This is a genomic window from Methylobacterium sp. WCS2018Hpa-22, from assembly GCF_031843785.1.
Classification (GTDB): domain Bacteria; phylum Pseudomonadota; class Alphaproteobacteria; order Rhizobiales; family Beijerinckiaceae; genus Methylobacterium.
Map to the genome: position 1 here is coordinate 1 of NZ_JAVTJA010000015.1, position 55,678 is coordinate 55,678.

The following is a 55,678-nucleotide window of genomic DNA, read 5'->3' on the forward strand; positions in this document are numbered from 1 at the left end:
ACACAACAGCCGCCCGCCGAACCGAAGTCCCCGCTGGCCGCCGCCGATGAACAGGGATATACGGACCACAGACGGACGCGTCAACCGCAAAAAGCGAGCGGTCTCATTTTTCCGAGCCGGCTCTTCATGCGGGCCCCGCTCTGCCGAGCCCTTTCACTGACCCGATCCCTTCTTCCGTTCCGCCCTCATGAGCTCGCTGGCTCCGGTTCGCGAAACGTCGCCTTGCCCATTCCCGGAGAAGTTCGCGCTCATAGGGAAAGCTGCCTGCTTGCGTGGTTCGGGCACCGAGCAGGAAATTGATATCGCTCACGCGCTCATCGTTCGACGCGATGCGCTGACCCCGTTGGTTCAACAGCGAATATCGCAGCCGAAAGGAGGGCGGAGTCGCATCGGTGACGACCCGCAGGCCGTATGGGAAATTGGCTCCGGGATTAGGGAAGCCCGCGAGATCAACGTCCAACACATCGATGACCAGCCTTTCGCCAGGAGCGAGGTAGGGGGATGCCGACTGCTCCATCAATCTACGCAGCTCGGTGAGCGTCGCCTGGGGCCCAATCCCTGAACTGAACCGGTTGTTGGCGTCGACGTAACGGCCGGGCTCGATGAAGCGTATCTCGACCGATCCGCCGGGTGCCGCGATCGCGGAGCCGGCAAAGCCGATCAGAACCAGGGCGAGCTTAACGAGCGGCGCTTGCAAGGTTCAGTACCCCCTCTTCACATCCGCCAATGCCCGCGTCAGTCCCTCGGCGATCCGCTCACGGACCGGCGGAGAGGCATCGCGTGCCACCACCACGTATTCCCGGCGGGACACCAGCGTCAGGGTCTGGAGGCCGTATTCCTCATCCTCGACCTTGGTCAGCTTGGTCCACAGGGGATTGAAGCGCCATTCGCGACGCTCGCCGCGATGGGTCACCCGGGCCAGCATCACCTCAATCGGCGAAATCATGACCTCTTCGAAGGAGCGCCCGCGCTTCAGGCTCGTCTTCAACGCCATGTAGAGCGCGATCATATCGAGACCGAAGAACCCGGCCACCGGCCAGAATCCGGCCTGAACGCAGGCGATGGACGTGACGAGGGACACCGCCCCGCATCCGATCATCACATTGCGGAAGCCATTATGGCTCAGCGATTGGTGCGGACGGATGGTGGCCTGGAAAACCGGGACGTCGACGCTGTTGGGGTCGAGCCCGTCGGGATGGGATGGGATCGTGTCGCGAACCATGTTGCCGCTCTCCATGGGACACATATAACCCACCGATGAAGAGCCGACAGTCGAAGCCCCCAAAGAAGTCCGCGACCGCGACGACATCACCCGCTCCGGGAGCTCCTCGGACAAGGAAGAAGATCGCCGCGACCATCACCGAGCCGCTCATCGCTAAAGTTGAGACGGCCCCCTCCCCTGTCGATGCCGCGACAGTCACCGAGATCTTCGCGCGGCTGCGCGCCGCCAATCCGGAACCGAGGGCGGAGCTCGAATATCTCAACCCGTTCACGCTTCTGGTCGCGGTGGTGCTGTCGGCCCAGGCCACCGACAAAAGCGTGAACCTCGCCACCGCACCCCTCTTCGCCATTGCCGACACGCCGGCCGCGATGCTGGAATTGGGGGAAGAGCGCGTCCGCGCGTTCATCCGCACGATCGGACTGTTCAACACCAAGGCGAAGAACGTCATCGCACTGTCCCGCATCCTGGTGGACGAGCATGACGGGCAGGTCCCGGCTTCGCGAGAGCATCTCGAAATCCTGCCGGGTGTCGGCACCAAGACCGCAAGCGTGGTGATGAACGTCGCCTTCGGAGTGCCTACCATCGCCGTCGACACCCACATCCTCCGGGTCTCGAATCGCATTCCCCTCGTCGTCGCGCCGACGACCGACAAGGTCCAGGCAGGGTTGGAAGCGATCGTGCCGAAGCCGTTCCGCATGAACGCGCATCATTGGCTGATCCTGTTCGGACGTTACGTCTGCAAGGCGCGGCGCCCCGAATGCCCCACTTGCCTCATCGCCGACCTCTGTCGCTATCCCAGCAAGACCGTCGTCGCCTGAGGGGTTTGGCTCATCCATCGGCCGTGGGATTCGCGGGACTGCGTGGTCGCCCACCGCCATACACATCCGGCTCGCCCTGCAGGGCCGGGCTGCGGGCGGACGCGTTGTACTGCAAACCCGCTTCGGGTAGTTTGCGCCACGGTCGTCGAGGCTTTCGACAACGATGTGTTCTCGCGGCCCGGCCTCATCGAGGCCGCCACGCCGCGGATTCCGCACATCGTCTGTCCGAAGGAGTCACGGCCCATGGACTTCCTCAAACCACGGTATACGCCTATGAACCGCCGCCGTCGCATCTACGAGGGCAAGGCGAAGGTCCTGTACGAAGGACCCGAGCCGGGAACGCTCATCCAGCATTTCAAGGATGATGCCACCGCCTTCAACGCGCAGAAGCACGAGGTCATCGACGGCAAGGGCGTGCTGAACAACCGGATTTCCGAGTTCGTTTTCCAGCACCTCAACGATATCGGCGTGCCGACCCACTTCATCCGCCGGCTCAACATGCGCGAGCAGCTGATCCGCGAAGTCGAGATCATTCCGCTCGAAGTCGTGGTGCGCAACGTCGCCGCCGGCTCGCTCGCCACCCGCCTCGGCCTCGAGGAAGGGACGCAGCTGCCGCGTTCGATCATCGAGTTCTATTACAAGAACGACGCGCTCAACGACCCGATGGTGTCGGAAGAGCACATCACCGCATTCGGCTGGGCGACGCCCCAGGAGATCGACGACATCATGGCCCTGGCCATCCGCGTCAACGACTTCCTGTCGGGCCTCTTCCTCGGCGTCGGCATCCGCCTCGTGGACTTCAAGATCGAGACCGGCCGCCTCTGGGAAGGCGACCTGATGCGCATCGTCGTGGCCGACGAGATCTCCCCGGATTCGTGCCGGCTGTGGGACATCAAGAGCCAGGACAAGCTCGACAAGGACCGGTTCCGCAAGGATCTCGGCGGCCTGATCGAGGCTTACACGGAAGTGGCCAAGCGTCTCGGCATCATGTCCGAGAACGAGAAGGTTCAGTCGGGCGGTCCACGCCTGGTTCAGTAGAAGCTTCTACCGGAATGGTATGAAAAAGGGGCCCCGCGCGAGCGGTGGCCCCTTTTTCCATGCGCGATCGATCGAAGCTCGTGGCCGAATGCTACTGCGCCGCTTCGGGACTGGTCTCGGCCTGGGCGGCAGCCGGCGCGGGTTTGCGCTTGCGCTTTACCGCCACCTTGCCCGGTGCTCCGTGAAGCGAGACGCCGATGTCGTAGCTCTCGCTCAAGGGGCGCGGGACCACGAGATTTTCCTCTATCACCGTGAACAGCCCCTGCGCCTCATTCGGCCCGATCGACACCGACACCTTGCGCGCCCTGGTCGCTATGATCTGGTCCCCGGCCTTGATGGTGAAATAGACCGGGGCCTCGAACCGACCCGGTCGGCCCGCCGGTCCGAGGAGGACCTGCCCCTCGACACCGACCTTCACGCTCACCGAGCCATCGGCCAGCCGCACGCATTCGCGGGCGAGACGCCCCAAGGTGATCTGGCTGCGCAGGCCCGCATTGTCGTCGGCCCGGCCGCCATAGCTGCGCAGGGCGGCACCGTTTTCCGCGACATCGACCGTCGGGCAATAGACCTCGCCGAGGTCGGCCGGCTGCGACGGCGGGACTGTGGTCCCACCGTATTTCAGCATATTGGTGAACCAGTTGCCGTCCTCGGCCTTGGCTGACCAGGGCAGGAGGACCGCCATCAGGGCGATGCCTACCGTTTTCGCGCGTGTCCGCATCCTCAGATCCCGCTGAATTGCCGGCGCGGGGCGCCGGAACAGACCTATTTCAAGCTGGTGAACCCGTCGCCGAAGCCCTTCATCGAAAGGGGGATGCCGACCCCCTCCTCCGGGGTCTGGAACACGATGAACGTGGCCTGCACCCCGGCGCTGAACTGCTTGATGAGGTTCTCGTCCATGACCACCTCGGCGACGCAGCCGGTGGTGAGGCAGCGCACGAACCCGGCCCGCCCGACATCGGTCTTGTCGATCTTCAGCCCGAGGCCCGAGGGCAGCAGCACGCCGAGCGGTGCCACCACGCGCAGGAGGTACCCGCGATTGTCAGCTGTCTTGAGGACGATGACGACGAGGGTCAGGTTCGGCCTGTCCTCAGCCGCCAGATATTGGACCAGGGCGCATTGCTCGGCCTTCGCCCCCGCCGGCGTCTCGCAGCGAAGCTGCCAATCACCGAATGTGTTGCGGACCATGCCCTGCGCCTCGGCGCGGTCGCTCCCCGCCAGCATCACACCGGCCAACCCGGCCAGGCAGAAGAGGCCGATCCGTGCGAGACGCCCCGCATCGGTCGCCCGCCCCTTGGCGACCCGCCTTGCGCGCCTCAGCATTCCTCGAAAACCCACGCGCCGATCCCTCTCGCCTCACCCCTTCTGGCCAGGGGCACCGGATGAAACCAGCGGTGTTCCGACCATGCGCGGCTATTCTGTGTCAAGCGTGACCACTAGTTTACGAACACGGACTATCGTTTCGCGGGAACACGCCCTAGTTCCGAGTGTAAAGCCACCAGTTCCAACGGACCGAGCCCATGCGATATCCTGCTACCGCCGCGTTCCTGATCCTTTCCAGTGCCTGTCTGGCCGGCGGCTCTTTCGCCGGCATTACTTCCGCCGCGGCTCAGTCGCTGCCGGTGGACGAGACCACCTATGTCGAGCGGTCCCTCAACCGCGACGGTCCGCTCGTAGTCGAGCATCGGCCGATCCGGCGCATGCCGGGCGGCCGCGTGAACAGCAATTCGGCCGAGATCGCCGGTTTCTGCCGTGATGGTGGATATGTCCGCCGCCTCGACGAGTTCGGCAACCCGACGATCCTGCGCCAGCGTGAAGTCTGCGACAGCGTCGCCCCTCGCACCATGCGACCGGGCGATGTCGACGCCCGCCCGACCTGGCCGGTCGAGCAGGTCGAGCGACGCCGGATCTTGCGCGCTCGCGGGTAGCCTCCCCCACCCGACGACGGACATCGTCCGCCTCGGATGGGTTCTCGCCAGTCCGTGTCCAGATAGGGTTGCCAGTAAGCTACCGTCCGTATGCGGTCGTATGAGTACGGAGCGAAAGCGGCGGCTCATGGCGCGTGGTTTGCTGATCGCACGCGTCATACAGCGACATACTCTGGAAGCCGCCGCACGAAGCGCCTGCCAGGCTGAGACCGATGGGACCGGTCACACGGCTCGATGCCGCGCGAGCGACATTAGCAGTTCGGCAGGCCGGGATGGTTTGCGAGCCAAGGTCGCCAGCAAGCCGAAATGCCGGGAGATCGCGGGATCCAGCCGGACGACCTTCAACCCTTTCCGCGTCTCGGGCAACGTAGATTCCGGTACAATGCCGCTGCCGAGCCCCTCTCGTATGAAGGCGATGGCGCTCGACCAGTCCCGAACCTCGATCCGAATATCCGCCAGCGACAGACCCGCTTGCTCGGCGAGCGTGCGGGCATGATGATGGCACCCACCAGTAGCCAGGACGAACGGCTCGGCCACAAGCGTAGCGAGCGACAGTTTGCCATGTCGTCCGAAACGATGAGCCGCCGGCAAGACGCCGACCCACGCGTCCTCCCCGAGGGGAATCGCTTCGACGTCCCGCGGCGGGTTGAGAACAACCCCGAGATCGACGGCGCCACTCTCTAGCCACGTTTCAACCTCCCGGTCATCGGTCTCCAGGATGACGGTCTCGATGCCAGGATGTAGCGCGTGGAAGCGCCGCAGGAGCGGAGGTAAAACGGTCGCGATGACGCTGGGAAAAGCAGCGATCCGCAGCGATCCATGCTCTTGGCCGGCAGCCTCTCGCGCTTCGCGCCCGATCGCATCGAGATGTGCGCAGGCGGTCCGCGCATGTTCGAGCGCCCGCTCGCCGAATGCGGTCAACTCGACCCCTTGCCGCTGCCGCACGAGGAGCTTCATGTCGAGCGCCTCCTCGAGGGCCGCGAGCGCTTGGCTTAGGCCGGATTGGGTGATGCCCATGGCGGCCGCTGCCGCTGTGAAGCTGCCCGCTTCAGCGACAGCGATGAAGCCGCGGAGTTGGGTCAGGTTCATAGTAGCTCAGCTTATGAGGCATTCTCTCCAATTAATTTCCCTTCACCAGAATCGCCCGTCAATGTCGAGTACGCTCCTCTTGTCGTCAGGCGATCCTATGAAGCTGTTCTTCGCACCCGGCACCTGCTCGTTCTCGCCGCACATCGTATTGCAGGAGTTGAATCTGTCCTACGATCTCGTGCGGGTGGACAATCGCACCAAGCGGACCTCGGACGGCCGCGACTTCCTCGCCGTCAATCCGAAAGGATATGTCGCTGCGCTCGAACTCGATGATGGGGAGGTGCTAACGGAGGGACCGGCCATCGTTCAGTATCTAGCCGACCTCCGGCCGGAACTAGGTCTCGCGCCGGCGAACGGAACGCTGGAACGGGTCCGTCTGCAGGAATGGCTCAACTTCATCACGAGCGAGATCCACGCGGGTGCTGCGCCCCTGTTCAACCAGACCCTGCCCAAACCTGTACGAAGCACCTTCGAGACACGCCTTTTCAGGCGGCTCGATCTGATCGATGCGACATTGCTCAAGAAGGCATATCTCCTGGGCGACCGCTTTACGGTCGCGGATGCTTACCTCTACACGGTCCTCGGCTGGATGCCGGGCTTTTCGATCGACCTCATGCGTTGGCCGAGGATCGACGACTACCATAGCCGGATCGCGAGGCGACCATCGGTCGTCCGAGCTCAAATGCGTGAAGCACAGCTGTCGTCCGTTTCTTGATCCAAGCCAACTGTCTCCATGAGATTCCCGTACTCGTGGACCAAACACGGCTTCGTCGAGGATACGCATCGTAGGCGCACGCCCGACGGGATCCGCAATGCCCCGGATGTGCAGAGGGGATGGCATACGTTCGCTTGCGGACAGGTTTCGCGAACGCGCTCATCGGTTTTACGTTCGAAAACCCATGATGCTCCAAAGGTCTCCGCGAGGTAAAGCATCGGCTTGCCAATACGAACCTGCATCCGACGGTGCTTCACTGCCTTGAGACGCATTGGGGGCGGAGGCGGGTGGTACCAGATGCCGGTTCCGGACCGACGGGTGTCCGGTTGCGCCTCAGCCGTAGCGATGGAGGCTGGCGCCGTTGCGCTTGAGCCAGCGCTCGGCCTCTTCCACATGTGGGCACAGGGATCCCACCAGGGACCAGAAGCGTGAGGAATGGTTCATCTCGCGCAGGTGGGCCATCTCGTGCGCCACGAGGTAATCGAGCACCAGGGGTGGCGCCAGGATCAGGCGCCATGAGAAGTTCAGCTCGCCGCGCGCGGTGCAGGATCCCCAGCGCGAGCGGGTGTCGCGGACGGTGATCCGTTTCGGCCCCTGCCCGAGCTTTTCGGTATAGTAGGAGACCGACCGCGCTAGATCCTTGCGCACCTCCCGTTCGAGAAAATCCCTGACACGGCGCGGCAGGTGAGGAGCTTCGCACGCCACGGAGAGCGCAGGTCCGTTCTCCGCCTCCGTCACGAGCGTTACCCCGCTGCGCTCGCTGCGATGGAGAATGCGATGAGGCACGCCGCGCAAGGGAAGCTCGGCCCCCGCCTCGAACGCCACCCGATCCGGAACCTTGGCGAGCCGCATGGCGATCCAGCCGCCATGGCTCACCGCGAAAGTGCGGGCCACGGCCAGGGAGGTCCGCGCCGGCAAGGTCATCACCACCTCGCCGGTGGCGCTCGAGACGCGCAATGTCAGCCTGCGCGCCGTCGGGCGGCGGCGCAGGACGACACGGAACTTAACGCCCTCGTGGAGGATGTCGATATGGTCGGGATCGGACCCGCGCAGCAGGGCGACTCTCATCGGGTCAGCTTAACGGCAGCCTCCCGCCACCGCCATCTGTGCGTGGTTCACGTCCAGAACTTTCGCGCGCCCCGCCCGCATCACGCTGCCGGGCGTTCTTCGATGGCCGGAAGGGCCTGCATGTCGCGGATGAAGGAAGCGATCCTCGGCGCGATGATGGTGCGATAGCGCGAGCCATTGAACACCCCGTAATGCCCCACGCGTTCCTGCAGGTGATAAGCCTTGCGCTCGGGCGACAGGTTCGGAGTCAGGTCGAGGGAGGCCTTGGTCTGCCCGACGCCGGAAATATCGTCGTTCTCGCCCTCAATGGCGAGGATCGCGCAGGTCCGGATGGCAGCAAGGTCCACTCGCTCGCCGCGATGGAGCATCTCACCCTTGGGCAGGGCGTGGTCCACGAAGACGGTCTTGACCGTCTGCAGGTAGAACTCGGCCGTGAGATCCATCACCGCGAGATACTCGTCGTAGAATTCTCGATGTTTCTCGGCGGAATCGCCGTCGCCGGTCACGAGATGGTCGAACATCTCGGTATGGGCGTTGACGTGGCGATCGAGGTTCATCGCCATGAAGCCGCCGAGCTGGAAGAAGCCGGGATAGACGCTCCGCAAGGCGCCCGGATACGTTAGCGGCACGATGGTGATGCAGTTGCGCTCGAACCATTCCGTGCCGCGCTCCTGCGCCAGGCCATTGACGGCGGTGGGCGACCGGCGGGTATCGATGGGGCCGCCCATAAGGGTCATTGAGCGCGGCACCGGCGTGATGCCCTGCGCCTCCATCAGTGCCACGGCAGCGAGCACCGGCACCGCCGGCTGACAGACGGCCATGACGTGAAGGTCCGGCCCGAGAGCGACGAAGATCTCCTTCAGGTAGTCGATATACGTGTCGAGATCGAACCGCCCGCTGGTGATCGGCACGAGGCGCGCATCCGTCCAATCTGTGATGAAGACCTGATGGTTGGGGAGCATCGCCTCCACGGTTCCGCGCAGGAGCGTGGCGTAGTGCCCGGACATCGGTGCCACGATCAGGAGCTTGGGCTGCGGCTCGGAGGGACCGCGCGCGAACGAGCGGTCGAAGGTCAGGACCCGGCAGAACGGCTTTTCCCACACCACCCGTTCGCTCACCGGCACGCTGGCGCCGTCGATCCAGGTTCCGGTGAGGCCGAAGGCCGGCTTGGCATAACGGCGGGTTCCGCGCTCGAACATCTCGCAAGCGGCGGCCATGGACTTCGCGTAGGGCGAGTAGGCGAGCGGGTTGGCGGGATTCTGCAGGCTGTGCTTGACCATGTCCGCGGTGAGACGGGCCGGCGCCGTCATCATCCGCCCGAACTCATACCAAGTGTAGGCCAAGCTCATATCCGCCCCTCCTCGTCGTCCCGCGTCGCGTCGTCCCTCGCGACCGGGCGCGCTAGAGAACGCCGCGCGCCGGGAAACGTTCGGATCGACGCGTGTGCGAGGTGGGACCGCGCGGGGCATGATTGCGCAGGGACGGGTGCAATCGGAGGGCGAGCCATGGATTCCCGCCAGCCGAGCACTATCGTTGAGCAGACATGATCGACATGAGCACCAACGGCTTCGTTCGCGATGCCCGGCATCTCCGTCTCGACACTTTCGTGCGCCTGCGCTGGCTCGCGATCACCGGGCAGAGTGCGGCCGTGGTCGGGGCGCAGTTCGGCCTCGGCCTGCCTCTGCCTTTCGGCTGGTGCTTCCTCGTCATCGCGGCGTCGTCCTGGCTGAACCTCGCCCTGAGGATCCGGTTTCCCGCGAGCTACCGCCTGAGCGACGATTCGGCGGCCCTGCTCCTCGCCTTCGACATCATTCAGCTCGCCGCCCTCCTCTTCCTCACCGGCGGCTTGCAGAACCCGTTCTCGCTGCTCTTCCTCGCCCCGGTCCTGATCTCGGCGACGGCCCTTCCGCCGGAACGGACGCTGGCGCTCGGACTTCTCGCAGTGGGTCTCGCCACCATGCTGGCGCTGATCCACCGGCCATTGCCGTGGTTCGCGGACGGGCGGCTCGAACTCCCCTTCCTCTACGTCTCGGGGGTTTGGACGGCGATCCTCCTCGGCACCGCCTTCACCGGCGTCTATGCCTGGAAGGTCGCCGACGAGACGCGGCAGCTCGCGCAGGCCCTCGCGGCCACGGAACTCGTGCTGGCGCGGGAACAGCACCTGTCGCAGCTCGACGGGTTAGCGGCAGCGGCCGCGCATGAACTCGGCACGCCACTCGGCACGATCATGCTCGTCACCAAGGAACTCACGCGCCAGCTCGCACCCACGGCGTCCCCCGCAGTGAAGGACGACCTCAACCTCCTGCGCGATCAGGTGGACCGCTGCCGCGGTATCCTGTCGAAACTGACATCCCTCGATGGCGACGAAGCCGGCATCCTCCAGACCGTCACGCTGAGCCATCTCGTGGAGGAACTGGTGGCGCCCCAGCGCGCCATGGGCATCGCGCTCGACGTCACCAGCCGGGGCGACGGGGTCGAACCTGCCTGCCGGCGTAATCCGGGGGTCCTGTTCGGGCTCGCCAACATCGTCGACAACGCCGTGGACTTCGCCACCAGCCGCGTCGTCATCGAAGCGCGCTGGACCCTCGACAGGGTCTCCCTGGAGATCAGCGACGACGGCCCGGGCTTCTCGAGCGAGATCCTGCTGAGGGCGGGCGAGCCCTATGTCACCACCCGCAGCCCCGACAAAACGCGTGGCGGGAACAGCGTCGGCGCCGGCCTCGGCCTTGGATTGTTCATTGCAAAGACACTGATCGAACGCTCCGGCGCACAGCTTACGCTCTCAAACGTATCCGGGCACCAAGCAACCGGAGCCGTAGTCCGCGTATCCTGGGCGCGCCACATCTTCGAGCGTGACACGATTCCGAGGCGCGGTACCGAAATGAGCGCTCAGGTGCCCCTGACGGAACGCAGTACGGCCCCTATATAAGTTGCTAACAATTCGATCTTGGAAAATGGAGGAGCGTCAGATGCTGACGCAGAGTGGAAGTCCGGCGCCTGCCGCCGATGTGCTGCAGACTTCGGAATCCGATCCGCTGGCGGCTTTTTCCGACCGTTCGCTGCTGATCGTGGATGACGATCGGCCGTTCTCGACCCGCTTGGCGCGGGCGATGGAAGCGCGGGGCTACGACGTGCAGGTGGCCGAAAGCGTCGCCGAAGGCGTCTCGCTCGTCGAGAACCGCGCACCCGCATTCGCGGTCATCGACATGCGGCTCGGCGACGGCAACGGCCTCGACGTGATCGCGCGGCTGAAGGAGAAGCGCCCCGAAGCGCGGGGCGTCATCCTGACCGGTTACGGCAACATCGCCACCGCCGTAACGGCGGTGAAACTCGGCGCGTTCGACTATCTCGCCAAGCCGGCCGATGCGGATGAAATCCATGGTACGCTGATGGCCCAGCCGGGCGAGCGGGCCGACCCGCCGGAAAACCCGATGTCGGCCGATCGCGTGCGCTGGGAGCATATCCAGCGCGTCTACGAGTTGTGTGGTCGGAACGTCTCCGAGACTGCCCGCCGGCTCAACATGCATCGTCGCACGCTGCAGCGCATCCTGGCCAAGCGCGCGCCGCGCTGATCCAACCCCGACGACGGGCTCGGTGGCGTGATGTTGCGTGGAACCGGACCGGCGCTGTAAAGCACCGGTCTCCCGCCGCAATCGCTGCACCGGGGCCGACGGAGACGTATCCCCGTGAACACGCGCAACCTGATCACGATCGTCAGCATGATGGTGCTGGTGGGCACCGAAGTTTTCGCAGTGGCTATCGCTGCCGGTTGGGCATTGGCCGGTCTGTTCGATCTCGGCGACACCGTTGGCCATGTGCTGATGGTCCTATTCAGTTCGATCGCCGCCTGGATCATGCTGCAGCTCTGGCGCCGGGCGGTGAGCATCGAACCGATTCGCAACGCCGCGCCCGCAGCACGCCGCTGATCGGGCGATACGCGTCGTATCTCGAACTCGGGTCCGCTCTGCGTCTCTCGCTGGACTGCGCACCACCGCTACGATGGCCCCGCCGCGTTGCATGGTCGGCATTTCCCGACTATCGCCTGACGGGCCGAGCCACAGCATCGAGTCCGAACCCATGAAAGCCCGCATCATCGTCACCCTGAAGACCGGCGTGCTCGACCCTCAGGGCAAGGCGATCGAAGCCGCGCTCTCGTCCTTCGGCATTTCAGGGATCGAAGGTGTCCGCCAGGGCAAGGTGTTCGATGTCGAGATCGCCGACACCGATCCTGCCAGCGCCGAAGCGATTCTGAAGAGCGCCTGCGAGAAGCTGCTGGCGAACACGGTCGTCGAGAATTACGAGATCGAGATCGTCTGATGCGCGCCGCGATCGTCGTCTTTCCCGGCTCCAACCGCGACGGTGACGTCGCCCGCGCCCTGCGCCTCGCCGGCGCGGAGGTGGTCAAGGTCTGGCACACCGATACGGCGCTTCCCGCCGGAACCGATCTCGCGGTCCTGCCCGGCGGCTTCTCTTACGGCGACTATCTCCGCTGTGGCGCCATTGCTGGCCGCGCAGCCGCCATGGACGCCGTTCGTGACCACGCCGCGCGCGGCGGACTGGTGCTCGGCATTTGCAACGGATTCCAGATTTTATGCGAATCGGGCCTGCTGCCCGGTGTGCTCATGCGCAACGTCGACCGGCGCTTCATCTGCCATCGCCAGATGCTGCGGGTGGAGCGCGCCGATACCCGCTTCACCTCGGCCTATACCAAGGGACAGGTGATCGACGTCTGCGTGGCGCATGGCGAGGGTAATTACTTCGCGGATCCCGAGACCATCTCCCGGCTCGAAGGCGAAGGCCGCGTGGCCTTCCGTTATGCCGATGCGGCTGGCGAGCTGACCGTGGATGCCAACCGCAATGGCTCGCTGAACTCCATCGCTGGCATCTACAGCGAAAAGCTCAACGTGCTCGGGATGATGCCCCACCCGGAGAACTTCGTCGAAGGTCTCATCGGCGGGGTCGACGGGCGCGGGTTGTTCGAGAGCCTCGCGGCTTAGTGCGAAAGCCCCCTCCCCCGCAAAGGGGGAGGGAAAGACCTCTCCGGATGATGGCACTCCCCTTATCCGACCCGCCGGCGCGGGCCACCTTCTCCCGCACAGAAGAGAAGGAAGCGGCGCGCATTCAATGCCCGTCGAATTCCATCAGCGTCCGCACCGGAACGTCGAGGTCGCGCAGCTTTTGCGCTCCGCCGATCTCGGGTAGGTCGATGACGAAGCAGGCAGCCACCACCTCGGCGCCGATCTGGCGCAGCAGGTTCACCGCCGCGCAGGCCGTACCGCCGGTGGCGATGAGGTCGTCGACCAGCAGCACCTTGTCGCCCGGCTTGATGGCGTCCACGTGGATTTCCATCTCGTCGGTGCCGTATTCCAGGGCGTAGGCGATGGAGACGGTCTTGTGGGGCAGCTTGCCCTTCTTGCGGATCGGCACGAAGCCCGATGAGAGCTGATGCGCCACCGCGCCGCCGAGGATGAAGCCCCGCGCCTCGATTCCCGCCACCTGATCGATCCGCCCGCCCGCGAAAGGGTGGACGAGCGAATCCACGGCCCGGCGGAATGCACGCGGGTCGCTCAGCAGCGTGGTGATGTCGCGAAAGACGATGCCGGGCTTCGGGTAATCCGGGATCGAGCGGATCGAATCCTTCAGCGCGGAGTGGCGGCGGGCTTCCATTCGGGTGGCTCTCTTCAGCAAATTCTGTCGCGGCTTAGATCAGATGCGGTGCCCCGGGACCAGAGGGGCATACCCGTCCGGTCGCCGATCCCGGCGCCGCATGGCGCCATCGCGGTCAGTGTTCCCGGCCCTCGCCCCCTTCTCGTGGACAGTTGGAACTGACTATGATGCGCCAGCGAGGTGAAACATGACGGATTTACTGGAGAAGGCGGTCGAAGCAGTCCGGCGGATGCCGCGTGCAGATCAGGACACGATTGCACAGGCCATCATCAGCATGACGGAGATCGGCGGCGCGGACGATATCGACCCGGACCATCTCCAAGACGTGCTGGACGCCATGGCGGAGGTCGGCCGCGGTGAATACGCCTCGGCCGAAGAAGTCTCAGCGGCTTTTCGGAGCTTCGAACGGTGAAGCTCCTCGTCTCCGCAACGGCCCCGCGGAGGCTGCGAGAGATCGCGGATTATATCCATGAACGGCATCCCGCTGCCGCGCGAAGCGTCGGTAGGGCCATCGAAGATGCGTTCGACCTCGTCGGCCGCTATCCGGAGGTGGGGCGGCGTCTGCCGAAGCGCGTGCGCCGGTTCGCAGTGCCTCGCTTGCCCGATCTTATCTACTACACGGTCGACGAGCGCGCGGACGCGGTCGTCATCCTGACAGTCAGACACGGAGCCCGGCGCCCGAGCACATGACCAAGGCCCGGCTTCGCACCTTCACGCGTTGGCGCGACGCAGGATCTTCACGAGGTCGCCGTGCAGGCTCTCGTTGCCGGCGGCCACCGAGCGGGCGGCAAGAGGCTCTGCGCCGCCATCCGCGCTGGTGACGAAGCCACCGGCCTCGCGCACCAGGATGATGCCGGCCGCGATGTCCCAGGTCTGCAGGTCACGCTCCCAGTAAAGGTCCGAGCGACCGCAGGCGACGTAGGCGAGATCGAGAGCAGCCGAGCCGAAGCGGCGGGCGCCGCCGGTCACCGCCATCACGGCCGCGACCTCGCGCAGGAGCTTCGGGTGGTCGCCGCGTCCGAGATAAGGCGAACCATAGGCCACGAGGGCGTCGGCCATGTCCGTCCGGCCGGAGACGCGCAGGCGGCGGTTGTTGAGATAGGCGCCCTTCCCGCGTTCGGCCACGAACAGCTCGTCCTTGGCCGGATCGTAGATGACGCCGGCGACGATCTGGCCCTCGCGTTCGAGACCCACCGAGATCGCGAAATGGGGGATGCCGTGGAGGAAGTTGGTGGTGCCATCGAGCGGGTCGACATGCCAGGTGTGGCTCTTGTCCTGCCCTTCGATGTTTCCCGATTCCTCGAGAATCAGGCCATAGCCGGGACGCGCCTTCATCAGGGCATCGCGCAGCACCTCTTCAGCCTTGCGGTCGGCGGCGGAGACGAAGTTGCCGGGGCCCTTGCGCGAAACCTGGAGGTTCTCGATCTCGCCATAGTCGCGCTTGAGGCCGCGGGCGGCCTTGCGGACGGCGTCGACCATGACGGTCATGAGGGGTGAGCTGATCATCGATGCAAAGGTCCGGGTCGATTCAAAGAACGGTCTCGCGCGGCCATAGCATGTTTGCGGCGCGTCTCACCCCTCGCCGATGCGGGGCAGAAGAGAAACGCGCGCAGGCTCCCATGGATGCCGAATTGACACTTGCCCGCGCTGCGCGGGCTTACTCCACCTTCATCCGCGCCTCAGCCAGTCGCTCGGCCCGGCTTCGCTCTTCGGCGGTGAGGCCGGCAAGGGTCTCGTCCAGCTTCGGGTCGGAGCGCCCCTGGGCTGCGGCGGCGAGATTCCAGGCAGCCGCCTCGACAGGGTTCTTCTGGATACCCCGTCCCAGGGCATAGAGGATGGCCACGCGATTCTGCGCGATGGCGTTGCCGCGCGACGCAGCGTGGAGGAAGTAGCGAGCCGCGCGGGCCTCGTCCTTCTCGACGCCGATGCCGTTGAACAGCAGGATCGCGAACTCGACCTCGCCGGCGAGATCGCCATTATCGGCCGCGCGTCGGAACCACTCGGCCGCCTGTTTGGGATCCTTCGGCACCCCCCTCCCCTGGAGGTAGAGCACGCCAAGATCGTGCTGCGCCGGACCGATCTCGCCCTCGGCCGCCTTGCGGAACAAGTCGGCGGCTTTGGCCTCGTCCGGCTCGGTCCCCGTCCCGATCAGGATCAGGGCGAGGTTGTAGGCGGCCGTGGTGTCGCCCTTGAGGGAGGCCTGTTCGAGCCAGCGTCGCCCGGCTTTCGGATCTTTCGTGCCGCCACGGCCATCGATCGACATCAGGCCGAGAGAGGCCATGGCGTGGGTGTCGCCCTGGTTGGCGGCGAGGCGATACCATTCCGCCGCCTTCACCGGGTCCTGCTTCACACCGAGGCCCTGGTTGTAGAGCTCGCCGAGCAGCGTCATCGCCGCGGCGTCCTTATTGTCGGCGGCGATCCGCTTCGTCGCCTCGCGGAAGGCGGTGGTATATTGCCCGCGCTGGTAAGCGCCGAACGCGATATCCGGCTCCGTCTTCGAGCGGGGTGGCACGGCGCCAGCCGCGCCGATGGAATACGGGGTCGGGAGGTCCCGCAGCTGCCCCTTCAGAGTTTCCTTGGGACGAGATGTCAGGGATTGCGGCACGGCCGGATCGGTCGGCATCACCTTCGGCGCTTCTGCCGAGGCGGCGGACGACCAAGCCTCGGCCATGGCGAGAGCGAGGGCGAGCTTGCGAAGCGCCCTCACGTATCAGCCTCCGAAGCTGCGACCTGTGCCTGGATGGCGCGGATATCGGCCCCTTCTCCCATCCACAGATGGCTCTCGAGCCCGAGGAATTCCGCTCCCGTCGCCAGCAGCCCCTCCACCTGTGCGAGGTCATGGGCAACGGCGATGCACGGTGTCTCGAAGATCTCGACCCACCATTGCGCGCGCTCACGCACGGTATCGGCATCGGGCGCGATCCCGTCCGAGTAGATCCCCCCGAACATCACGTAATCGACACCGGCCTCGCCAGCCTCCATGGCCGCATGCTTCTGCTCATGCCCGCCGGCCCCGAGGATGCGACCGTCGCTGAGGCGTTCGCGCAGATCCTGCAGGGCTCCATCCCGCGCCTTGTCGAGGTGAACGCCGTCCGCCCCGCCCCGCGCGGCCACGCTGACGACATCGCCGGCGAAGTCGGAGACCGTGATGACCAGGGCGGCGCCAGTCGACTGCGCCGCCGGAGCGAGCCGCTTGACGAGGTTCACGAGGCTGCGCTCGTCGGCCGGGGCGAGCCGCAGGAGCACCGCCGCCACGTCTCCGGCCGCACAGGCGGCGGTCAGCGCTTCGGCGAGGGCATCGGCCCGGTCGGAATCCACCCGATGGGGAGACAGCAGGGCGAGGCGGGTGCGGGGTTCGGCCATTCTTCTCGTCCTAACAGCATCATCCCGAGACGCGGGCTCCGCGTCTCGGGGACAGGCGATGCGAGATCACCGCGTCACGGCATGGTTCCGGATGCGATCCGAAAGCATGAAACAGGGACTCAGGCGGCGCCGATCTTCGGGTCGAGCGAGCCGTTGGCATAACGCTTGGCCATCTCGGAGACCGAGATCGGGCGGATCTTCGAGCCCTGGCCGGCGGTGCCGAACTCCTCGAAACGCTGGCGGCAGAGCTTCGTCATCGCGTCCATGGCGGGCTTCAGATACTTGCGCGGGTCGAACTCGGCCGGGTTCTCGGTGAGCACCTTCCGGATCTGACCGGTCATGGCCATGCGGTTATCGGTGTCGATGTTGATCTTGCGCACGCCGTGCTTGATGCCGCGCTGGATCTCGGCCACCGGCACGCCCCAGGTCGGCTTCATCTGGCCGCCGTAGGAATTGATGATGTCCTGCAGGTCCTGCGGCACCGAGGAGGAGCCGTGCATGACGAGGTGGGTCGTCGGCAGGCGGCGGTGGATCTCCTCGATCACGTTCATGGCCAGCACGTCGCCATCGGGCTGGCGGGTGAACTTATAGGCACCGTGGCTCGTGCCCATGGCAACGGCGAGCGCGTCGACCTTGGTGGCGGTGACGAACTTCACCGCCTCTTCCGGGTCGGTGAGGAGCTGGTCGTGGCTCAGCACGCCCTCGGCGCCGTGGCCGTCCTCGGCCTCGCCCTGGCCGCTCTCCAGCGAACCTAGCACGCCGAGCTCGCCCTCCACCGAGACGCCGGCCCAATGGGCCATGCGGGTGACGTTGCCGGTGATCTCGACATTGTAGGCGTAGTCGGCGGGGGTCTTGCCGTCGGCCTTCAGGGAGCCGTCCATCATCACCGAGGTGAAGCCGTACTGGATGGCGGTGGCGCAGGTGGCTTCGTTGTTGCCGTGGTCGAGATGCATGCAGACGGGGATGTGGGGATAGATCTCCACGAGGCCGTCGATGAGCTTGGCCAGCACCACGTCGTTGGCATAGGCGCGCGCGCCCCTGCTCGCCTGCAGGATCACCGGCGAATCGGTGGCATCCGCCGCTGCCATGATGGCGAGGCCCTGCTCCATGTTGTTCAGGTTGAAAGCCGGCACGCCGTATTCGTATTCGGCGGCGTGATCCAGGAGCTGCCTCAGGGTGATGCGTGCCATTGGTGTCTCCTCAAACGATGGGGCCGACGCAATGGGCCGCCATCCACTGAAATATGTCTGCCTTGTCGGACCTTACCGGGTCCGTCGCAACTCCATCCCGAAGCCTTCGGCGACAGAACGCTGTGTCGTCATCCCAAAATCCGACCCAAACACCTCATCCTCAGGTGCCGAAGCGGAGCGAAGACCTCAAAGGAGCCCTCCAGTTCGCCCGGAGGATGCCGGAGCCCTCCTTCGAAGCCCGATGCCGCGGGCGCCTCAGCGCGAGGTGATGGGACCTGAGATGGAACCGATCACCCCTTGACGCGCAGTGCCTCGACGCCAGGCAGGACCTTGCCTTCCAGCCATTCGAGGAACGCGCCACCGGCGGTGGATACGTAGGAGAAATCGTCGGCGACGCCGGCATGGTTGAGGGCGGCCACCGTGTCGCCGCCGCCCGCCACTGAGACGAGCTTGCCGGCCTTGGTACGCTCGGCCGCGTGGCGCGCCGCCGCCACCGTCGCGGCGTCGAAGGGCGTCAGTTCGAAGGCGCCGAGAGGGCCGTTCCAGACCAGGGTCGCAGCCTCGTCGATGGCGGCGTCGATCTCGGCGACCGAGGCCGGGCCGGCATCGAGGATCATGCCGGTCTCCGACACGGCGTCGACACCCACGGTCTCATGCGCCGCGTTGGCTTTGAACTCGGTCGCGACCACCGCGTCGACGGGCAGGATGATGCGGCACTTGGCGGCTGCAGCGGCGTCGAGGATGCGGAGCGCCGTCTCGGCGAGATCCTTTTCACACAAGGACTTGCCGACGGCTTTCCCTTGGGCGTGCAGGAAGGTGTTGGCCATGCCGCCACCGATGACGAGCATGTCCACCTTGGCGACGAGGTTCTGCAGGAGATCGATCTTCGACGACACCTTGGCGCCGCCGACCAGAGCGATGACCGGCCGTGTCGGCGACTCGAGCCCCTTGGTCAGGGCGTCGAGCTCCGCCTGCATCAGCCGGCCGGCATAGGCCGGCAGTACATGGGCGAGGCCCTCGGTCGAGGCATGGGCGCGATGCGCGGCCGAGAAGGCCTCGTTGACGAAGACGTCGCCGTTGGCAGCGAGCGCCGCCACGAAACCGGCCTCGTTCTTCTCTTCGCCGGTGTGGAAGCGGGTGTTCTCCAGGAGGAGGACGTCGCCATCCTTCAGTGCCGACACGGCCGACGACGCTGTCTCCCCGATGCAATCCTCCGCGAAGGCGACCGGGCGGCCGAGATGCTGGGATAGCGCGGAGACCACCTGCTTCAGCGAATCGGCCACCACCGGCTTGCCCTTGGGGCGACCGAAATGCGCCAGGAGCACCACGCGCCCGCCGCCATCGGCGATCTCCCGGATCGTCGGGACGATCCTTTCGATGCGGGTCGCGTCGGTGACGCGCTCCCCCTCCATCGGCACGTTCAGGTCGACGCGGAGCAGTACGCGCTTGCCCTGAAGAGAGCCGGCATCGTCGAGGGTGCGGAAAGCGGTCATCCTGGCCTTCAATGTCGTTGAGGAAACTATCAGCGCGGAGGGAGAAGCCCGTCGAGATGGAAGCGCTGTGCGGCGATGGTTAACGCCACGGTGAGCACGGCCGTGATGACCGCGGTCAGCACCAGCGCGCCGGAACCGGGCAACCGGCGGGTCCTGTCGGCGACGGCGCGGACTTCGCTTCGCAGGGCGGCCAGATCGGATTGGCGCGCCGCCTCACTCATGCGAGTGGTCGCACCTTCGATCTTCTCCTCCACGCGGGAGAGCAGAGCCTCGGAGCGGGCGTACTTGTCCTCGATCCGCGCGCACTTGTCCTCGATCCGCGCGAGTTGATCGCTGCCGGGCGAGGAGGACACAGGCTCGGCCTTGCCGACGACGGCGGGCGGTGTCGCCTTCTGGTTGGCGATGGCCTGGGTCTCGGGCACGATACCGGTCGACGGGGGCGGATTATTCTCGAGTGGCTTGTTCTCGAGCGGCTTGGCGCCCGGGATGAAGGTGTTTCCGGTGGACGGGGTCGGCGAAGGCTCGGTCATTTCAGACGCACCGTTGCTGGTCGATCACAGGATATCGTTGGCGAGGCTTGTCGGGCGGCCCGAAGGCCCCCCCGGAGCGCCGCTCTCAGAGCAGCTTGCCCATCGCCACGGCCGTGTCGGCCATGCGGTTCGAGAAGCCCCACTCGTTGTCGTACCAGGACAGGATACGCACGAACGTGCCGTCCATCACCTTGGTCTGGTCGAGGTGGAACGTGGACGAGTGAGGATCGTGGTTGAAGTCGATGGAGACGTTGGGCTGGTCGGTATAGGCCAGCACGCCCTTCAACGGACCATCGGCTGCGGCGCGGATCGCGTTGTTGATCTCCTCGACGGAGGTCTGGCGCTTGGCGGTGAACACGAGGTCGACCGCCGAAACGTTGGGGGTCGGCACGCGGATCGAGGTTCCGTCGAGCTTGCCCTTCAGCTCCGGCAGGACGAGGCCGACGGCCTTGGCGGCCCCCGTGGAAGTCGGGATCATCGACAGCGCGGCGGCACGGGCCCGGTACAGGTCCTTGTGCATCTGGTCGAGGGAGGGCTGATCGTTGGTGTAGGAATGGATCGTCGTCATGAAGCCGCGCTCGATCCCGACGAGATCGTTGAGCACCTTGGCTACCGGCACGAGGCAGTTGGTGGTGCAGGAGGCGTTCGAGATGACGAGGTGGTCGGCTGTCAGCTTGTCGTGGTTGACGCCGTAGACCACGGTCAGGTCGGCACCGTCGGCGGGGGCCGAGACGATGACACGCTTGGCGCCGGCATCGAGATGCGCCTTGGCCTTGTCCTTCGAGGTGAAGATGCCGGTGCATTCGAGGGCGATGTCGACGCCGAGCTCGCGGTGCGGCAGCTCGGCCGGGTTGCGCACGGCCGTGACCTTGATGCGCTGACCGTCGACGACGATGAACTCGCCATCCACTTCGACCTTGGCGTTGAAACGGCCGTGGATGGAGTCGAAGCGCAGCAGGTGGGCATTGGTCTCGACGGGGCCGAGATCGTTGATCGCGACGACTTCGATATCCTTGCGGCCGGCCTCGTGGATGGCGCGCAGGATGTTGCGGCCGATGCGTCCGAACCCGTTGATGGCAACCTTCACCGACACGGCGTGAATCCTTCTATGTACCGGGCGCCGACCTCGCGGAACCCGTAAGCAGCAAGAGCGAGACAGCGGGCCGGAGGGGCGGAGCCGCCATTCGGCGTCGCTGTGTCATGTGCACCGTTGAACGTCAGATGAACCGCATCGCCCGTCCTCGACCCCTCATGCGCCCATGAATGGACCGATGCGGGAACGAGTGTTGAACGGGTCACGGGCTCGAATTCCCAATCTGACGGTCGGTTCGAGGAGCGCGCGGTCTCTAACATGAGGGAAACCGCTGGCAAAGGTTTTGCCTGATCGATTCGTTCTCCTTCCCCGCATATGATGGCAAAGCAGCGATTTCGCGCGCGTATCGGTAGCGATTTGGCTACAAATCCGATTTTCCGAAACAAGTGGACGGGCAGATCCATGACCCGGCGGAAGGTACAACGATGATCCCGACGCCCGAGCGGCCGAACGTCGACCACGCCCTTGCCCGGCTGGAGACGGCCCTGACCCGGCTGGAAGCGTCGGTGACCCATCGCCTCGAAGCCGAGCGCGAGCCCGGCGACCTGGAGACGGAACTCGCGATCATGGCGGAGGACCGGGCGCGCCTCGCGGCGGAGCTCGACGCTGCCAGCGCCCGCCTCGCCACGGTGGAGGCGACGACCAGCGATGTCGGCCACCGCCTCGGCCGGGCGATCGAAGCGGTGGAGGGCGTGCTGGCCCATCCCCGCGCCGCGCGTTAAACCCGCCTCTCTCACACCAACCCTATCGGACATGCCTCAGATCAGCGTCACCATCGACGGCAAGAGCTACCGGATGGCCTGCGCCGAAGGCGAAGAGGCGCATCTCTCGGCGCTGGCCGCGGAACTCGACACCCGCGTGACCGGGATGCGGAAATCCTTCGGCGAGATCGGCGACATGCGTCTTCACGTCATGGCCGCCCTGACTCAGGCGGACGAATTGGCGGAACTGAAGCGCCGTCTCGCAGAGCTCGAGACAGAGACGGCGGCCCTCCGGGACCGCGTCGAGAGTGCGGATTCCCTCCGTGCCGAAGAGGAGGCGCGCATCGCGGACGGGCTCGGCCGTGCGGCGGACCGGATCGAGCGTCTGGCTCACGCGCTGGCGGCGGGATGATGGCCTCTGGCGCATGATTGCGCGCGCTCCCCCCTGGCGCCCACGGCCGGCCGACGCTACATGAGTGATGCGGTGCTGCGGGGTTCGTCAGGAGTACTTTTCCCCGGGGCCTTATCGACTCCCCAGGGAGCTGTCCCTGGCCCTGTCCCTGGACTTGGCCAACACGGCGCCCACCTACACTGTAGGTTTCCCGGGATCGCAACTCCAACGGCTCACGTGGCTCCGCACTCTGATTTCCCCGCCCTGAAGGCCGCCCTTCGCAAGGATGCCCTCGCCCGCCGCGATGGCCTCGCCCCCGAGACCCGCCGGGTCGGCGGATTACGGATCGCCGAGAGTGTGATGCAGGTCGAGCCCCTCGCCCAGGCTCCCATCGTCGGTGCCTTCTGGGCGATCCGCAGCGAAGTCGATCCCCTCCCTCTCATCGGGATGCTGTTCGCGCGCGGCCAGCGAGTCGCCCTGCCGAAGGTGACGCCGGAGGGCCTCGTCTTCCGCGAATGGCGCGCCGGTGAGGCGCTGGTTCCGGGTTCCTTCGGTCTCAGCGAACCGCGCGACGACCTGTCCCCCCTCGATCCCACCGCCCTCATCGTTCCGCTCGCCGCCTTCGACCGGCGCGGGCACCGCATCGGCTACGGACGCGGCTATTACGATCAGGCGATCGACCGGCTCTCCCGCAACGGCCCCGTCCTGACGATCGGCATCGCCTTTTCCGTGCAGGAAGTGGAGTACGTGCCCTCCGAGCCGCACGACCAACCCCTCGACCACCTCATTACGGAAGCGGGACCGGTCCCGCTCGTCCGGGACTGACAGCGACGCATGCGACTTCTCTTCCTCGGCGATGTGGTGGGCCGACCCGGCCGCAATGCGGTGATGGACCGGCTGCCGAAGCTGCGTGAGCGCTGGCGCCTCGATTGTGTGGTCATCAACGGCGAGAACGCGGCCGGCGGCTTCGGCATCACCGAGGCGATCTGCGACGAGCTCCTCCAGGCGGGCGCCGATGCGGTGACGCTGGGCAACCATTCCTTCGACCAGCGCGAAGCTCTCGTCTTCATCCAGCGGCAAACGCGGCTCGTCCGCCCGGCGAACTACCCGCCGGGCACACCGGGACGCGGCGCCACCGTGGTCGAGACGCGGGGCGGCGCCCGCGTCCTCGTTCTCAACGTCATGGGCCGCATCTACATGGATGCGCTGGACGATCCCTTCGCCTCCGCCGAGCGAGAACTCTCGGCCTGCCCCCTCGGCGAGGTGGCGGACGCCGTCATCGTCGATGTCCATGCCGAGGCCACCAGCGAGAAGCAGGCTTTCGGCCACTTCCTCGATGGCCGCGCCAGCCTCGTCGTCGGCACCCATACGCACACGCCCACCGCCGACCACCGCATTCTCCCCGGCGGCACCGCCTACCTGTCCGATGCGGGCATGTGCGGCGATTACGATTCGATCCTCGGCATGCAGAAGGATGAGCCCCTGCGGCGCTTCCTGCAGAAGACCCCCGGCACGCGCCTGGAAGCGGCGCAGGGTAAGGGCACGTTATGCGGGATCGCCGTCGAGACCGACAATGCCACGGGGCTCGCCACCATGGTCTCGGCAGTACGCCTGGGCCCTCATCTGGAAGAAACCTGGCCTCGCGCCTGGGATTAAGCCACGCGCGCAGGCGCAACTCGGCCCCGCTGATAGGGCCTGCGCCTGAAAGACAACCTTGACTATCACCTCATCCCCACACACAACCTACAGGAGAGATTCGTCGGATCTCCCCTGGAGGTTGTAGACTTGGCCGAACCCGATTTTTTCCGCATCAATGCAGCGATCCAGCGGGCAGGTGCCCAGTGGGATTCGGGTCCCACAGCTCTCAGCGAGTACTACGACGCAAGTGGCCCGGCGACCGAACGGTTCGGCCTGTCCTTCGATCCAGAGCGCGCGAAGCAAGACGTCCTCGAAACGAGAAATGCCGAATCGGCGCTGTTCAAAGTTGTCGCCCCTCCCCCGGCGCATCTCGACTGGCGGAACGTAAGCGGGAAGAATTACGTCACGCCCATTAGGGACCAGTCGCACTGCGGCTCCTGCGTCGCCTTCGCGACATGCGCCTCCGTCGAGAGCCGAATGCTGTTTGGAACCGGTCGTCCCGACGGTGCCATTGATCTGTCCGAAGCACACTTATTCTATTGCGGCGCGCCGAACTCCTGTGGCGTGGGATGGTTCTACACCAAGGCCCTCGCCTTCGCGAAGAAGCCCGGGATCGGTCTGGAAGTCGATTTTCCCTACGTGGCGGGCGACCAGCCGTGCCGCAACATTCGACCCGTGGTGACCGTCCCGCGCTATCAGACAGCGGCATCTCAGATCGCTCGCAAGCAAGCGCTGCAGAAGGGACCTGTCATCGGAGGTTTCCGCGTCTACCAGGATTTCTACACCTACCGCAGCGGCATCTATACCCATGTCACCGGCGACTTCCTCGGATGGCATGCCGTCTGCGTCATCGGTTACGATGACATTCACCAATGCTGGATCGCGAAGAACAGCTGGGGAACTGGCTGGGGCGAACAGGGATTCTTCCGTATTGGTTTTGGTGAATGCGGCATCGATTCCGAAGTGCTATTCTACGATCCGGAGATTGCTCTTCTCAAAACTGACATTCTGGCATCGCCCCCCCCTCGGCGCCGTTCGAAAGTCTCCGCATGAAGACCGGGGGATGAGGCCTCCGGCTCGACCGAAGGACTTGTCTGTGGGCGCGCCGGTACGCGATAAAGGATCGTACTGGAGTGAACCTCAATGGAGCTTGAGCGTCGCGGCCCCATAAAGGCCTGTTCTGGCGAGACGATCGAGGTAACTGCTCCGGGCGAAGGAATCGGGGGGTTCCTCTGGTATGCCGAGGTCGCACACCAAGCCGCCACGATCGTGAGCGAGGCCCTGGGTCCGGCGGCTGAAGGCGTCGGGGCTACGCGAGAAAAGGTCTTTCGCGTTCGCCTGGAGCGGCCCGGGGACACGACTGTCCGCCTCGTCCAGAAACGTCCCTGGGATTCGACCCCGTACCGCATCATCGAGGTACCGATTCGGTGTGCGTAGCAGCCGGCCTTCCGACCGGTATGGACCATGGGACGCCCGTCGCGATCCGCCATGATCGCCCCCGCGTGCCGCACACGCTATTCCGTGCATAGACGCCGTTTGATCGATCCGAGGAAGTCGTGCCGCTTGATCGCGGACGGCTATGCATCGAATGTGTGTCCACTTCAGCTCGAGCGTACGCGCAGTGCTTTCCGTTTCCGCAGCTCGACGCATGGTCTGAGACCGGCGTCCTCAGAGTCCCAGACAACCCATGGCGACCCGCTCCGCGACTGCCCCCCTGAGCCGCCCGGGCATCTACTTGGTCCGGATGCTGGTCTTCCTGACCCTTGTCGGGTTCCTCGCCTTCGTCTTGTTCCGGCAGATCACGCCGGCTTTCCTGGCCAATGCCGGGTTGAACGGGCTGATCCTCGGCGTTCTCCTCATCGCCATTCTGCTCGCCTTCGGCCAGGTGATCCGCCTCTTCCGCGAGGTCGCCTACGTCAACGCGGTCGCAGCCGGTGAGGGGTCGGCCAAGCCGCCCTCGCTGCTGGCGCCGCTCTCCCCGGCGATCCTGGCGCGCCGTGAGGGGACGACTCAGGCCGGCGTCCGTTCCTATCTCGACACCGTGGCCGCCCGCCTCGACGAGGGCCGCGAGATCCTGCGCTACGTCGCCGGGCTTCTCATCCTGCTCGGACTGCTCGGCACATTCTGGGGGCTCATCGACACGCTGGGCGCGGTGGGCAGCGTGATCCAAAGCATGCGCGGCGGCGGCGAAGCCAGCGCGATGTTCGACGAATTGAAGAGCGGCCTCGCCAAACCGCTTTCCGGCATCGGCCTCGCCTTCTCGGCCTCGCTGTTCGGCCTCGCGAGCTCGCTCATCACCGGCTTCCTCGACCTACAGGCAGGCCAGGCTCACGCCCGCTTCCACAACGAGCTGGAGGATTGGCTGGTCTCTGGTGAGGAACATGCCGCGGTGGCGCGTCCCGTAGCAGCGCAAGAGCCTGCCTCGGCCCGCGAACTCACCGAGGCGGTGGACCGGCTGTCGGCCATCATCTCGGAGGGCGCCAACGGCCGCGTGGCGACTCAGGCGATGACCAACCTCGCCGAGGGTATCCAGGGTCTCGTCCAGCACATGCGGGCCGAGCAGCAGATGATTCGCGACTGGGTCGAGGCGCAGGCGACGCGGGAACGTGAGCTCAAGCAGGTGCTCGACCGGCTCGGCCGCGAGAAGGCCTGATGGCTTCGCTGCGCACGCGCCGGGACCGGAGCCTCAACGTCTGGCCGGGCTATGTCGACGCCCTGGCGACGCTGCTGCTCGCCGTCGTCTTCCTGCTGACGATCTTCGTGGTCGGACAGTTCTTCCTGTCCCAGGAGATCACCGGCCGCGATTCGGTGCTGAACCGGCTCAACCGGCAGATCGCGGATCTCACCGATCTTCTCGCCCTGGAACGCTCCAATCGGCGGGCGCAGGAGGAGAAGGCCTCGAACCTGCGCACGACGCTTCTCGGCACCGAGGCCGAGCGCGACAAGCTGAAGGAACAGGCGGGCGCTGCTGCGAGCAGTGACGGCCGCCAGGGCGAAGTCGACAAGCAGCTGGTGGCCGAACGTGCCACCAATGCACGCGCCGCATCGCAGATCGATCTCCTCAACGAACAGATCGGCGCCATGCGCCGCCAGCTCGCCGCCCTCGAGGACGCGCTCGCCGCGAGCGAGAGCCGCGACCGCGAGAGCCAGGCCCGCATCGCCGATCTCGGCAGCCGGCTGAACGTGGCGCTCGCCCAGAAGGTGCAGGAACTCGCACGCTATCGCTCGGACTTCTTCGGCCGCCTGCGCCAGATTCTCGGCAACCGCAGCGATATCCGCGTGGTCGGCGACCGTTTCGTCCTGCAATCGGAGGTGCTGTTCCCGGCGGGCTCGGCGAGCCTGAAGCCCGAGGCGGCGCCCGAACTCGACCGGATCGCCACGGCCATCCTCGATCTGTCGAAGCAGATCCCGGCGGACATTCCCTGGGTCCTGCGTATCGACGGGCATACCGATGCCCGTCCCATCGCCAGTTCGCAATTCCCATCGAACTGGTCGCTCTCGGCGGCGCGCGCCATCGCGGTGGTGCAGTACATGGCCGGCAAGGGCATTCCGCCCCAACGTCTGCTTGCCGCCGCCTTCGGTGAATTCCAACCCATCGAGGCCGGCACCAGCGACGATGTCTACGCCCGCAACCGCCGCATCGAGCTGAAGCTCACCGAACGTTAAGGCAGGGCCCCTACCGCAGAGGTGCCAGCGCCACTGCCCACACGACGAATGCGCCGGAGAGCAACCCGAAGGCCATGAATTCCACCGCGCCGGTCAGGATCATCCGCTTGAGCATTGTGATCGCCTCTCGTTGACGCGACGATCTTTGTTCTTGTTTTGTTCTGTGTAAAGCGGGCATTCGAGGCGGTTCGAAACAGGGTTACCGGCCCCTTAACAAAGCTCGGACGTCTTCCCTAACGCGATTCGCTCGGCCAACGGCGTCGTCGAACCACGCTCTCAGACGCCGATATCGTTTCGACCGCGCAGTCTTGGCGAACGATTCCGGGTCTGTCCGAAATCTTACCAAGAGCGATCGCACGGCAACTCCGTGGCCGGCGAAGCAATTGACAGAACAATCAGCGCGAAAAATCTCTGGCACTACTTCATCTTCGGCTGATTTTTCTGTCAAATGTGAATGGCCGGATGCGAATACATCTCATCGCCCTTGGTTCTTATGGCGACGTTCTTCCGTTTCTCGCCATCGGCGCCGAATGCCTGCGTCGCGGGCACGATGTCATCCTCGCGGCCCCTGCCCCCTTTGCCGACCACGCAACGCGCATTGGTCTGCCGTTCCACTCCCTTGGCGATTCTGACGATTACCGTCGGATTGTATCCGATCCCCGGCTCTGGCATCCGAGGCAGGGGGCGGCCGCGTTGTTCGGCAACATGGCGGCGGCGACGGAGCAGACCTATCGCTGGATCGCCGAGAATGCGCGCAAGGGCCGTTCGATCGTCGTCGCATCGACACTGGCCTTCGGGGCGCGGGTAGCACAGGAGAAGCTGCGCCTCCCCGTCATCACGATCCACGCGATGCCCATGTTGATGGAGAGCCGCTACGCCTCCCCGATCCTACCGGGCGTACCACTCCCCTCTTGGGCGCCATCCCGGCTTCGGCACTGGATCGGCCGGGGCGCAGACAGATACGTGATCGGCCCGGCCGCTTTGCCCTACATCAACGCGTTCCGGCAGGAACTGGGCCTCAACCCGGTGCGACGACTGCGATACTGGTGGAATAGCCCCTCCCGTATCCTGCTCCTGTTTCCCGATTGGTTCGCCCGTGCTCAGCCGGATTGGCCGCAGCAGGCCGTGCATGTGGGCTTTCCCATCGCCGACCGGTTCGGCGACACGGATCGCCTCGGGCTCCATCTCTCACGGTTCTTGAAGGCGGGTGATCCCCCGCTCGTCTTCACCTATGGATCGGCGATGCGCCAGGCGACCGCCTTCTTCCGCACCGCCCTCGCGATCTGTCAGCGCCTGGGACGGCGCGGGGTGTTCCTCGCACCGGAACAGGGACAGGTGCCCGAGATCCTCCCGGAAACCGTGATCCATGTCCCCTACGCGCCGCTCAGCGCTTTGCTGCCGCACGCGGCGGCGCTGATCCATCATGGCGGCATCGGAACCGTGGCGCAGGCCTTGGCCGCAGGAACGCCGCAGATGATCGTCCCGGTGGCGTTCGACCATTTCGACGAGGCGGCGCGGGTGAAACACCTTCGTGCCGGCACGAGCCTCAGCCGCCGGCGTTTCACGCCCTGGCGCGGTGCGCGCCGGCTCCGCCGCCTCCTCGCATCGCCAGAGGTGGCCCAGGCCTGCCAGGAGCTCAGGTTGCGCTTCAACGGGCAGGACGGCGTGTCGGCCGCCTGCGACGCGATCGAACAAATGGCGCCCCGCCGTCGCTGAAGGGGCAGCTCCATTATACAAATGCAGCTGCAGATTGGGCTTTAGGCCAACTGCTCGATCATGCCATCGCGGATGGTGACGCGCCGGTCCATGCGGGCGGCGAGTTCCATGTTGTGGGTGGCGACGAGGGCCGCGAGGCCGGAGGCACGCACCAGCGAGACAAGAATGCCGAACACATGCGCCGCCGTGTGCGGGTCGAGATTACCGGTGGGCTCATCGGCCAACAGCAGCCGCGGGCCGTTGGCGACCGCACGAGCGATGGCGACGCGCTGCTGCTCGCCGCCCGATAATTCGGCCGGGCGGTGAACAAGGCGCTCCTTCAGGCCGAGGAAGCTCAGAAGTTCGGTGGCGCGCGCCTTGGCCTCCTTGGCGCCGAGGCCACGGATGAGCTGGGGCATCACCACGTTCTCCAGGGCCGAGAATTCCGGCAGGAGATGGTGGAACTGATAGATGAAGCCCATCTCTTCGCGGCGGAACCGCGTGCGCTCGGCGTCCGGCATGGCCGCCGTGGGCTGGCCGCCGATATAGACCTCGCCGCCATCGGGTCGCTCCAGCAGGCCCGCGAGATGCAGAAGCGTCGATTTTCCGGCCCCTGAGGGTGCCACCAGAGCCACGAGTTCGCCCGGCCAGATCGCGAGATCGGCCCCCCGCAGGATGTCGAGAGCTTCCGTTCCTTGCGCGTAGCGGCGTTCGACTTTGGCGAAGAACAGGGCCGGGACCGGCGGCGCGCCGGCCTCGTCGGCAGAGGTGGTCATGATGGTTGAATCTCCCCTCAGCCGTAACGCAGGGCCTGGACCGGATCGAGCCGGGCGGCGCGCCAGGAGGGATAGAGCGTCGCCACGAGCGACAGGGCGATGGAGGTGAGGACCACCACGGTGATCTCACTGGAATTCATCTCGGCCGGAATCTCCGCGAGGAACCGCACGGTCGGATCCCAGGCGGAGGGAAACAGGACCCGCTGGATCGGCTTGATGTTGAGGGTGATGAGGACACCGAGTGCGAGGCCGCTCAGCGTCCCGACGACGCCGATCAGCGCTCCATTGATGAGGAAGACCCGCATCACCGTGCCGGGCGTGGCGCCCATCGTCCGCAGGATCGCGATATCGCTGGACTTGTCACGCACCAGCAGGATCAGGCCGGAGACGATGTTGAGGGTCGCCACCACAACGATCAGGCTGAGGATGAGGAACATCACGTTCCGCTCCACCTCCAGCGCCCCGAAGAAGGTTCGGTTGCGTTGGCGCCAGTCGGTGAGAAGCACGGGCCGCTCGGCCGCCATTTCAAGGTCGGGCCGCAATTGCGCCACCGCATCGGCGTTGTCGAGATAGACCTCGATGAGGCTGACATCGCTGTCACGGTTGAAGAAGGCCTGGGATTCGGCCAGCGGCATGAACACGAAGGTGGCGTCGAACTCGGTCATGCCGATCTCGAAGATCGCCTTCACCGTATAGGCCTTGGTGCGCGGCGCGGTGCCGAACGGTGTCGTCGCCCCCTTCGGGGTGGATAGGGTGATCTGGTCGCCGGCCTGGACGCCGAGGGACTCGGCGAGCCTTCGGCCGATGGCGACCCCGGTTCCGTCGTCGAATCCGTCGAGGGTGCCGCCCCGGATGGTCTTGGCGATGGACCCGATGGACCCGATGTCCTCGCCGCGGATACCCCGGACCAGCACGCCACTGCCGCCATAAGGCGAGGACGCGAAGGCCTGCCCTTCCACCAGCGGGATCGCAGAGCGGACGCCGGCCACCTTGGAGAGCCTGTCGGAAAGGTCGACGTAATCGGTGAACAGCTTGTCGATGGGCGTGACGAAGACGTGGCCGTTGATACCGACGATCTTGGAGAGCAGTTCGGTGCGGAACCCATTCATCACCGAGAGGACGATGATGAGGGTGGCGACGCCGAGGGCGATGCCCAGGACCGAGAAGAAAGCCACGACGGAGACGCCGCCGCCGCGCCGCCGGGCCCGCATGTAGCGTCCGGCAATGATCCATTCGAAGGCCGCGAAGGGCGGCGTGCTGCCGCGCTTGAACAGGCCGGAGAGACCCGCCAGCCGTTCCTTCACCGTCTCTGCCAGAGCCATGCCGGCCTCAGTTCCGCTTCAGGCGCGAAATCAGGTCGATCGGTGCTACGCTCTCACGCTCGCCCCCGGCGCGGCGCTTGATCTCGACCTTGCCCTCGGCAAGGCCGCGCGGGCCCACCACGACCTGCCAGGGCAGGCCGATCAGATCGGCGGTGGCGAATTTCGCGCCCGGACGCTCGTCACGGTCGTCGTAGAGCACCGTCAGGCCGCTGGCCTCGAGGTTGGTCTGGATTTCGGCGCAAGCGGCATCGGTCGCCGCGTCTCCGGATTTCAGATTGATGAGAGCGACGTCGAAGGGCGCCACGGAATCCGGCCAGATGATGCCGGCCTCGTCATGCGAGGCTTCGATGATCGCAGCCACCAGCCGGCTCGGGCCGATGCCGTAGGAACCCATATGAACGGGGCGATCGACTCCGTCCGGTCCGGTCACCTTCGCGCCCATGGCCTCGGAATACTTGGTGCCGAAATAGAAGATGTGCCCGACCTCGATGCCGCGCGCGGCCATCTGCTTGTCCTCGCCGACCTCGGCGAAGGCCGCCGGCTCATGCATCTCGGAGGTGGCGGCATAGAGCGAGGTCCAGCGGTCGACAGTGCCCTGGAGGCCGGCGACATCATCGAAATCCGTAGTCACCGGCGGGACGTCGAAATCGAGATACTGCCGGTCGCAGAACACCTCGCTCTCGCCGGTCTGGGCCAGGATGATGAATTCGTGGCTGAGATCGCCGCCGATCGGTCCGGTATCGGCGCGCATGGGGATCGCCTTGAGACCGAGGCCGGCGAAAGTGCGCAGGTAGGCGACGAACATCTTGTTGTAGGCGTGCCGGGCGTTGGCCTGGTCGAGATCGAACGAATAGGCGTCCTTCATCAGGAATTCGCGCGAGCGCATGGTGCCGAAGCGCGGGCGTACTTCGTCCCGGAACTTCCACGAGATCTGGTAGAGGTTCTTCGGCAGGTCCTTGTAGGAGCGAACGCTGCCGCGGAAGATCTCGGTGATGACCTCCTCGGCCGTGGGGCCAAACAGCATCTCGCGGTCATGTCGGTCGGAAATGCGCAGCATCTCCTTGCCGTAGGCCTCGTAGCGGCCGGATTCCTTCCACAACTCCGCCGACTGGATCGACGGCATCAGCAGTTCGATGGCGCCGGACCGATCCTGCTCCTCGCGGACCACCGCGCAGACCCTGTTGAGCACGCGCAGCCCCAAGGGCAGCCAGGCATAGATGCCCGCCGCTTCCTGACGGATCAGGCCGGCCCGCAGCATCAGGCGGTGGGAGACGATCTCCGCCTCCTTGGGCGTCTCGCGCAGGGTCGGCAGGAAATAGCGGGAGAGACGCATCGGGGGCCCTGGATCGTTTTGGAGCGCGATCGTACCGCGCATCGTTGCGGGGCACACAACACATTGCGTTGGGAAAATACAAGCGTCCTGCGGCGTCGAGAAAAACGCCGGGTGGTCCGAAACTCGGGCATTCCGCGAAACGAGAGCGAAAAACGCTCAACTCTTGCAAAAAAACGCCAGGAACCATCTCCGGAGACGTGACAATGCGCAATCCAGTTCCTATAAGCGCCACCGTGATGGTCGCGACGCCCGGAGAGGCAGCGCGAGGTCCGAGTCTCGGGAGGAAATTTCAGCCGCCACGCCGTCAGAAATGCGTGAGATAAAATAGGCTGACACGTCATCTGTCGTCTCAAAAAGCAAGGCGCGAGCCTTGCTTTTTTTATGGCCGACGTGGCTCTCCGGATGTGGGCGCAGGACGATCCGACAGCTCGCCGGATCGCGGCGCTAGAGCCCCGACAACTCGAAGATCGGGATGACGACGAGAAACACGACGCTGGCGAGGAGCGTCGTCCAAATCGCCTTCTCGCGCAGCCGCGGCGCCGCGGGCGCACCTGGGTCCTGTCCCGGCACGATCAGCGACGGGTCCGTCTCAACCTGATTGCGGATGGGCAGAATGACGAAGAGCAGCGTCCACCAGACCACGAAATAGAGGGCAAAGGCTCCGAACACCGTCAGCTTGAACAACACGACGGACAGGATCGCCACCGCCGAGACGATGACGATCATGGTGGCCAGCGTCCGCCAGATCGTGGCCGAGACGGTCTGAACGAGGGCGCTCACGCCGCTCACACCTGCTCCAGTTCAACCAGGGTGCCGAGGAAATCCTTGGGGTGGAGGAACAGCACCGGCTTGCCGTGAGCGCCGATCTTCGGTTCGCCGGTACCGAGGACGCGGGCACCCTGAGCCCTCAGTTTGTCACGGGCGGCGATGATGTCGTCGACCTCGTAGCAGACATGGTGCACGCCGCCATTGGGGTTGCGTTCCACGAAGCTCTCGATGGGCGAACCCTCGCCCAACGGCGACATCAACTCGACCTTGCTGTTTGGCAGGTTCACGAAAACCACCGTGACGCCGTGCTCCGGCTGCGGCAGGGGCTCGGTGAGCGTGGCGCCGAGGGTGTCACGATAGATGGCACAGGCCGCGTCGAGGTCGCGCACGGCGATGGCCACGTGGTTCAGGCGTCCGATCATGGTCTGCTCCCTTCTCTGCGTCATCTGCGCGCGCATTCCCCTCCCCCTTGCGGGGAGGGGTTAGGGGTGGGAGTGGCTCCGAAGAGGTTGCGCCCTGTCCTGCACCACCCCTACCCTCATTCCCTCCCCACAAGGGGGAGGGAGGCAGCATCACACCTCCACGACCTGCACGTGGCAGGCGGGCTTCTTGCCCCAGGCTTCGTTCACGGCCGAGCGGATCGCACGATCGACAGCCTTCTCGACCGCTTCGGCATCCTTACGCTTCTGCTTCGACAGGCCGCTGAGGGTCCGCGACACGGCCTCGACGGCGACGTCGAGCATCGGCTGGCCGTTCTTGCCGCGATTGGGCAGGCCCATGATGTCGATGGCCGGCTCACCGAGAACCTCACCCTGGACGTCGATGGCGATGGCGACCGAGACGACACCGGCCTGAGACAGCTTGCGCCGCTCGGGGATCGCGCGATCCTTTGCATCGATCAGGATGTTGCCATCCTTGAACAGACGCCCGGCTTTCACGTGGTCGGTGATCTCCGGCGTGCCGGGGGCGAGGCGCACGACACTGCCGTTGCGGGCCTTGACCACGTTGCCGACACCCTGGGCCAGGGCGAAGCGGGCATGCTCGTCGAGATGGAGCGCCTCGCCGTGGACGGGAATCGCCGTCCTCGGCCGGGTCCAGGCATACATCTCAGCCATTTCGTCGCGGCGGGGATGGCCCGAGACGTGGACGAGCTTCGTCCGGTCGGTCACCACCTCGATGCCGGCATTGACCAGATCGTTGATGATTGCGCCCACCGCCCGCTCGTTGCCGGGAATGGCGCGAGACGAGAAGATCACGCGGTCGCCGGCGGCCAGCGTCACGTCGGGATGGTCGTCGCGGGAGACGCGGGCGAGCGCAGCGCGCTCCTCGCCCTGCGACCCGGTGAGCAGGCAGACCACCTTGTCGCGCGGCAGGTAGCCGTAGCTGTCGGCCGAGCGGAAATCGGGCAGGCCGTCGAGGAAGCCGCATTCGCGGGCGACACCGATCACCCGGTCCATGGCCCTGCCGACGGCGACGACCTCGCGGCCGCAATCACGCGCGGCTTCCGCCACCGCCCGCATGCGGGCGACGTTGGAGGCGAAGGTGGTGACGGCGACCCGGTGAGGCGCTTCTGCGATGAGCTCACGCAGGGTGGCGGCGACCTCGGCCTCGCTCGGGCTGCGGCCCTCGCGCACGACGTTGGTCGAATCGCTGATCATGGCGATGATGCCCTCGTCGCCCAGCTTGCGGAACGAGGCTTCCGAGGTGACGTCGCCGAGGATCGGCGTGGCGTCGAGCTTCCAGTCGCCCGTATGCAGGACGAGGCCATGGGCGGTGCGGATCGCGACAGCGTTCGATTCCGGGATCGAATGCGAGACCGGAACATATTCGATCTCGAACGGACCGACGGTCACCGGCTTGTGCGCGGCGATCTCGCGCAGGATCACCTTCGGCGCGCCCGGCTCACTCAGGCGGCGTGCCTCGAGCAGGTTCTTGGCGAAGCGTGTGGCGTAGACCGGAGCCTTCAGCTTGGGCCACAATTCACCGATCGCGCCGATATGATCCTCGTGCGCGTGGGTAATGAAGATGGCGAGGAGATCGTCCTTGCGCTCCTCGATGAAGCTGAGATCGGGAAACATCAGGTCGATGCCCGGGAAGCCCTCTTCCCCGGCAAAGCCCATTCCGCAATCGACCATGATCCATTTCCGGCGCTTTTCCGGCCCGAAGCCGTAGAGTGCCGCATTCATGCCGATCTCGCCCACGCCGCCGAGCGGCACGAAGACGAGTTCGTCTTGCCCTGTCGTCATCACTGTTCAACCTCAAGCCGCCGTCGCGGCCGAACCCAAATGCACCTCGCCCGCCGTCACGGTCCGTCGCGTCCCATCATCCGATCGGACGACGAGCCGCCCCGCCTCGTCGATCGTCTCGAAAATTCCTTGCACGATCTCGCCGCCCGTTCGCACCGAGACCGGTGCGCCGATCCCGGCGGCGTCATCGAGCCAAAGCTCACGGATCGATGAAAACCCGCGGCCTCGTTTCCATCGTCGCGCTGCAACGACGATCTCATCCGACAGATGGTCGAACAGATCCTCGGCGCGCGGTTCGTGCTTTATCTGACTGAGGCTTGTCGCGGGATAAGGCAAGTCCTGCGGTGACGCGGCGACGTTGACGCCGAACCCGATCACCGCCGAGCGACGCCCGCCCGGATGAGTTTCCGCCTCCAGGAGAAGGCCCGCGAGCTTGGCACCCGATGCCAGCACGTCATTGGGCCATTTGAGGCGGAAGGGGCTTGCCCGATCGGACGTCCGATCCTCGATCCCATCCTGAGGTGTCATGCCGGCCGCCTCGAGGTGGCGTAGCCCGATCATTCTCTTCAAGGCGGAAATCAACGCGACGCCCGCTACGAAGCCCAAGCTCGGAACCTGTTCCGGATCGACGTCCGAAACCGGCCAGAGCAAGCTGGCACTGAGGTTGCCCGGCAACGACGTCCATGCGCTCCCCCTGCGGCCACGCCCCGCTTCCTGCCGGAGCGCGACAACCCACAGGGGGCCCCTTTCACCCTCGCGTGACAGCTCCATCGCCCGAGTGTTGGTGGAGCCGAGGCTCTCGTAAACGTGAAGCCGATGCCCGGCCGCTCTCGCAGCCGGGCCGAGCCGATAATCCGGCCTTTCGAGAGACAAAATCCTAGAACAGCGACTTGGCCGCGGCACCTGCCGCGCTGACAAGGGGAGAGGGCACAAGGAAGAACAGGACCACGACGGCGCTCGAGAGACCGAGCACGATGCGCAGGCCGGGCGGCATCACTTCGTAGGGAGCTTGCGGCTCGTCAAAATACATCACCTTGACCAGACGCAGGTAATAGAACGCGCCGACCACCGAGGTCACGACACCGATCACCGCGAGGCCCACGAGATCGGCCTTGATGGCGGCGGCAAAGACATAAAACTTGCCGAAGAAGCCGGCGAGCGGCGGAATACCGGCGAGTGAGAACATCATCGCGGCGAGGCAGAAGGCCATGACCGGATGTGTCCGGGAAAGACCGGAAAGATCGTCGACCGTCTCGTACATCTGGCCGCCGCGACGCAGCGAGAGAAGCACGGCGAAGGCGCCGAGCGTCATGGCGAGATAGATGATCATGTAGATCACCACGCCTCGGATCCCCTCCTCCGAGGCAGCGGCGAGACCGATGAGGGCGTAACCGATATTGCCGATGGAGGAATAGGCCATCAGACGCTTGATCGAGCGCTGGCCGATGGCCGCGAAAGAACCGAGCGTCATCGAAGCGATGGCGACGAAGACGATGATCTGCTGCCAGATCGCGGTCACGTCCGGGAAGGCGCCGATGAAAACCCGCACGGTCATGGCGACGGCGGCCATCTTCGGCGCCGAGGCGAAGAACGCCGTCACCGGTGTAGGCGACCCTTCATAGACGTCCGGTGTCCACATGTGGAACGGCACGGCCGACATCTTGAAGGCGACTCCGGCGGCCACGAACACGATGCCCAGCACGATGCCGAAACCGGCATTGTCGTTCAGTGCCGAGACGATGCCGGGGAAGGAGACGGTGCCGGTGAAGCCGTAGACCAGTGACGAGCCATAGAGCAGCATGCCGGAAGACAAGGCTCCAAGGACGAAATACTTCAGCCCGGCCTCGGTGGATTTCAGGTTGTCCCGGTGGAAGGCGGCGATCACGTAAGCAGCAAGCGACTGCAGTTCGAGGCCGAGATAGAGGGCGATCAAATCGTTGGCGGAGGCCATCACCATCATGCCGATGGTGCAGAGCACGATCAGGATCGGGAACTCGAACCGGTCGATGCGTTCGCGCTGAAAATAGTCGCGCGAGAGCAGGATCGTGGCGGCCGAGCCGAGCAGAATCAGCGCCTTCATCACCTTCGAGAAGTTGTCGATGATGAACGACCCGTTGAGGGTCGTGATCTTGGCACCCGACTGCGACACGACCACGAAGAAGGCGAGAATCAACAGGATGAGCGCGCCGACATTGATGCTCTCCACCGAGCGCTCACCGCGGAAGGCGCCGTAGAGAATCAGTCCGAGCACGCCGATCGCGAGGATCAGCTCGGGCATTACCGGCGAGAGAGAGGGCAGGACAGCCTGGATAGCGGTCATCTTACGTCGACCTTCAGCGCGCCACGGGCGGAAGAACCGCCGCGGTCTGCGTGTTCGAGAGCGCGGATTTCATGCTCTGCATCAGCGCCTCCGTGGAGGGGGCGAAGGTGTCGAGGATGGGCGCGGGATGCACGCCGTAATAGATCGTCAGGGCGACGAGAGGCGCGAGGATAAGCTTCTCACGCAGATCGAGATCGAGGATGCCCTGTAGGTTGGGCTTCTCGAGCTTGCCATAGATCACCCTGGAATAAAGCCAGAGGGCATAGCCGGCCGAAAGAATGATGCCGAAGACCGAGAAGAACGCGACCGTCGGGTTGGCCTTGAAGGCCCCCATCATGGCCAGGAACTCGCCGACGAAGCCCGACGTGCCGGGCAGGCCGACATTGGCCATGGTGAACACCATCATCGCTGCCGCATAGAGCGGCATGCGCTTCACGAGACCGCCATAGGCCGCGATCTCGCGGGTGTGCATCCGGTCGTAGACCACGCCGACGCAGACGAAGAGCGCGCCCGAGACGATGCCGTGTGAGATCATCAAGAACAGGGCGCCCTGGATGCCCTGCTCGTTGAGGGTGAAAAGGCCCAGCGTCACGAAGCCCATATGCGCCACCGACGAATAGGCGATGAGCTTCTTGATGTCGGTCTGCATCAGCGCGATCAGCGACGTGAAGATGATCGCGATGACCGAGAGGGCGAAGACCATCGGCGCGAAATAGGCGCTGGCATCCGGGAACATCGGCAGCGAGATCCGGATGAAGCCGTAGCCGCCCATCTTGAGCAGGATGCCGGCGAGGATCACCGAGCCGGCGGTGGGCGCTTCCACGTGGGCGTCGGGCAGCCAGGTATGGACCGGCCACATCGGCATCTTCACCGCGAAGGAGGCGAAGAAGGCGAGCCACAACCAGTATTGCATGCCGACGGGGAAGCGGGTTTGCAGCAGGGTCGGGATGTCGGTGGTGCCGGCGTGCCAGTACATCGCCATGATGGCGAGGAGCATCAGCACCGAGCCGAGCAGGGTGTAGAGGAAGAACTTGAAGCTCGCGTAGATCCGGCGCTTGCCGCCCCAGATGCCGATGATGAGGAACATCGGGATCAGGCCAGCCTCGAAGAACAGGTAGAACAGCACGAGGTCGAGAGAGCAGAACACGCCGATCATCGTCGTCTCGAGGACGAGGAACGCGACGAAATACTCCTTCACCCGCGTATTCACCGAGAGCCACGACGCACCGATGCAGAACGGCATCAGGAACGTGGTGAGCAGGATCAACGGCATCGAGAATCCGTCGACACCGAGTTTGAACTTGATCGTCTCGGCGAGCCAGCCATGGGTCTCGACAAGCTGGAAGCTCGATGTCGATGGGTCGAACCGGCCCCAGGCGACGAGGCTGAGGAGGAAGGTGACGATGGTCGTCGCGAGCGCCGCCCAGCGGGCGTTGCGCTTCACGCTCTCGGATTCGTTGCCGAGGGTCAGGATGAAGGCCGCGCCGCAGAGCGGCACGATCAGCAGGCCGGAGAGAATGCCGAGGCCGAACATCTAGCGGGCACTCCGATACGGGTTGGCGGCCGTCATTGCGCGCGACATCAGTGTCCGACCTTGGGCAGGCCGGCGAGCATGTACCAGCTGACGATGGCGGCGACGCCGATGAGCATGACGAAGGCGTAGTGATAGACGTAACCGGTCTGCAATCGGACGACCCCGCGGGTGACGTCGAGCACGCGGGTGGCGATGCCGTCGGGGCCTAGTCCGTCGATGACCCGGCCGTCACCCTCTTTCCAAAGGAACTTGCCGAAGTTCTTGGCCGGGCGCACGAAGATCCGGTCGTAGAGCTCGTCAAAATACCACTTGTTGAGCAGGAACTGGTACAGGCTCGGCTGCTGAGCGGCGAGCCGGCCCGGCAGTTCGGGCCGGCGGATATACATCCAGAAGGCCAACAGGAAGCCGATCACCAGCATGATGAAGGGCGAGTAGGCCACCAGCGCCGGCACCGAATGGATGTCGTGCATGATGTGGTTGTCGGGGCCGTGACCGAGGGCGTGGCCCCAGAACGATTCCATGCCCTCGCCGATGAAGCGGTTCTTGAACAGCAGACCGGCGAACAAAGCGCCAAAGGCCAAGATCGCCAGGGGAATTGTCATCACCAGCGGGCTCTCATGCGGCGTGTGCGCATGGTCGTGATGCTCGATGGCGCTGTGAGACGCCGGCTCTACGTCATGGCCCTTGTCGTCGTGCGCGACACCCTCGTGGTGTCCCGGTGCGCCGTCGGCGGTAGCAGAGGTGGTGTGAGCCAAAGCGGGTGCAGCGTGATGATCGTCATGGTGAGCGGCGCCGTGGCCCGCCCAGCGGGCCGGCCCCTCGAACGTCATGAAGAACAGGCGCCAGGAATAGAACGAGGTCATCAATGCAGCGACGACCGTGCACAGGAAGGCGAGCGTGTGGCCGGGCCGCGTCGAGGCATAGGCCGCTTCGATGATCGCGTCCTTCGAATAGTAGCCGGCAGTGAAGGGGAAGCCGATCAGCGCCAAGGTGCCGATGGTCATCATCGCGGAAGTGAAGGGGATGTAGCGGCGGAGTGCCCCCATGTTCCGCATGTCCTGCTCGTGATGCATCGCGTGGATGACCGAGCCGGCGCCGAGGAACAGAAGCGCCTTGAAGAAAGCGTGGGTGAAGAGGTGGAACACGGCGGCCGAATAGGCGCCGACGCCAAGCGCCACGAACATGTAGCCGAGCTGCGAGCAGGTCGAGTAGGCGATGACCCGCTTGATGTCGTTCTGCACCATGCCGATCGTGGCCGCGAAGAACGCGGTCATACCGCCGATGATCGTTACGACGATGAGAGCGTTTGGCGCCACTTCGAACAAAGGCGACAGGCGCGCCACCATGAAGACGCCCGCCGTCACCATGGTGGCGGCGTGGATCAGGGCGGAGACCGGTGTCGGTCCCTCCATGGCATCCGGCAGCCAGGTATGGAGCAGGAACTGCGCCGACTTACCCATCGCTCCCATGAACAGGAGCAGGCACGCCAGGGTCATGGCGTTCCAGTCGTAGCCGAGGAAGTGGAACGTGGCGTCCTTGAGCTCCGCGGCGCGCGGCAGGATGCCGTCGAAGGCCACCGAACCGAACAGGACGAAGACGAGGAAGATGCCGAGCGAAAAGCCGAAATCACCGACCCGGTTGACGATGAAGGCCTTCATCGCCGCCGCATTGGCTGAAGGCTTCTCGTACCAGAACCCGATCAGCAGGTAGGAGGCGAGGCCGACGCCCTCCCAGCCGAAGAACATCTGTACGAGGTTGTCGGCCGTCACCAGCATCAGCATGGCGAAGGTGAACAGCGACAGATAGGCGAAGAAGCGCGGCCGGTGCGGATCCTCCGCCATGTAGCCCACGGAGTAGAGGTGGACGAGGGTCGAGACCGTCGTCACCACCACCAGCATCACCACGGTGAGCGTGTCGATCCGGAAAGCCCAGTCGACCACGAGGTCACCGGCGGTGAACCACGTCGCCACCTGCACGCGGGTCGCGTGATCCGAGCCAGGCACCTCGAAGAAGGCGCCCCAGGACAGGAGGGCGGAGAAGGCGAGGAAGCCGGTGGTGATGTACTCGCACACGCGAGGGCCGAGCTGCCGGCCGAACAGGCCGGCGAGCAGGGCGCCGATGAGCGGGAAGAAGACGATCGCGTGATACATCGCTGGCTGGCCCGGCCTCCGGAAGCGTGCCGGATACCCGGCCTCGCTCCATTCTCGTCAATGGGATCGCGCGGAAAGCCGCGCGGCTCGGCTTGGGTGAAGCTCAGCACTTCATCATGTTCACGTCCTCCACCGCGATGGAGCCGCGGTTTCGGAAGAACACGACGAGGATGGCGAGCCCGATGGCTGCCTCCGCCGCCGCCACCGTGAGCACGAACAGGGCGAAGATCTGGCCAGTGATGTCGTTGAGATGGGTGGAGAACGCCACGAGGTTGATGTTCACCGCGAGTAGGATGAGCTCGACCGACATCAGGATGACGATGATGTTCTTGCGGTTCACGAAGATGCCGAGCACGCCGAGCGTGAACAGGATCGCCGCCACCGTCAGGTAATGGCTCAAGCCGATCATGAGCGCTGATCCTTGTGTTGAGCCGACATCAGACCTCGACGCCCTGGCGAGACGGCACCTTGCGGGTTTCCACCGCCATCTCCTGCGTCCGTGCATTCTGCACAGCGATGTTCTGGCGCTTCACGCCGGGCCGGTCACGCAGGGTGAGCACGATGGCCCCGATCATCGCCACCAGCAGAATCAGACCGGCCAGCTGGAAGAAGAAAACGTAGTCGGTATAGAGCACGCGCCCGAGCATCTGGGTGTTAGTGACACCCTCGACATTGGCGAGAGGACCGAGCGGCGCCTGCATCAGGCCGGGATCGATCGTCCAGGAGCCGACCACCAGCAGGAGCTCGATGAGGAAGATCGCGCCGATCAGCGCGCCAATCGGCAGGTACTGCTGGAAGCCCTGGCGCAGCTGCGCAAAATCGACGTCGAGCATCATCACGACGAAGAGGAACAGCACGGCGACGGCGCCAACATAGACGACCACCAGGATCATCGCGAGGAACTCGGCCCCCATCAGCACGAACAAGCCGGCCGCGTTGACGAAGGCCAGGATGAGGAAGAGCACCGACGCGACAGGGTTGCGCGAGGTGATGACCATGAACGCGGACGCGATCGCGACACCGGCGAACAGGTAGAAGAAGGCTGCGGCTGCACTCATGCGATTATGGAGATCAGCCGTCCCGAGGACGGCCCCTTCTGCCTAAATTCAAACCAGCCCGTGCAGGCCGCCCGTCTATAGAACCCACCCCTGCGGCGCACAACCGCCGGAGCGCCGTGTCATCACCGGTATGGTGCGTCCACTGCGAGATTGCGCGCGATCTCGCGCTCCCAGCGGTCACCGTTCAGGAGAAGCTTCTCCTTGTCGTAGAGAAGCTCCTCGCGGGTCTCCACGGAGAACTCGAAGTTCGGCCCTTCCACGATGGCATCCACCGGACAGGCCTCCTGGCACATGCCGCAGTAGATGCATTTCACCATGTCGAGGTCGTAGCGTGTGGTGCGGCGCGTGCCGTCGTTGCGGCGCGGACCAGCCTCGATGGTGATGGCCTGCGCGGGACAGATCGCCTCGCACAGCTTGCAGGCGATGCAGCGTTCCTCACCGTTCGGATAGCGGCGCAGCGCGTGCTCGCCGCGAAAGCGCGGCCCGCGATGCCCCATCTCGAAGGGGTAGTTGATCGTGGCCTTGGGCTTGAAGAAGTAGCGCATGGCGAGGGCGAACCCCGACACGAACTCCTTCAGCAGCAGACCCTTTGCGACCTGATCGAGCTTCATGGCTCGGATCTCCGTGAGGGGTTGTCAGACGCCCGGCGCAAGGCCGGTCAGCTTGAGGACGAAGGCGACGACCACGACCGAGACGAGGGAAAGCGGAAGGAACACCTTCCAACCGAGGCGCATGAGTTGGTCGTAGCGGTAGCGCGGCACCATGGCCTTCACCATGGCGATCATGAAGAAGAGGAAGCTGGCCTTCAGGGCGAACCAGATCAGGCCCGGCACCCAGGTGAAGGGCGCGAAGGGAATCGGCGAGAGCCAGCCGCCGAGGAACAGCACCGTTCCCAACGCGCACATGGTCATGATCGCCACGTACTCGCCGAGCATGAACAGCAGGTAGGGCGTCGAGGAATACTCGACCATGTAGCCGGCCACGAGCTCCGATTCGGCCTCCGGCAGATCGAAGGGCGGGCGGTTGGTCTCGGCGAGCGCCGAGACGAAGAACACCACGAACATTGGAAACAGCCAGAGCCAGTACCAGCCGAGAATGCCCAGTGAGGTGTCCTGCGCCATCACGATGCGCGAGAGGTTGAGCGACCCGGCGCAGAGGAGGACGCAGATGATGACGAATCCGAGGGAGACCTCGTACGAGATCATCTGCGCTGCAGAGCGGAGCGCGCCGAGGAAGGCGTATTTCGAGTTCGAGGCCCAGCCGCCCATCAGCACGCCGTAGACGCCAAGCGACGAGATCGCGAAAATGTAGGTGATGCCGACATTGAGGTCGGCGATGGCCCAGCCTTCCGCCAGAGGGATCACCGCCCAGGCGGCGAGAGCCAGGGTGGCGAAAACAAGCGGCGCCAGCAAGAACAGGCCCTTATTGGCGCCCGCCGGAATTACCGGCTCCTTCAGTACGAACTTCAGCAGATCGGCGAAGGACTGGAACAGGCCCCATGGCCCGACGACGTTGGGGCCGCGCCGCAGCTGCACCGCCGCCCAGATCTTGCGATCGGCCAGCAGCGCATAGGCAATGAACACCAGCAGCAAGGCGAGGAGCACGAAGCTCTTCAAGATCAGCAGTAGGACGGTGCCGACGATTTCCAGCATGGTCGGCAGCCCTTATTCCGCCGCTTCGAGACCGCGCGTCTGCGCGAGGCTCGAACATTCGGCCAAGACCCGCGAAGCGCGGGCGATAGCGTTGGTGAGGTAGAAATCCGGAACCGCGGACACGAAGGCCGGACGGCCCGGCTCGCCTCCGAGCCCCGCAAGCGTGTCGACGGTGGCGGCCACGTCGCTCGTGGCTATCGCGTCGAGAGCAGCGAAATGCGGGTACGCCGCATAGAGGTCGCGACGCAATGCCCCGAGCGAATCGAAGGGAAGGCGCTTGCCGAGGACATCGGAGAGCGCCCGCAGGATCGCCCAATCCTCGCGGGCGTCACCCGGCGGGAAACCGGCGCGGTTGGTCGTCTGAACACGGCCTTCGAGATTGACGAAAGTGGCGTTCTTCTCGGTATAGGCCGCGCCCGGCAGGATCACGTCCGCGCGGGTCGCGCCGCGATCGCCATGGGTGCCCTGGTAGATCACGAACGCGCCTGCGCCGATCTCGACCTCGTCGGCACCCAGGTTGAACAGCACGTCGAGGGCGCCCGGCTCCCCCATCCGCCCGAATCCGAGGCTCCCCTCCCCCGGCACGAAGCCGAGATCGAGCGCGCCGACGCGGGCTGCAGCAGTCTGGATCACGGCAAAGCCGTTCCACTCGGCGGTGACCGCACCGATATCCTTGGCGAGCGCCGCCGCCGACGAGAGGATGGCAGCGCCGTCGGGCCGGGTCAGCGCACCGGTTCCCACGATCACGAGGGGTCGACTGGCGCTTTTCAGGACCTCGGAGAAGCTATGCTTTCCGGCGGCGATATCGGCCAGGGTTTCGGGGCCGGCGCCGAGATAGGTATGGGGATAGGTAAGATCCGCCGCCTCGCCGATCAGGCCCACCGCCAGAGGCGCCATGCGCCAACGCTTGCGGATACGAACGTTGAGAAGCGAGGCTTCCAGGCGCGGGTTCGTCCCGATGAGCAGGATCGCATCCGCCTCCTCAATACCCGGAATGGTGGGATTGAACGTGTAGGCGGCGCGCCCCCAAGCCGGGTCGATCGCCTCGCCGGCCTGACGGCAATCGAGATTGGTCACGCCGAGCGACCCCATCAGGGTCTTCAGGGCATAGATCTCCTCGACGGCGGCAAGGTCACCGACGATGGCGCCAACTCGCTTCGGGTCGGCGCTCTTCATCCGGGCGGCGATGGCGGCGAACGCCTCGCCCCAGGAGGCGGGGCGCAGGCGGCCGTTCTCACGCAGGTACGGCCGGTCGAGACGCTGCGCCCGAAGCCCGTCCACCGCATGGCGGGTCTTGTCGGAGATCCACTCTTCGTTGATGTCTTCGTTCACCCGAGGCTCGATCTGCATGACCTCACGGCCACGGGCGTCCACACGGATGGCGCAGCCGACTGCGTCCATCACGTCGATGGATTCGGTCTTCGACAGCTCCCAGGGCCGCACCTCGTAGCTCTGTGGCTTGTGGACGAGGGCGCCCACGGGGCAGAGATCGGCGACGTTGCCCTGAAGCTCGGAGCCCATGGCACTCTCGAGATAGCTCGTGATCTCCATGTCCTCGCCGCGGCCGATGGCGCCGAGATCCGGCACGCCGGCCACTTCCGCGAGAAAGCGGACGCAGCGGGTGCAATGGATGCAGCGGTTCATGGCGGTCCGCACCAGCGGGCCGATATATTTCTCTTCGACGGCGCGCTTGTTCTCGCCGTAACGGGTCGAATCCACGCCGTAGGCCATCGCCTGATCCTGCAGGTCACAATGGCCGCCCTGGTCGCAGATAGGACAATCGAGCGGGTGATTGATGAGGAGGAACTCCATCACCCCCTCGCGGGCCTTTTTCGTGGTTCCGGACCGCGTCAGGATCTCCGGCGGCTCACCATTGGGTCCGGGGCGGCAATCCTTCACCGCATAGGCGCATGAGGCGACGGGCTTAGGCGCCCCCTTCAGCTCGACGAGACACATCCGGCAATTGCCCGCGATGGACAGCCGTTCGTGGAAGCAGAAGCGCGGGATCTCCGCGCCCGCGACCTCGCAGGCCTGGAGTAGGGTATACTCGGCCGGAACATCGACCTCGGTGCCGTCGACGATGAGCTTTGTCATGCGTGCTTCTCGGTAACGAATTTCGGTCCGAACGACATGGCGATCACTCCGCGGCGATCCGCACAGGATCGCTGTGCGGGTTGGCGCTGTAGCGGTCGATGCGCTTCTCGATCTCGGGACGGAAATGGCGGATGAGGCCCTGGATCGGCCAGGCCGCCGCGTCGCCGAGCGCGCAGATCGTGTGGCCCTCGATCTGCTTCGTCACGTCGAGCAGCATGTCGATCTCGCGGCGCTGGGCGCGGCCTTCGGCCATGCGCAGCATCACACGCCACATCCAGCCCGTGCCCTCGCGGCAAGGCGTGCACTGGCCACAGGATTCGTGCTTGTAGAAATAGGCAATGCGGGCAATCGCCGACACGATGTCGGTGGAGCGGTCGAGGACGATGACCGCCGCCGTGCCAAGACCGGAGCCGAGATTCTTCAGGGTGTCGAAGTCCATCTTGGCGTCGATGATCTGCTCGGCCGGCACCAGGGGCACCGAAGAGCCGCCGGGGATGGAGCAGAGCAGGTTGTCCCAGCCGCCGCGCATGCCACCGCAATGCTTGTCGATCAGCTCGCGGAAGGTGATGCCGAGTTCTTCCTCGACGTTGCACGGCTTGTTGACGTGGCCCGATACGCAGAACAGCTTGGTGCCGGTGTTGTTCTTGCCCCCCAACCCGGCGAACCAGGCCCCGCCACGGCGCAGGATAGTCCCCGCCACCGCGATCGACTCGACGTTGTTCACCGTGGTGGGACAGCCGTAGAGGCCCATATTGGCGGGGAAAGGCGGCTTCAGCCGCGGCATGCCCTTCTTGCCTTCGAGGCTTTCCAGCAGGGCGGTTTCCTCGCCGCAAATGTAGGCGCCGGCACCGTGATGGACGTAGATGTCGAACGGGTAGCCGTGGACATTGTCCTTGCCGACGAGACGAGCGGCGTAAGCTTCGTCGACCGCCTTCTGCAAGGCGTGCTTCTCGGCAACGTACTCGCCACGGATGTAGATGTAGCAGGCATGGGCGGCCATCGAGAACGAGGCCAGCATGCAGCCCTCGATCAGGAGATGCGGATCGTGCCGCATGATCTCCCGGTCCTTGCAGGTCCCCGGCTCGGATTCGTCGGCATTGACCACGAGGTAGTGCGGACGCCCATCTGACTTCTTGGGCATGAAGGACCATTTCAGGCCCGTCGGGAAGCCGGCACCGCCGCGCCCGCGCAGCCCGGACGCCTTCATCTCGTCGATGATCCAGTCGCGGCCCATTTCCAGCAGGAACTTGGTGCCGTCCCACGCGCCGCGCTTCCTGGCCTCTTCCAGACCGGGCGAATGCAGACCGTACAGATTGGTGAAGATGCGATCCTGATCGGAGAGCATGTCAGATCTCCTTCGCGTTGGCGGACGGCGTCTTCGGTTCGGTCGGTTTCGGTGACGATTCGTCCGCGCTCGCGCCGGAGGCGACCGGCTGCGGCGGCGGTTCATCGCGTGGCAGATCGGATTGCGTCCCCGCCTCGGCTCCAGCGGCCTCGGCCTCGGCGATCGTCTCGGGCGCGGACGGAGCCGGCTTGTTCGGCTGGGCCGTCGATTCCTTCGGGTCGGCCGCATCGGCCTTGTCGCCCGGCTTCACCGGCGTCTCGCCGGATGCGTTACGCTGAGCTGGGGCGTCGGTCGGCGGCTCCTCCACGGCGCGGCCCGAATCGGGCTTGGCCGGCTTCGGGTCCGACGCCGCGCGCTGCTCGGACGAGACAGCTTCGGACTTGCCAACTGCATCGTCGGATTTCGCGGCCTGATCTTCGAACCGCTTCCGCCATGCGCCCACGCGCGACCCGTCGAACAAGGTCTCGTCGCTCAGCGTGTCGGCCCCGCCCATCGGCTCGGATGACGTGCGCCCGACCTGCGAACCGATCTTGACCGGGCGTCCAGCCGCGAGGTCGTCCATCAGTTTGCCGAGGAGCTCGGGCGTCAGGTCTTCGTAGTAATCCTGATTGATCTGGGCCATGGGCGCGTTGCAGCAGGCGCCGAGACACTCGACTTCGAGCCAGGAGAAATTGCCGTCTGCGCTGACATGGCCGGGTGCGCCGAGGCGCTCCTGCAGATAGCCCTTCAATTCGCGCGCACCGCAGGAATCGCACGGCACCGTGCCGCAGAGCTGGATCCAGAACCGGCCCACCGGCTCAAGGGCGAACATCGTGTAGAAAGTCGCGACTTCGAGCACGCGGATATGCGGCATGCCGAGTTCGGCGGCCACCGCCTCGATGGCCTTCTGCGGAAGCCAGCCGCCATTCTGCTCCTGCGCCTTCCACAGCAGCGGGATCACCGCGGAGGCCTGACGGCCTTCGGGATACTTCTCGATCTGCCCTTTGGCCCATTCGGCGTTCTCGGGCGAGAAAGCGAAGCTGGCCGGCTGCTCGGAAGCGGGGGCGAGTCTGCGATTGGCCATCAGTGCGAAACCTCGAATACCGTCACCGGTCCACCTCGCCGAACACGATGTCGAGCGTGCCGAGCACGCAGGACACGTCGGCCAGCATGTGGCCGCGGCACATCCAGTCCATGGCCTGGAGATGGGCGAAACCCGGAGCGCGGATCTTGCAGCGGTAGGGCTTGTTGGTGCCGTCGGCCACGAGATAGACGCCGAACTCGCCCTTGGGCGCTTCGACGGCGGCGTAGACTTCGCCGGCCGGCACGTGGAAGCCCTCGGTGTAGAGCTTGAAATGATGAATCAGCGCTTCCATCGAGCGCTTCATTTCCCGGCGCGGCGGCGGTGCGAATTTGCCGTCCGTGGCGGCGATCGCCCCCATTCCCGCCGGCTCGCGCAGCTTGATGCAGCACTGGCGCATGATCTTGGCCGATTCGCGCATTTCTTCCATGCGGATGACCTGCCGATCGTAGGTGTCGCCGTTCCTTCCCACGGGGACGTCGAATTCCATCTCCTCGTAGCATTCATAGGGTTGCGACTTACGCAGGTCCCACGGGATGCCGGAGCCGCGCACCATCACGCCCGAGAACCCCCAGGCCATGGCCTCGTCCACGGTGACGATGCCGATATCGACGTTGCGCTGCTTGAAGATGCGGTTCGACATGACGAGGTCGTCGAGATCGTCGACCACCTGCAGGAACGGGTCGATGAAGGCTTCGATATCGTCGATCAGCGCGGGCGGCAGGTCCTGGTGCACGCCGCCGGGCCGGAAGTAATTGGCATGGAGACGAGCACCCGACGCGCGCTCGTAGAAGATCATCAGCTTCTCACGCTCCTCGAAGCCCCAGAGCGGCGGCGTCAGTGCGCCCACATCCATGGCCTGCGTGGTGACGTTGAGGAGATGAGACAGGATGCGACCGATCTCGCAGAACAGCGTGCGGATCAGCTGAGCCCGGCGCGGCACCTGGAGCCCGAGCAACTTCTCGATGCCGAGACAGAAGGCATGCTCCTGGTTCATCGGCGAGACATAGTCGAGCCGGTCGAAATACGGCGTCGCCTGCAGGTAGGTCTTGTGCTCGATCAGCTTCTCGGTGCCGCGATGGAGCAGGCCGATATGCGGGTCGACGCGTTCGACGATTTCGCCGTCGAGTTCCAGCACGAGACGCAGAACGCCGTGTGCCGCCGGGTGCTGCGGCCCGAAATTGATCGCGAAATTGCGGATATTGTGCTCGGTCATGGCCTCGCTCCGCTGCTCAAGCCGACTTTTTCTCATCGCCCGGGAGCACGTATTCGGTGCCCTCCCACGGCGAGAGGAAGTCGAAGTTCCGGAATTCCTGGGTCAGCTTCACCGGCTCGTACACGACACGGGCCTCGTCCTGGTCGTAGCGGACCTCGACGAAGCCGGTGAGCGGGAAGTCCTTGCGCAGGGGGTGGCCCTCGAAACCGTAATCAGTGAGCAACCGGCGCAGGTCCGGATGTCCCGAAAACAGGATTCCATACAGGTCGTAGGCTTCGCGCTCGAACCAGTTTGCCGCCGGGAACACCTCGATGACGGAGGGTACGGCGGTCTGGTCGTCGGCCTGCACCTTCACCCGGATGCGGCTGTTATGGCGCAGTGAGAGCAGGTGGTAGACCACGTCGAAGCGCTTGGCCCGGTTGGGATAATCAACGCCGCAGATATCGATGAAGCAGCGGAACGCGCAGGTCGGGTCATCGCGCAGATAGGTGAGCGCATAGACGATATCGCTCGCCTGAACGTTCAACGTCAGCTCACCGAAGGCGATGGCGCGCGAGACGATGGCCGGCCCGAGGGCCGCGCCCACATGGTCGCTGAGCGCCTGGAGCGAACCGTCGGCGGGGGCGGCCGTATGCGCGAGGATCGAGATGCCGTTGCTCATCGCGGATCCTCAGCGCTCGATCGTGCCGGTACGGCGGATCTTCTTCTGGAGCAGAAGCACTCCGTAGAGTAGCGCCTCCGCCGTGGGCGGGCAGCCAGGCACGTAGATGTCCACCGGCACCACCCGGTCGCAGCCGCGCACCACCGAATAGGAATAGTGATAGTAGCCGCCGCCATTGGCGCAGGAGCCCATGGAGATCACGTAGCGGGGCTCGGGCATCTGGTCGTAGACCTTGCGCAGGGCCGGAGCCATCTTGTTGGTCAGCGTGCCGGCAACGATCATCACGTCGGATTGCCGGGGCGAACCGCGCGGAGCGAAGCCGAAGCGCTCACAATCATACCGCGGCATCGACATCTGCATCATCTCGACGGCGCAACAGGCGAGGCCGAATGTCATCCACATCAACGAGCCGGTCCTGGCCCAATTGATGAGGTCGTCCGTCGAGGTGATCAGGAAACCACGGTCGGCGAGTTCGCTGTTGATCGACAGAAAGGTCGGATCGTCGGCGCCGATAGGGCGACCGGTATTCGGGTCGATGATCCCTTTCGGTGCCGGTGCAACGGCAGGGATCCGGGTGATATCGGGGCTGAAGGCCATCGGTTTCTCGGGATCAGGCTTCGGGCAATGCGATTGTCAGGTCGACGGGATAGTTAGTCCCATTCGAGGGCGCCCTTGCGCCACTCGTAGACGAACCCGACCGTGAGCACGCCGAGGAAGGCCATCATCGACCACATCCCGAACCAGCCGAGCTCCCCGAAGGTGATCGCCCAGGGGAACAAGAATGCCACTTCCAGGTCGAAGATGATGAAAAGAATAGCAACGAGGTAGAACCGCACGTCGAACTTCATGCGGGCGTCATCGAAGGCATTAAAGCCACACTCGTAGGCCGAAAGCTTCTCCGGATCGGGGCTGTTATAGGCCACGAGAAAGGGAGCCACGAGCAACGCCACCGCAATGAAGAGCGACACGCCGATGAAGACGATGAGGGGCAGATAATCCGCCAACAGGCCTGTCATGCGACACCTCTCGTGTTCGTGGCGAGCGAAACGCCTCGCGAGCGCCGGGATGGTATGGAATTGCTCCAATGCCAGACTGCGCAGGCGCGAGGCTTAGACGACCCCCTTGAGCGAAACAAGGGCGTCCTGCGTCGCACAAATCCAGGCATGACACGGAGGTATGCCAAGGATCGCATCCTTCAACACGACCGATCCGCGCAGGCCCCTCCAAGATGGTCCTCACCGGGCCCACCGACCGGCAATTCTGGCCGGCTTCCTGCATGGCGCCGCGCCTCGCCGGACCGGGTCGATGGGCCGGGTGGAAACGAGGATACCGGGGACATCCAAGGTTAACGCAAAGGTAAACATGGCGCTCGGCAAGCGCTCGGAACCATAACCTTGGCCGTGAGTTCCGTTCATGTCCCACTCAGGCCGGTTGGCGTTAGGTCGTCGCAACATTCGACCTTACAGGAGACGTTTCGTGCGCATTGCCCAGATTGCTCCGCTCTCGGAGGCCGTGCCTCCCAAGTTCTATGGCGGCACCGAGCGCGTCGTATCGTGGATCACGGAAGAACTCGTCCGCCAGGGCCATGACGTCACGCTGTTCGCCAGCGGTGATTCCGAGACGTCGGCCAAGCTGGCGGCCTGCACGCCGGAGGGCCTTCGCCTTCTCGGCTATCGGGACCATACCGCAAGCCATCTCGCCATGCTGCACAACGTGCACAAGCGGGCCCACGAATTCGACGTGCTGCACTTTCACATCGATCTGCTTCAGTATCCGATGTTCGAAGATCTTTACCATAAGTGCGTGACGACCATGCATGGTCGCCTCGACGTGCCTGATTTCATGCCGGTCTACCGTACCTTCACGGGCATGCCGCTGGTGTCGATTTCCGACAATCAGCGTGAACCGATGCCCTCCAACTCGAACTGGCAGTCGACGATCCATCACGGCCTGCCGGCCGAGAACTGCCCGTATTACCCGGACGCCAAAGGTGGCTATCTCGCCTTCCTCGGTCGCATCTCTCCGGAGAAGCGCCCCGACCGCGCGATTCAGATGGCGATCCAGTCCGGCGTGAAGCTCAAGATCGCCGCGAAGGTCGATAAGGCGGATCAGGATTACTGGGATGAGGTCATCGAGCCGATGATCCATCACCCGCTCGTCGAGTTCATCGGCGAGATCAACGAAGAACAGAAGAAGGACTTCCTCGGCAACGCGCTGGCGCTGGCCTTCCCGATCGACTGGCCGGAGCCTTTCGGCCTCGTCATGATCGAGGCGATGTCAGCAGGTACGCCGGTCATCGCGTTCCGCAACGGCTCGGTTCCCGAAGTCATCGCCGACGGCGTCAGCGGTGTCCTTTGCGACACGATGGATGATGCCATCGCGGCCGTGCACAAGGTGAAGACCATGAGCCGCGCCGGTGTCCGTCGCCACTTCGAAACCCAGTTCACCGCCGAGTGCATGGTGAAGAAGTACGTGGCGGTCTACGAGCAGTTGATCGCGGGTCAGCCCAACGTGATCACGATGCCGCATGCGGGTGCCTTCACCCCGCATTATGGCGACTTGAACGGTTCGGCCCGCCCCTCGCTCTCAGCCGCGGCGATGCCCGCCTGAAAATCTCTAGCGAAAGGCTGATGTCATCGGGCATCAGCCTTGCTAACCTTCCCCGTATCGGTGCCGCTTCGAGCGGATCCGCCGAGACCGGTTCCAGAAGGCCGCCGAGTCGCCTGGTCGCGATCGGCGGCCTTTTGATTCGCGGGCTACGATCGAGCGCATCGGGCCGAAACGCATGGCCGCGTTTCATGCGAGTCCGAACTTAAACAATGATCTGCGGCATCGGGCCGGGTATGGCTTCGCCTCGATGCTGCAGGTCCGGCAGCCCACTTCCCGGAGACGTTCAGGCATGGCGGCGAACACTTCCACGGCGACGACACAGGACGGTTCCAGCGCGAATGGCCTGGGGCAAGGCTTCCAGGATGCCGACGCGGTGCTGCCGCAATATCATATCGAGGCGCAGACCTCGCTGGTGGAGCGTCCCTTGCGCTCACTGAAGTACGGTGAGGCCTTCGCCGTCCTCGACAGTTACGGCGATATCGGCGTGCTGCCTGGGCCGGAAGGCCTGTATTTCCAGGATACGCGCTACCTCTCGCGCCTCGGTTTCACCATCGAGGAGCAGCGGCCGCTGCTCCTGTCCTCGGTGATGCAGGACGATAACGGTGCGCTGAGCGTCGACATGACGACGCCCGACATCCGCATCGACGCTCACGACGAGACCACGATTCCGCGCGAATTGATCGCGATCGAGCGTACCAAGTTCCTGTTCAAGGGGGCCTGCTACGACCGGATCGGCCTGCGCAATTACGATTCTCGGCATTGGAAGCTGAAGATCGGCATCACCTTCGACGCCGATTACCGTGACCTGTTCGAGGTGCGCGGAATGGACCGTCCCATCCGGGGCAAGCGTAGCGTCCAGGTGGCGAGCGAGACCGAGGTCCAGTTCCGCTATGTCGGTCTCGATGAGGTGGTCCGCACCACGAGCCTGCATTTCGGGCCGAAACCGAAACATATCGAGCCGGGCCGGGCCGAGTTCGAAGTCTCGCTGCCCCCTGGCGGCCGGACGTCGCTGTTCATCCGCGTGGTCTGCGAATCGCACCGCGCCTTCACCAGTGCCCCGGCCGCCGAAAAGGTGGGCGAGGATGCAGCTGCCGGTCTGTCGCAGGCGGCGGGCAGCGGAGCCGGAGCACGTCACCCGAAGGGCCTCGGCGAAGGCGTGATTTTCGCCCGCGCCTATCGCGACGCGCGGCGGGACCTGCGCCAACTCACCGCCGGCATCACCACGATCATCTCGTCGAACGACCAGTTCAACGAGGCGGCTTGCCGCGCCACGGCCGACCTCTACATGCTGGCGAGCCGCACGCCCGAGGGGATCTACCCCTTCGCCGGTATCCCCTGGTATTCCACCGTGTTCGGACGCGACGGCATCATCACAGCGATGATGGCCCTCTGGATCGACCCGAATTTCGCCAGGGGCGTCCTGCGTTACCTGGCTTCGACCCAGGCGAAGGCCGTGGACCCGGCCGCCGACGCCCAGCCCGGCAAGGTGCTGCACGAGACCCGGCGCGGCGAGATGGCGATGCTCGGCGAGGTGCCGTTCCGCCACTATTACGGCACGATCGACGGCACGCCGCTCTTCGTCATGCTGGCCTATGAGTATTATGCCGTCACCGGCGACCGGGAGACCATTGCGCGGATCTGGCCGGCCCTCGAACTCGCCGTCGAATGGATGAACAAGTACGGCGACCGGGACGGCGACGGCTTCGTCGAATACGCCCGCGACACCGACAAGGGCCTGGAGAACCAGGGCTGGAAAGACAGCCACGATTCGATCTTCCACACCGACGGACAGCTCGCGAAGGGGCCGATCGCTCTGTGCGAGGTCCAGGGTTACGTCTATGCCGCCAAGAATGGCATGGCCAAACTCGCGACTCTGCTCGGCCATGACGAGTTCGCGGCCCGTCTCGGAGACGAGGCCCGCTTGCTCCGTGAGAATTTCGACAGGGCTTTCTGGTGCGAGGAGATCGGCACCTACGCGCTGGCCCTCGACGGGGCGAAGAAGCAATGCGCCGTGCGCTCGTCCAATGCCGGCCACGCCCTCTTCACCGGCATCGCCCTGCCGGAGCGGGCCGCGAGCGTCGCTGCCAATCTCCTGTCGAAGGACGGGTTCAACGGTTGGGGCGTGCGGACCATCGCGCGTGGCGAGGCCCGCTATAATCCGATGTCGTATCATAACGGCTCGATCTGGCCGCACGACAACGCCATGGTGGCGATGGGCCTCGCTCGCTACG

The 55,678-nt window shown here is 65.0% G+C and carries 58 protein-coding genes and 1 other RNA gene (1 of these 59 cut by a window edge); 23 read left to right on the top strand and 36 right to left on the bottom strand.

The genetic code is table 11. The features are described from left to right. Nucleotides 1–124: 124 nt before the first annotated feature. Nucleotides 125–697 (bottom strand): DUF3016 domain-containing protein, encoded by a 573-nt coding sequence (locus RQI43_RS19005; protein WP_311276234.1) that lies wholly within the window; start codon nt 695–697, stop codon nt 125–127. A 3-nt stretch (nt 698–700) separates the two neighbouring features. After that, nucleotides 701–1,237 (bottom strand): DUF2244 domain-containing protein, encoded by a 537-nt coding sequence (locus RQI43_RS19010; RefSeq protein ID WP_056434302.1) that lies wholly within the window; start codon nt 1,235–1,237, stop codon nt 701–703. A 20-nt stretch (nt 1,238–1,257) separates the two neighbouring features. Between RQI43_RS19010 and nth the strand changes: the two genes are divergently transcribed. Further along, nucleotides 1,258–2,040, top strand: a complete 783-nt coding sequence (gene nth / locus RQI43_RS19015; RefSeq protein WP_311276235.1) for an endonuclease III — start codon at nt 1,258–1,260, stop codon at nt 2,038–2,040. Between the two features lie 243 nt (nt 2,041–2,283). Further along, nucleotides 2,284–3,078: a phosphoribosylaminoimidazolesuccinocarboxamide synthase gene (purC, locus tag RQI43_RS19020; RefSeq protein ID WP_026175628.1), complete on the top strand. Its 795-nt coding sequence runs from the start codon at nt 2,284–2,286 to the stop codon at nt 3,076–3,078. A gap of 91 nt (nt 3,079–3,169) precedes the next feature. Here purC and RQI43_RS19025 read toward each other — a convergent pair whose 3' ends face one another. Then, the gene (locus tag RQI43_RS19025; protein WP_311276236.1) at nt 3,170–3,796 is read right to left on the bottom strand and encodes a hypothetical protein; all 627 of its coding nucleotides are present in this window, start codon (nt 3,794–3,796) and stop codon (nt 3,170–3,172) included. 44 nt (nt 3,797–3,840) lie between these two features. Continuing rightward, nucleotides 3,841–4,299, bottom strand: a complete 459-nt coding sequence (locus tag RQI43_RS19030) for an invasion associated locus B family protein (RefSeq protein ID WP_056434711.1) — start codon at nt 4,297–4,299, stop codon at nt 3,841–3,843. Nucleotides 4,300–4,595: 296 nt separating this feature from the next. On the opposite strand from RQI43_RS19030, the gene RQI43_RS19035 reads away from it, so the two are divergent. Beyond that, nucleotides 4,596–5,003, top strand: coding sequence for a hypothetical protein (locus RQI43_RS19035; protein ID WP_056434305.1), 408 nt, complete (start codon nt 4,596–4,598; stop codon nt 5,001–5,003). Between the two features lie 222 nt (nt 5,004–5,225). Here RQI43_RS19035 and RQI43_RS19040 read toward each other — a convergent pair whose 3' ends face one another. Then, the gene (locus RQI43_RS19040) at nt 5,226–6,092 is read right to left on the bottom strand and encodes a LysR family transcriptional regulator (RefSeq protein ID WP_311276237.1); all 867 of its coding nucleotides are present in this window, start codon (nt 6,090–6,092) and stop codon (nt 5,226–5,228) included. Between the two features lie 97 nt (nt 6,093–6,189). On the opposite strand from RQI43_RS19040, the gene gstA reads away from it, so the two are divergent. After that, nucleotides 6,190–6,807 (top strand): glutathione transferase GstA, encoded by a 618-nt coding sequence (gene gstA, locus RQI43_RS19045; RefSeq protein ID WP_311276238.1) that lies wholly within the window; start codon nt 6,190–6,192, stop codon nt 6,805–6,807. 333 nt (nt 6,808–7,140) lie between these two features. Here the strand turns inward: gstA and RQI43_RS19050 are convergent, their stop codons facing one another. Both RQI43_RS19050 and RQI43_RS19055 read right to left on the bottom strand, forming a co-directional pair. Beyond that, the gene (locus RQI43_RS19050) at nt 7,141–7,875 is read right to left on the bottom strand and encodes a SprT family zinc-dependent metalloprotease (protein WP_311276239.1); all 735 of its coding nucleotides are present in this window, start codon (nt 7,873–7,875) and stop codon (nt 7,141–7,143) included. Nucleotides 7,876–7,955: 80 nt separating this feature from the next. Next, nucleotides 7,956–9,224: a polyhydroxyalkanoate depolymerase gene (locus RQI43_RS19055; RefSeq protein WP_311276240.1), complete on the bottom strand. Its 1,269-nt coding sequence runs from the start codon at nt 9,222–9,224 to the stop codon at nt 7,956–7,958. Between the two features lie 194 nt (nt 9,225–9,418). Between RQI43_RS19055 and RQI43_RS19060 the strand changes: the two genes are divergently transcribed. The 5 genes from RQI43_RS19060 to purQ all read left to right on the top strand — a co-directional run bounded on the left by RQI43_RS19060 (nt 9,419) and on the right by purQ (nt 12,872). Further along, the gene (locus tag RQI43_RS19060; protein WP_056434312.1) at nt 9,419–10,804 is read left to right on the top strand and encodes an ActS/PrrB/RegB family redox-sensitive histidine kinase; all 1,386 of its coding nucleotides are present in this window, start codon (nt 9,419–9,421) and stop codon (nt 10,802–10,804) included. Between the two features lie 40 nt (nt 10,805–10,844). Continuing rightward, nucleotides 10,845–11,447, top strand: a complete 603-nt coding sequence (locus RQI43_RS19065) for an ActR/PrrA/RegA family redox response regulator transcription factor (RefSeq protein ID WP_056434713.1) — start codon at nt 10,845–10,847, stop codon at nt 11,445–11,447. Between the two features lie 114 nt (nt 11,448–11,561). After that, on the top strand, nt 11,562–11,801 hold the full coding sequence (locus RQI43_RS19070; RefSeq protein ID WP_056434314.1) for a hypothetical protein: 240 nt from the start codon (nt 11,562–11,564) through the stop codon (nt 11,799–11,801). 151 nt (nt 11,802–11,952) lie between these two features. Beyond that, on the top strand, nt 11,953–12,192 hold the full coding sequence (gene purS, locus RQI43_RS19075; protein WP_056434316.1) for a phosphoribosylformylglycinamidine synthase subunit PurS: 240 nt from the start codon (nt 11,953–11,955) through the stop codon (nt 12,190–12,192). Beyond that, nucleotides 12,192–12,872, top strand: coding sequence for a phosphoribosylformylglycinamidine synthase subunit PurQ (purQ, locus tag RQI43_RS19080; protein WP_207412279.1), 681 nt, complete (start codon nt 12,192–12,194; stop codon nt 12,870–12,872). Before purS ends, purQ begins: the two co-directional genes overlap by 1 nt. A gap of 124 nt (nt 12,873–12,996) precedes the next feature. Here purQ and RQI43_RS19085 read toward each other — a convergent pair whose 3' ends face one another. Next, on the bottom strand, nt 12,997–13,542 hold the full coding sequence (locus RQI43_RS19085; protein WP_027170828.1) for an adenine phosphoribosyltransferase: 546 nt from the start codon (nt 13,540–13,542) through the stop codon (nt 12,997–12,999). Nucleotides 13,543–13,729: 187 nt separating this feature from the next. Here RQI43_RS19085 and RQI43_RS19090 point away from each other — a divergent pair, with 187 nt between their 5' ends. Both RQI43_RS19090 and RQI43_RS19095 read left to right on the top strand, forming a co-directional pair. Then, entirely contained in the window at nt 13,730–13,954 is a 225-nt protein-coding gene (locus tag RQI43_RS19090) for a hypothetical protein (protein WP_311276241.1), read from the top strand. Continuing rightward, a complete protein-coding gene (locus tag RQI43_RS19095; RefSeq protein ID WP_311276242.1) occupies nt 13,951–14,232 on the top strand; it encodes a type II toxin-antitoxin system RelE/ParE family toxin in 282 nt (93 codons plus the stop codon). Before RQI43_RS19090 ends, RQI43_RS19095 begins: the two co-directional genes overlap by 4 nt. A gap of 21 nt (nt 14,233–14,253) precedes the next feature. Here the strand turns inward: RQI43_RS19095 and RQI43_RS19100 are convergent, their stop codons facing one another. From RQI43_RS19100 to gap, 7 genes are all read right to left on the bottom strand, one after another. After that, nucleotides 14,254–15,048, bottom strand: a complete 795-nt coding sequence (locus RQI43_RS19100) for an inositol monophosphatase family protein (RefSeq protein ID WP_056434322.1) — start codon at nt 15,046–15,048, stop codon at nt 14,254–14,256. A gap of 151 nt (nt 15,049–15,199) precedes the next feature. Further along, on the bottom strand, nt 15,200–16,213 hold the full coding sequence (locus tag RQI43_RS19105; protein ID WP_405030667.1) for a tetratricopeptide repeat protein: 1,014 nt from the start codon (nt 16,211–16,213) through the stop codon (nt 15,200–15,202). Nucleotides 16,214–16,245: 32 nt separating this feature from the next. After that, nucleotides 16,246–16,905 carry a thiamine phosphate synthase gene (locus RQI43_RS19110; RefSeq protein WP_207412276.1) on the bottom strand — a complete coding sequence of 220 codons (660 nt, stop codon included), beginning with the start codon at nt 16,903–16,905 and terminating at the stop codon, nt 16,246–16,248. Between the two features lie 119 nt (nt 16,906–17,024). Then, nucleotides 17,025–18,095, bottom strand: coding sequence for a class II fructose-bisphosphate aldolase (gene fba, locus RQI43_RS19115; RefSeq protein ID WP_056434328.1), 1,071 nt, complete (start codon nt 18,093–18,095; stop codon nt 17,025–17,027). Nucleotides 18,096–18,385: 290 nt separating this feature from the next. Then, entirely contained in the window at nt 18,386–19,588 is a 1,203-nt protein-coding gene (locus RQI43_RS19120; protein ID WP_311276244.1) for a phosphoglycerate kinase, read from the bottom strand. Between the two features lie 29 nt (nt 19,589–19,617). Continuing rightward, on the bottom strand, nt 19,618–20,118 hold the full coding sequence (locus RQI43_RS19125) for a hypothetical protein (RefSeq protein WP_311276245.1): 501 nt from the start codon (nt 20,116–20,118) through the stop codon (nt 19,618–19,620). Between the two features lie 85 nt (nt 20,119–20,203). Beyond that, the gene (gap, locus tag RQI43_RS19130; protein ID WP_056434335.1) at nt 20,204–21,211 is read right to left on the bottom strand and encodes a type I glyceraldehyde-3-phosphate dehydrogenase; all 1,008 of its coding nucleotides are present in this window, start codon (nt 21,209–21,211) and stop codon (nt 20,204–20,206) included. 425 nt (nt 21,212–21,636) lie between these two features. Between gap and RQI43_RS19135 the strand changes: the two genes are divergently transcribed. From RQI43_RS19135 to RQI43_RS19175, 10 genes are all read left to right on the top strand, one after another. Beyond that, nucleotides 21,637–21,933, top strand: coding sequence for a DUF4164 domain-containing protein (locus tag RQI43_RS19135; RefSeq protein WP_056434715.1), 297 nt, complete (start codon nt 21,637–21,639; stop codon nt 21,931–21,933). 31 nt (nt 21,934–21,964) lie between these two features. Continuing rightward, nucleotides 21,965–22,324 carry a cell division protein ZapA gene (locus tag RQI43_RS19140; RefSeq protein WP_311276246.1) on the top strand — a complete coding sequence of 120 codons (360 nt, stop codon included), beginning with the start codon at nt 21,965–21,967 and terminating at the stop codon, nt 22,322–22,324. 69 nt (nt 22,325–22,393) lie between these two features. Next, a non-coding RNA gene (ssrS, locus tag RQI43_RS19145) (6S RNA) lies at nt 22,394–22,551 on the top strand. Continuing rightward, nucleotides 22,541–23,128 (top strand): 5-formyltetrahydrofolate cyclo-ligase, encoded by a 588-nt coding sequence (locus RQI43_RS19150; RefSeq protein ID WP_311276247.1) that lies wholly within the window; start codon nt 22,541–22,543, stop codon nt 23,126–23,128. The genes ssrS and RQI43_RS19150 overlap by 11 nt, the downstream gene beginning before the upstream one ends. A gap of 9 nt (nt 23,129–23,137) precedes the next feature. Continuing rightward, complete coding sequence (locus tag RQI43_RS19155; protein ID WP_311276248.1) at nt 23,138–23,959, top strand: TIGR00282 family metallophosphoesterase; 822 nt, start codon at nt 23,138–23,140, stop codon at nt 23,957–23,959. A 129-nt stretch (nt 23,960–24,088) separates the two neighbouring features. Further along, nucleotides 24,089–24,994: a C1 family peptidase gene (locus tag RQI43_RS19160; RefSeq protein WP_311276249.1), complete on the top strand. Its 906-nt coding sequence runs from the start codon at nt 24,089–24,091 to the stop codon at nt 24,992–24,994. 90 nt (nt 24,995–25,084) lie between these two features. Next, a complete protein-coding gene (locus tag RQI43_RS24590) occupies nt 25,085–25,378 on the top strand; it encodes a protease inhibitor I42 family protein (protein WP_405030665.1) in 294 nt (97 codons plus the stop codon). A gap of 250 nt (nt 25,379–25,628) precedes the next feature. After that, nucleotides 25,629–26,594 (top strand): MotA/TolQ/ExbB proton channel family protein, encoded by a 966-nt coding sequence (locus tag RQI43_RS19165; RefSeq protein ID WP_311276250.1) that lies wholly within the window; start codon nt 25,629–25,631, stop codon nt 26,592–26,594. Then, nucleotides 26,594–27,607 (top strand): peptidoglycan -binding protein, encoded by a 1,014-nt coding sequence (locus tag RQI43_RS19170; protein ID WP_056434347.1) that lies wholly within the window; start codon nt 26,594–26,596, stop codon nt 27,605–27,607. The genes RQI43_RS19165 and RQI43_RS19170 overlap by 1 nt, the downstream gene beginning before the upstream one ends. A 462-nt stretch (nt 27,608–28,069) precedes the next feature. After that, nucleotides 28,070–29,323 (top strand): nucleotide disphospho-sugar-binding domain-containing protein, encoded by a 1,254-nt coding sequence (locus RQI43_RS19175; RefSeq protein ID WP_311276251.1) that lies wholly within the window; start codon nt 28,070–28,072, stop codon nt 29,321–29,323. A 41-nt stretch (nt 29,324–29,364) separates the two neighbouring features. On the opposite strand, the gene RQI43_RS19180 is transcribed toward RQI43_RS19175, so the two are convergent. The 21 genes from RQI43_RS19180 to RQI43_RS19280 form a co-directional block, all read right to left on the bottom strand. Then, complete coding sequence (locus RQI43_RS19180) at nt 29,365–30,078, bottom strand: ABC transporter ATP-binding protein (protein WP_311276252.1); 714 nt, start codon at nt 30,076–30,078, stop codon at nt 29,365–29,367. A 17-nt stretch (nt 30,079–30,095) separates the two neighbouring features. Continuing rightward, entirely contained in the window at nt 30,096–31,400 is a 1,305-nt protein-coding gene (locus RQI43_RS19185) for a lipoprotein-releasing ABC transporter permease subunit (RefSeq protein ID WP_207412264.1), read from the bottom strand. A 7-nt stretch (nt 31,401–31,407) separates the two neighbouring features. Then, a complete protein-coding gene (proS, locus tag RQI43_RS19190; RefSeq protein WP_056434352.1) occupies nt 31,408–32,733 on the bottom strand; it encodes a proline--tRNA ligase in 1,326 nt (441 codons plus the stop codon). Between the two features lie 444 nt (nt 32,734–33,177). Then, nucleotides 33,178–33,522, bottom strand: a complete 345-nt coding sequence (locus tag RQI43_RS19195) for a DUF1467 family protein (protein ID WP_056434354.1) — start codon at nt 33,520–33,522, stop codon at nt 33,178–33,180. Then, the gene (gene mce, locus RQI43_RS19200) at nt 33,519–33,923 is read right to left on the bottom strand and encodes a methylmalonyl-CoA epimerase (protein WP_311276253.1); all 405 of its coding nucleotides are present in this window, start codon (nt 33,921–33,923) and stop codon (nt 33,519–33,521) included. The genes RQI43_RS19195 and mce overlap by 4 nt, the downstream gene beginning before the upstream one ends. A gap of 150 nt (nt 33,924–34,073) precedes the next feature. Then, complete coding sequence (locus tag RQI43_RS19205; protein ID WP_056434357.1) at nt 34,074–35,747, bottom strand: ribonuclease J; 1,674 nt, start codon at nt 35,745–35,747, stop codon at nt 34,074–34,076. A gap of 12 nt (nt 35,748–35,759) precedes the next feature. Next, on the bottom strand, nt 35,760–36,518 hold the full coding sequence (locus RQI43_RS19210; protein ID WP_405030666.1) for a biotin--[acetyl-CoA-carboxylase] ligase: 759 nt from the start codon (nt 36,516–36,518) through the stop codon (nt 35,760–35,762). 106 nt (nt 36,519–36,624) lie between these two features. Next, nucleotides 36,625–38,067, bottom strand: a complete 1,443-nt coding sequence (gene nuoN, locus RQI43_RS19215) for an NADH-quinone oxidoreductase subunit NuoN (protein ID WP_056434362.1) — start codon at nt 38,065–38,067, stop codon at nt 36,625–36,627. Between the two features lie 13 nt (nt 38,068–38,080). Continuing rightward, on the bottom strand, nt 38,081–39,601 hold the full coding sequence (locus tag RQI43_RS19220) for an NADH-quinone oxidoreductase subunit M (protein ID WP_207412262.1): 1,521 nt from the start codon (nt 39,599–39,601) through the stop codon (nt 38,081–38,083). 47 nt (nt 39,602–39,648) lie between these two features. Continuing rightward, entirely contained in the window at nt 39,649–41,751 is a 2,103-nt protein-coding gene (gene nuoL / locus RQI43_RS19225) for an NADH-quinone oxidoreductase subunit L (RefSeq protein ID WP_311276255.1), read from the bottom strand. Nucleotides 41,752–41,854: 103 nt separating this feature from the next. Beyond that, the gene (nuoK, locus tag RQI43_RS19230) at nt 41,855–42,160 is read right to left on the bottom strand and encodes an NADH-quinone oxidoreductase subunit NuoK (RefSeq protein ID WP_311276256.1); all 306 of its coding nucleotides are present in this window, start codon (nt 42,158–42,160) and stop codon (nt 41,855–41,857) included. 28 nt (nt 42,161–42,188) lie between these two features. After that, nucleotides 42,189–42,809: an NADH-quinone oxidoreductase subunit J gene (locus RQI43_RS19235; protein WP_311276257.1), complete on the bottom strand. Its 621-nt coding sequence runs from the start codon at nt 42,807–42,809 to the stop codon at nt 42,189–42,191. Nucleotides 42,810–42,931: 122 nt separating this feature from the next. After that, nucleotides 42,932–43,420 (bottom strand): NADH-quinone oxidoreductase subunit NuoI, encoded by a 489-nt coding sequence (gene nuoI / locus RQI43_RS19240; RefSeq protein WP_056434372.1) that lies wholly within the window; start codon nt 43,418–43,420, stop codon nt 42,932–42,934. Between the two features lie 24 nt (nt 43,421–43,444). After that, a complete protein-coding gene (nuoH, locus tag RQI43_RS19245) occupies nt 43,445–44,461 on the bottom strand; it encodes an NADH-quinone oxidoreductase subunit NuoH (protein ID WP_056434374.1) in 1,017 nt (338 codons plus the stop codon). Nucleotides 44,462–44,473: 12 nt separating this feature from the next. Beyond that, the gene (gene nuoG, locus RQI43_RS19250) at nt 44,474–46,555 is read right to left on the bottom strand and encodes an NADH-quinone oxidoreductase subunit NuoG (RefSeq protein ID WP_311276258.1); all 2,082 of its coding nucleotides are present in this window, start codon (nt 46,553–46,555) and stop codon (nt 44,474–44,476) included. Between the two features lie 43 nt (nt 46,556–46,598). Beyond that, nucleotides 46,599–47,900: an NADH-quinone oxidoreductase subunit NuoF gene (gene nuoF / locus RQI43_RS19255; RefSeq protein WP_056434378.1), complete on the bottom strand. Its 1,302-nt coding sequence runs from the start codon at nt 47,898–47,900 to the stop codon at nt 46,599–46,601. Between the two features lies 1 nt (nt 47,901). Beyond that, nucleotides 47,902–48,963, bottom strand: coding sequence for an NADH-quinone oxidoreductase subunit NuoE (nuoE, locus tag RQI43_RS19260; RefSeq protein ID WP_311276259.1), 1,062 nt, complete (start codon nt 48,961–48,963; stop codon nt 47,902–47,904). A 22-nt stretch (nt 48,964–48,985) separates the two neighbouring features. Next, nucleotides 48,986–50,176 carry an NADH-quinone oxidoreductase subunit D gene (locus RQI43_RS19265; RefSeq protein ID WP_056434382.1) on the bottom strand — a complete coding sequence of 397 codons (1,191 nt, stop codon included), beginning with the start codon at nt 50,174–50,176 and terminating at the stop codon, nt 48,986–48,988. A 16-nt stretch (nt 50,177–50,192) separates the two neighbouring features. Then, nucleotides 50,193–50,837 carry an NADH-quinone oxidoreductase subunit C gene (locus RQI43_RS19270; protein ID WP_056434384.1) on the bottom strand — a complete coding sequence of 215 codons (645 nt, stop codon included), beginning with the start codon at nt 50,835–50,837 and terminating at the stop codon, nt 50,193–50,195. A 9-nt stretch (nt 50,838–50,846) separates the two neighbouring features. Then, the gene (locus RQI43_RS19275; RefSeq protein WP_019906836.1) at nt 50,847–51,434 is read right to left on the bottom strand and encodes an NADH-quinone oxidoreductase subunit B family protein; all 588 of its coding nucleotides are present in this window, start codon (nt 51,432–51,434) and stop codon (nt 50,847–50,849) included. Nucleotides 51,435–51,487: 53 nt separating this feature from the next. After that, on the bottom strand, nt 51,488–51,853 hold the full coding sequence (locus RQI43_RS19280; protein WP_056434386.1) for an NADH-quinone oxidoreductase subunit A: 366 nt from the start codon (nt 51,851–51,853) through the stop codon (nt 51,488–51,490). A gap of 460 nt (nt 51,854–52,313) precedes the next feature. Between RQI43_RS19280 and RQI43_RS19285 the strand changes: the two genes are divergently transcribed. Then, nucleotides 52,314–53,447, top strand: coding sequence for a glycosyltransferase family 4 protein (locus RQI43_RS19285; protein ID WP_056434388.1), 1,134 nt, complete (start codon nt 52,314–52,316; stop codon nt 53,445–53,447). Between the two features lie 289 nt (nt 53,448–53,736). Next, on the top strand, nt 53,737–55,678 hold the 5' portion of the coding sequence (locus tag RQI43_RS19290; RefSeq protein WP_311276260.1) for a glycogen debranching N-terminal domain-containing protein. Its footprint extends 392 nt past the window's final position; only the first 1,942 of its 2,334 coding nucleotides appear in the window; the start codon lies at nt 53,737–53,739; its stop codon lies off the right edge, out of view.

Excerpts from the sequence above, each read along its gene's own strand:
- RQI43_RS19275 (WP_019906836.1), bottom strand. The coding sequence starts at position 51,434 with ATGGCCTTCAGCCCCGATATCACCCGGATCCCTGCCGTTGCACCGGCA.
- RQI43_RS19165 (WP_311276250.1), top strand. The coding sequence starts at position 25,629 with ATGGCGACCCGCTCCGCGACTGCCCCCCTGAGCCGCCCGGGCATCTAC.
- nuoI (WP_056434372.1), bottom strand. The coding sequence starts at position 43,420 with ATGAAGCTCGATCAGGTCGCAAAGGGTCTGCTGCTGAAGGAGTTCGTG.
- RQI43_RS19105 (WP_405030667.1), bottom strand. The coding sequence starts at position 16,213 with ATGGCCGAGGCTTGGTCGTCCGCCGCCTCGGCAGAAGCGCCGAAGGTG.
- nuoG (WP_311276258.1), bottom strand. The coding sequence starts at position 46,555 with ATGACAAAGCTCATCGTCGACGGCACCGAGGTCGATGTTCCGGCCGAG.
- nuoL (WP_311276255.1), bottom strand. The coding sequence starts at position 41,751 with ATGTATCACGCGATCGTCTTCTTCCCGCTCATCGGCGCCCTGCTCGCC.
- RQI43_RS19060 (WP_056434312.1), top strand. The coding sequence starts at position 9,419 with ATGATCGACATGAGCACCAACGGCTTCGTTCGCGATGCCCGGCATCTC.
- RQI43_RS19035 (WP_056434305.1), top strand. The coding sequence starts at position 4,596 with ATGCGATATCCTGCTACCGCCGCGTTCCTGATCCTTTCCAGTGCCTGT.
- RQI43_RS19090 (WP_311276241.1), top strand. The coding sequence starts at position 13,730 with ATGACGGATTTACTGGAGAAGGCGGTCGAAGCAGTCCGGCGGATGCCG.
- RQI43_RS19050 (WP_311276239.1), bottom strand. The coding sequence starts at position 7,875 with ATGAGAGTCGCCCTGCTGCGCGGGTCCGATCCCGACCATATCGACATC.
- proS (WP_056434352.1), bottom strand. The coding sequence starts at position 32,733 with ATGCGTCTCTCCCGCTATTTCCTGCCGACCCTGCGCGAGACGCCCAAG.
- RQI43_RS19235 (WP_311276257.1), bottom strand. The coding sequence starts at position 42,809 with ATGAGTGCAGCCGCAGCCTTCTTCTACCTGTTCGCCGGTGTCGCGATC.
- RQI43_RS19210 (WP_405030666.1), bottom strand. The coding sequence starts at position 36,518 with ATGGAGCTGTCACGCGAGGGTGAAAGGGGCCCCCTGTGGGTTGTCGCG.
- gstA (WP_311276238.1), top strand. The coding sequence starts at position 6,190 with ATGAAGCTGTTCTTCGCACCCGGCACCTGCTCGTTCTCGCCGCACATC.
- purC (WP_026175628.1), top strand. The coding sequence starts at position 2,284 with ATGGACTTCCTCAAACCACGGTATACGCCTATGAACCGCCGCCGTCGC.
- nuoH (WP_056434374.1), bottom strand. The coding sequence starts at position 44,461 with ATGCTGGAAATCGTCGGCACCGTCCTACTGCTGATCTTGAAGAGCTTC.
- purS (WP_056434316.1), top strand. The coding sequence starts at position 11,953 with ATGAAAGCCCGCATCATCGTCACCCTGAAGACCGGCGTGCTCGACCCT.
- RQI43_RS19030 (WP_056434711.1), bottom strand. The coding sequence starts at position 4,299 with ATGCTGGCGGGGAGCGACCGCGCCGAGGCGCAGGGCATGGTCCGCAAC.
- RQI43_RS19220 (WP_207412262.1), bottom strand. The coding sequence starts at position 39,601 with ATGTTCGGCCTCGGCATTCTCTCCGGCCTGCTGATCGTGCCGCTCTGC.
- purQ (WP_207412279.1), top strand. The coding sequence starts at position 12,192 with ATGCGCGCCGCGATCGTCGTCTTTCCCGGCTCCAACCGCGACGGTGAC.
- RQI43_RS19085 (WP_027170828.1), bottom strand. The coding sequence starts at position 13,542 with ATGGAAGCCCGCCGCCACTCCGCGCTGAAGGATTCGATCCGCTCGATC.
- RQI43_RS19120 (WP_311276244.1), bottom strand. The coding sequence starts at position 19,588 with ATGACCGCTTTCCGCACCCTCGACGATGCCGGCTCTCTTCAGGGCAAG.
- RQI43_RS19185 (WP_207412264.1), bottom strand. The coding sequence starts at position 31,400 with ATGGCTCTGGCAGAGACGGTGAAGGAACGGCTGGCGGGTCTCTCCGGC.
- RQI43_RS19025 (WP_311276236.1), bottom strand. The coding sequence starts at position 3,796 with ATGCGGACACGCGCGAAAACGGTAGGCATCGCCCTGATGGCGGTCCTC.
- RQI43_RS19110 (WP_207412276.1), bottom strand. The coding sequence starts at position 16,905 with ATGGCCGAACCCCGCACCCGCCTCGCCCTGCTGTCTCCCCATCGGGTG.
- RQI43_RS19270 (WP_056434384.1), bottom strand. The coding sequence starts at position 50,837 with ATGAGCAACGGCATCTCGATCCTCGCGCATACGGCCGCCCCCGCCGAC.
- RQI43_RS19280 (WP_056434386.1), bottom strand. The coding sequence starts at position 51,853 with ATGACAGGCCTGTTGGCGGATTATCTGCCCCTCATCGTCTTCATCGGC.
- RQI43_RS19065 (WP_056434713.1), top strand. The coding sequence starts at position 10,845 with ATGCTGACGCAGAGTGGAAGTCCGGCGCCTGCCGCCGATGTGCTGCAG.
- RQI43_RS19040 (WP_311276237.1), bottom strand. The coding sequence starts at position 6,092 with ATGAACCTGACCCAACTCCGCGGCTTCATCGCTGTCGCTGAAGCGGGC.
- RQI43_RS19055 (WP_311276240.1), bottom strand. The coding sequence starts at position 9,224 with ATGAGCTTGGCCTACACTTGGTATGAGTTCGGGCGGATGATGACGGCG.
- nuoF (WP_056434378.1), bottom strand. The coding sequence starts at position 47,900 with ATGCTCTCCGATCAGGATCGCATCTTCACCAATCTGTACGGTCTGCAT.
- nuoE (WP_311276259.1), bottom strand. The coding sequence starts at position 48,963 with ATGGCCAATCGCAGACTCGCCCCCGCTTCCGAGCAGCCGGCCAGCTTC.
- RQI43_RS19155 (WP_311276248.1), top strand. The coding sequence starts at position 23,138 with ATGCGACTTCTCTTCCTCGGCGATGTGGTGGGCCGACCCGGCCGCAAT.
- RQI43_RS19180 (WP_311276252.1), bottom strand. The coding sequence starts at position 30,078 with ATGACCACCTCTGCCGACGAGGCCGGCGCGCCGCCGGTCCCGGCCCTG.
- RQI43_RS19100 (WP_056434322.1), bottom strand. The coding sequence starts at position 15,048 with ATGATCAGCTCACCCCTCATGACCGTCATGGTCGACGCCGTCCGCAAG.
- RQI43_RS19265 (WP_056434382.1), bottom strand. The coding sequence starts at position 50,176 with ATGACCGAGCACAATATCCGCAATTTCGCGATCAATTTCGGGCCGCAG.
- RQI43_RS19140 (WP_311276246.1), top strand. The coding sequence starts at position 21,965 with ATGCCTCAGATCAGCGTCACCATCGACGGCAAGAGCTACCGGATGGCC.
- RQI43_RS19135 (WP_056434715.1), top strand. The coding sequence starts at position 21,637 with ATGATCCCGACGCCCGAGCGGCCGAACGTCGACCACGCCCTTGCCCGG.
- RQI43_RS24590 (WP_405030665.1), top strand. The coding sequence starts at position 25,085 with ATGGAGCTTGAGCGTCGCGGCCCCATAAAGGCCTGTTCTGGCGAGACG.
- nth (WP_311276235.1), top strand. The coding sequence starts at position 1,258 with ATGAAGAGCCGACAGTCGAAGCCCCCAAAGAAGTCCGCGACCGCGACG.
- nuoK (WP_311276256.1), bottom strand. The coding sequence starts at position 42,160 with ATGATCGGCTTGAGCCATTACCTGACGGTGGCGGCGATCCTGTTCACG.
- RQI43_RS19205 (WP_056434357.1), bottom strand. The coding sequence starts at position 35,747 with ATGACGACAGGGCAAGACGAACTCGTCTTCGTGCCGCTCGGCGGCGTG.
- RQI43_RS19175 (WP_311276251.1), top strand. The coding sequence starts at position 28,070 with ATGCGAATACATCTCATCGCCCTTGGTTCTTATGGCGACGTTCTTCCG.
- mce (WP_311276253.1), bottom strand. The coding sequence starts at position 33,923 with ATGATCGGACGCCTGAACCACGTGGCCATCGCCGTGCGCGACCTCGAC.
- RQI43_RS19170 (WP_056434347.1), top strand. The coding sequence starts at position 26,594 with ATGGCTTCGCTGCGCACGCGCCGGGACCGGAGCCTCAACGTCTGGCCG.
- nuoN (WP_056434362.1), bottom strand. The coding sequence starts at position 38,067 with ATGACCGCTATCCAGGCTGTCCTGCCCTCTCTCTCGCCGGTAATGCCC.
- fba (WP_056434328.1), bottom strand. The coding sequence starts at position 18,095 with ATGGCACGCATCACCCTGAGGCAGCTCCTGGATCACGCCGCCGAATAC.
- RQI43_RS19125 (WP_311276245.1), bottom strand. The coding sequence starts at position 20,118 with ATGACCGAGCCTTCGCCGACCCCGTCCACCGGAAACACCTTCATCCCG.
- RQI43_RS19010 (WP_056434302.1), bottom strand. The coding sequence starts at position 1,237 with ATGGAGAGCGGCAACATGGTTCGCGACACGATCCCATCCCATCCCGAC.